General features: G+C 62.7%; 55 protein-coding genes (2 of these 55 only partly in view). 22 read left to right on the top strand and 33 right to left on the bottom strand.

The window, feature by feature from the left end; genetic code table 11:
- Together gabT and GIB19_RS16630 are read left to right on the top strand one after the other, a co-directional pair.
- Window positions 1-422, top strand: partial view of a 4-aminobutyrate--2-oxoglutarate transaminase gene (gene gabT / locus GIB19_RS16625; RefSeq protein ID WP_027595155.1) — the 3' portion only. The gene continues 856 nt to the left of window position 1, outside the view; the window shows 422 of its 1278 coding nt (coding positions 857-1278); the start codon falls outside the window, past its left edge; the stop codon is at window positions 420-422.
- Between the two features lie 136 nt (window positions 423-558).
- Window positions 559-1785, top strand: coding sequence for a response regulator (locus GIB19_RS16630; RefSeq protein ID WP_274887240.1), 1227 nt, complete (start codon window positions 559-561; stop codon window positions 1783-1785).
- Window positions 1786-1942: 157 nt separating this feature from the next.
- Here the strand turns inward: GIB19_RS16630 and GIB19_RS16635 are convergent, their stop codons facing one another.
- Both GIB19_RS16635 and desA read right to left on the bottom strand, forming a co-directional pair.
- On the bottom strand, window positions 1943-2932 hold the full coding sequence (locus tag GIB19_RS16635) for a GGDEF domain-containing protein (RefSeq protein ID WP_027595157.1): 990 nt from the start codon (window positions 2930-2932) through the stop codon (window positions 1943-1945).
- Window positions 2933-3073: 141 nt separating this feature from the next.
- Window positions 3074-4258: a delta-9 fatty acid desaturase DesA gene (desA, locus tag GIB19_RS16640; protein WP_027595158.1), complete on the bottom strand. Its 1185-nt coding sequence runs from the start codon at window positions 4256-4258 to the stop codon at window positions 3074-3076.
- A gap of 147 nt (window positions 4259-4405) precedes the next feature.
- On the opposite strand from desA, the gene dibA reads away from it, so the two are divergent.
- The gene (gene dibA / locus GIB19_RS16645) at window positions 4406-6301 is read left to right on the top strand and encodes a phosphodiesterase DibA (protein WP_265969185.1); all 1896 of its coding nucleotides are present in this window, start codon (window positions 4406-4408) and stop codon (window positions 6299-6301) included.
- 4 nt (window positions 6302-6305) lie between these two features.
- Here the strand turns inward: dibA and GIB19_RS16650 are convergent, their stop codons facing one another.
- From GIB19_RS16650 to tcyJ, 11 genes are all read right to left on the bottom strand, one after another.
- Window positions 6306-7559, bottom strand: a complete 1254-nt coding sequence (locus tag GIB19_RS16650; RefSeq protein ID WP_274887241.1) for a HipA domain-containing protein — start codon at window positions 7557-7559, stop codon at window positions 6306-6308.
- The gene (locus GIB19_RS16655; protein ID WP_033694250.1) at window positions 7556-7783 is read right to left on the bottom strand and encodes a helix-turn-helix domain-containing protein; all 228 of its coding nucleotides are present in this window, start codon (window positions 7781-7783) and stop codon (window positions 7556-7558) included. The genes GIB19_RS16650 and GIB19_RS16655 overlap by 4 nt, the downstream gene beginning before the upstream one ends.
- A 229-nt stretch (window positions 7784-8012) precedes the next feature.
- Window positions 8013-8657 carry a methionine ABC transporter permease gene (locus tag GIB19_RS16660; protein ID WP_008096606.1) on the bottom strand — a complete coding sequence of 215 codons (645 nt, stop codon included), beginning with the start codon at window positions 8655-8657 and terminating at the stop codon, window positions 8013-8015.
- Complete coding sequence (locus tag GIB19_RS16665; protein WP_274887242.1) at window positions 8647-9756, bottom strand: methionine ABC transporter ATP-binding protein; 1110 nt, start codon at window positions 9754-9756, stop codon at window positions 8647-8649. Before GIB19_RS16665 ends, GIB19_RS16660 begins: the two co-directional genes overlap by 11 nt.
- A 1-nt stretch (window position 9757) precedes the next feature.
- Window positions 9758-10558: a MetQ/NlpA family ABC transporter substrate-binding protein gene (locus GIB19_RS16670; protein ID WP_085273879.1), complete on the bottom strand. Its 801-nt coding sequence runs from the start codon at window positions 10556-10558 to the stop codon at window positions 9758-9760.
- Window positions 10551-11942: an LLM class flavin-dependent oxidoreductase gene (locus tag GIB19_RS16675; RefSeq protein ID WP_274887243.1), complete on the bottom strand. Its 1392-nt coding sequence runs from the start codon at window positions 11940-11942 to the stop codon at window positions 10551-10553. The genes GIB19_RS16670 and GIB19_RS16675 overlap by 8 nt, the downstream gene beginning before the upstream one ends.
- Window positions 11942-13123 (bottom strand): SfnB family sulfur acquisition oxidoreductase, encoded by a 1182-nt coding sequence (locus tag GIB19_RS16680; protein ID WP_027595165.1) that lies wholly within the window; start codon window positions 13121-13123, stop codon window positions 11942-11944. The genes GIB19_RS16675 and GIB19_RS16680 overlap by 1 nt, the downstream gene beginning before the upstream one ends.
- Window positions 13124-13257: 134 nt before the next feature.
- Window positions 13258-14499 (bottom strand): SfnB family sulfur acquisition oxidoreductase, encoded by a 1242-nt coding sequence (locus GIB19_RS16685; protein ID WP_099452616.1) that lies wholly within the window; start codon window positions 14497-14499, stop codon window positions 13258-13260.
- 265 nt (window positions 14500-14764) lie between these two features.
- A complete protein-coding gene (gene tcyN / locus GIB19_RS16690) occupies window positions 14765-15523 on the bottom strand; it encodes an L-cystine ABC transporter ATP-binding protein TcyN (RefSeq protein ID WP_085273875.1) in 759 nt (252 codons plus the stop codon).
- 2 nt (window positions 15524-15525) lie between these two features.
- The gene (gene tcyL / locus GIB19_RS16695) at window positions 15526-16194 is read right to left on the bottom strand and encodes a cystine ABC transporter permease (RefSeq protein WP_274887245.1); all 669 of its coding nucleotides are present in this window, start codon (window positions 16192-16194) and stop codon (window positions 15526-15528) included.
- The gene (tcyJ, locus tag GIB19_RS16700; protein ID WP_238212691.1) at window positions 16191-16985 is read right to left on the bottom strand and encodes a cystine ABC transporter substrate-binding protein; all 795 of its coding nucleotides are present in this window, start codon (window positions 16983-16985) and stop codon (window positions 16191-16193) included. Before tcyJ ends, tcyL begins: the two co-directional genes overlap by 4 nt.
- A gap of 270 nt (window positions 16986-17255) precedes the next feature.
- Here tcyJ and epsC point away from each other — a divergent pair, with 270 nt between their 5' ends.
- On the top strand, window positions 17256-18188 hold the full coding sequence (gene epsC, locus GIB19_RS16705; RefSeq protein ID WP_099428064.1) for a serine O-acetyltransferase EpsC: 933 nt from the start codon (window positions 17256-17258) through the stop codon (window positions 18186-18188).
- 255 nt (window positions 18189-18443) lie between these two features.
- Window positions 18444-20405, top strand: coding sequence for a choline transporter BetT (gene betT, locus GIB19_RS16710; protein ID WP_172960398.1), 1962 nt, complete (start codon window positions 18444-18446; stop codon window positions 20403-20405).
- A gap of 114 nt (window positions 20406-20519) precedes the next feature.
- Here the strand turns inward: betT and tauD are convergent, their stop codons facing one another.
- The 4 genes from tauD to tauA are packed head-to-tail and all read right to left on the bottom strand — an operon-like array spanning window position 20520 to window position 24008.
- Entirely contained in the window at window positions 20520-21353 is an 834-nt protein-coding gene (gene tauD, locus GIB19_RS16715; RefSeq protein WP_274887246.1) for a taurine dioxygenase, read from the bottom strand.
- 45 nt (window positions 21354-21398) lie between these two features.
- Window positions 21399-22238 carry a taurine ABC transporter permease TauC gene (gene tauC, locus GIB19_RS16720; RefSeq protein WP_099428066.1) on the bottom strand — a complete coding sequence of 280 codons (840 nt, stop codon included), beginning with the start codon at window positions 22236-22238 and terminating at the stop codon, window positions 21399-21401.
- Entirely contained in the window at window positions 22235-23023 is a 789-nt protein-coding gene (tauB, locus tag GIB19_RS16725; protein WP_099428067.1) for a taurine ABC transporter ATP-binding subunit, read from the bottom strand. Before tauB ends, tauC begins: the two co-directional genes overlap by 4 nt.
- Window positions 23024-23036: 13 nt before the next feature.
- Window positions 23037-24008, bottom strand: a complete 972-nt coding sequence (gene tauA / locus GIB19_RS16730) for a taurine ABC transporter substrate-binding protein (RefSeq protein ID WP_085273871.1) — start codon at window positions 24006-24008, stop codon at window positions 23037-23039.
- A gap of 499 nt (window positions 24009-24507) precedes the next feature.
- Between tauA and GIB19_RS16735 the strand changes: the two genes are divergently transcribed.
- The 8 genes from GIB19_RS16735 to GIB19_RS16770 all read left to right on the top strand — a co-directional run bounded on the left by GIB19_RS16735 (window position 24508) and on the right by GIB19_RS16770 (window position 31609).
- Window positions 24508-25836: an OprD family porin gene (locus GIB19_RS16735; protein ID WP_274887247.1), complete on the top strand. Its 1329-nt coding sequence runs from the start codon at window positions 24508-24510 to the stop codon at window positions 25834-25836.
- 165 nt (window positions 25837-26001) lie between these two features.
- Complete coding sequence (locus tag GIB19_RS16740; protein WP_027595177.1) at window positions 26002-26640, top strand: peroxiredoxin; 639 nt, start codon at window positions 26002-26004, stop codon at window positions 26638-26640.
- Between the two features lie 229 nt (window positions 26641-26869).
- Entirely contained in the window at window positions 26870-27463 is a 594-nt protein-coding gene (gene ssuE, locus GIB19_RS16745; protein WP_027595178.1) for an NADPH-dependent FMN reductase, read from the top strand.
- Between the two features lie 94 nt (window positions 27464-27557).
- Entirely contained in the window at window positions 27558-28523 is a 966-nt protein-coding gene (locus GIB19_RS16750; RefSeq protein WP_027595179.1) for a sulfonate ABC transporter substrate-binding protein, read from the top strand.
- Between the two features lie 60 nt (window positions 28524-28583).
- Window positions 28584-29732: an FMNH2-dependent alkanesulfonate monooxygenase gene (gene ssuD, locus GIB19_RS16755; protein ID WP_099428069.1), complete on the top strand. Its 1149-nt coding sequence runs from the start codon at window positions 28584-28586 to the stop codon at window positions 29730-29732.
- Between the two features lie 10 nt (window positions 29733-29742).
- Window positions 29743-30540: an aliphatic sulfonate ABC transporter permease SsuC gene (gene ssuC / locus GIB19_RS16760; RefSeq protein WP_027595181.1), complete on the top strand. Its 798-nt coding sequence runs from the start codon at window positions 29743-29745 to the stop codon at window positions 30538-30540.
- A complete protein-coding gene (gene ssuB / locus GIB19_RS16765) occupies window positions 30537-31349 on the top strand; it encodes an aliphatic sulfonates ABC transporter ATP-binding protein (protein WP_027595182.1) in 813 nt (270 codons plus the stop codon). The genes ssuC and ssuB overlap by 4 nt, the downstream gene beginning before the upstream one ends.
- A gap of 44 nt (window positions 31350-31393) precedes the next feature.
- On the top strand, window positions 31394-31609 hold the full coding sequence (locus GIB19_RS16770; protein WP_027595183.1) for a TOBE domain-containing protein: 216 nt from the start codon (window positions 31394-31396) through the stop codon (window positions 31607-31609).
- A 140-nt stretch (window positions 31610-31749) separates the two neighbouring features.
- Here the strand turns inward: GIB19_RS16770 and GIB19_RS16775 are convergent, their stop codons facing one another.
- The 4 genes from GIB19_RS16775 to GIB19_RS16790 all read right to left on the bottom strand — a co-directional run bounded on the left by GIB19_RS16775 (window position 31750) and on the right by GIB19_RS16790 (window position 36820).
- The gene (locus tag GIB19_RS16775) at window positions 31750-32382 is read right to left on the bottom strand and encodes a TetR/AcrR family transcriptional regulator (protein ID WP_027595184.1); all 633 of its coding nucleotides are present in this window, start codon (window positions 32380-32382) and stop codon (window positions 31750-31752) included.
- Window positions 32382-33959 carry a glutamate--cysteine ligase gene (gene gshA, locus GIB19_RS16780; RefSeq protein ID WP_420832924.1) on the bottom strand — a complete coding sequence of 526 codons (1578 nt, stop codon included), beginning with the start codon at window positions 33957-33959 and terminating at the stop codon, window positions 32382-32384. The genes GIB19_RS16775 and gshA overlap by 1 nt, the downstream gene beginning before the upstream one ends.
- Before the next feature lie 153 nt (window positions 33960-34112).
- A complete protein-coding gene (locus GIB19_RS16785) occupies window positions 34113-34496 on the bottom strand; it encodes a PaaI family thioesterase (RefSeq protein WP_050580765.1) in 384 nt (127 codons plus the stop codon).
- Window positions 34496-36820 carry a Tex family protein gene (locus GIB19_RS16790; RefSeq protein WP_274887248.1) on the bottom strand — a complete coding sequence of 775 codons (2325 nt, stop codon included), beginning with the start codon at window positions 36818-36820 and terminating at the stop codon, window positions 34496-34498. Before GIB19_RS16790 ends, GIB19_RS16785 begins: the two co-directional genes overlap by 1 nt.
- A 226-nt stretch (window positions 36821-37046) precedes the next feature.
- Between GIB19_RS16790 and ompR the strand changes: the two genes are divergently transcribed.
- Window positions 37047-37787 (top strand): osmolarity response regulator transcription factor OmpR, encoded by a 741-nt coding sequence (gene ompR, locus GIB19_RS16795; RefSeq protein WP_085273867.1) that lies wholly within the window; start codon window positions 37047-37049, stop codon window positions 37785-37787.
- Window positions 37788-37800: 13 nt separating this feature from the next.
- Window positions 37801-39114, top strand: a complete 1314-nt coding sequence (locus tag GIB19_RS16800) for an ATP-binding protein (RefSeq protein ID WP_274887249.1) — start codon at window positions 37801-37803, stop codon at window positions 39112-39114.
- Window positions 39115-39230: 116 nt separating this feature from the next.
- On the opposite strand, the gene rimK is transcribed toward GIB19_RS16800, so the two are convergent.
- Together rimK and rimB are read right to left on the bottom strand one after the other, a co-directional pair.
- Entirely contained in the window at window positions 39231-40136 is a 906-nt protein-coding gene (rimK, locus tag GIB19_RS16805; RefSeq protein ID WP_012316721.1) for a 30S ribosomal protein S6--L-glutamate ligase, read from the bottom strand.
- A complete protein-coding gene (rimB, locus tag GIB19_RS16810; RefSeq protein ID WP_027595189.1) occupies window positions 40133-40615 on the bottom strand; it encodes a retropepsin-like aspartic endopeptidase RimB in 483 nt (160 codons plus the stop codon). Before rimB ends, rimK begins: the two co-directional genes overlap by 4 nt.
- A 109-nt stretch (window positions 40616-40724) precedes the next feature.
- On the opposite strand from rimB, the gene GIB19_RS16815 reads away from it, so the two are divergent.
- Window positions 40725-41126, top strand: coding sequence for an RNA-binding S4 domain-containing protein (locus GIB19_RS16815; RefSeq protein WP_099428071.1), 402 nt, complete (start codon window positions 40725-40727; stop codon window positions 41124-41126).
- Window positions 41127-41200: 74 nt separating this feature from the next.
- On the opposite strand, the gene GIB19_RS16820 is transcribed toward GIB19_RS16815, so the two are convergent.
- A complete protein-coding gene (locus tag GIB19_RS16820) occupies window positions 41201-41995 on the bottom strand; it encodes a phosphatase PAP2 family protein (RefSeq protein ID WP_186681863.1) in 795 nt (264 codons plus the stop codon).
- A gap of 118 nt (window positions 41996-42113) precedes the next feature.
- Between GIB19_RS16820 and hslO the strand changes: the two genes are divergently transcribed.
- On the top strand, window positions 42114-43013 hold the full coding sequence (gene hslO, locus GIB19_RS16825) for an Hsp33 family molecular chaperone HslO (RefSeq protein WP_027595192.1): 900 nt from the start codon (window positions 42114-42116) through the stop codon (window positions 43011-43013).
- Window positions 43014-43192: 179 nt separating this feature from the next.
- On the top strand, window positions 43193-44734 hold the full coding sequence (locus GIB19_RS16830; protein WP_274887252.1) for a phosphoenolpyruvate carboxykinase: 1542 nt from the start codon (window positions 43193-43195) through the stop codon (window positions 44732-44734).
- Between the two features lie 57 nt (window positions 44735-44791).
- On the opposite strand, the gene GIB19_RS16835 is transcribed toward GIB19_RS16830, so the two are convergent.
- Both GIB19_RS16835 and GIB19_RS16840 read right to left on the bottom strand, forming a co-directional pair.
- Window positions 44792-45043 carry a type II toxin-antitoxin system RelE/ParE family toxin gene (locus GIB19_RS16835; protein ID WP_371918161.1) on the bottom strand — a complete coding sequence of 84 codons (252 nt, stop codon included), beginning with the start codon at window positions 45041-45043 and terminating at the stop codon, window positions 44792-44794.
- 20 nt (window positions 45044-45063) lie between these two features.
- Window positions 45064-45528 carry a hypothetical protein gene (locus GIB19_RS16840; protein WP_274887253.1) on the bottom strand — a complete coding sequence of 155 codons (465 nt, stop codon included), beginning with the start codon at window positions 45526-45528 and terminating at the stop codon, window positions 45064-45066.
- 102 nt (window positions 45529-45630) lie between these two features.
- On the opposite strand from GIB19_RS16840, the gene GIB19_RS16845 reads away from it, so the two are divergent.
- Window positions 45631-46071, top strand: a complete 441-nt coding sequence (locus GIB19_RS16845; protein ID WP_085273862.1) for an acyl-CoA thioesterase — start codon at window positions 45631-45633, stop codon at window positions 46069-46071.
- Between the two features lie 55 nt (window positions 46072-46126).
- On the opposite strand, the gene GIB19_RS16850 is transcribed toward GIB19_RS16845, so the two are convergent.
- From GIB19_RS16850 to fdhD, 3 genes are all read right to left on the bottom strand, one after another.
- Window positions 46127-46606, bottom strand: a complete 480-nt coding sequence (locus GIB19_RS16850) for a glycine zipper domain-containing protein (protein WP_027595195.1) — start codon at window positions 46604-46606, stop codon at window positions 46127-46129.
- 309 nt (window positions 46607-46915) lie between these two features.
- Window positions 46916-49261, bottom strand: a complete 2346-nt coding sequence (locus tag GIB19_RS16855) for an FdhF/YdeP family oxidoreductase (protein WP_274887254.1) — start codon at window positions 49259-49261, stop codon at window positions 46916-46918.
- A 5-nt stretch (window positions 49262-49266) separates the two neighbouring features.
- Complete coding sequence (gene fdhD, locus GIB19_RS16860) at window positions 49267-50097, bottom strand: formate dehydrogenase accessory sulfurtransferase FdhD (protein WP_099428076.1); 831 nt, start codon at window positions 50095-50097, stop codon at window positions 49267-49269.
- A 174-nt stretch (window positions 50098-50271) separates the two neighbouring features.
- On the opposite strand from fdhD, the gene lysM reads away from it, so the two are divergent.
- The gene (gene lysM, locus GIB19_RS16865; protein ID WP_099428077.1) at window positions 50272-50712 is read left to right on the top strand and encodes a peptidoglycan-binding protein LysM; all 441 of its coding nucleotides are present in this window, start codon (window positions 50272-50274) and stop codon (window positions 50710-50712) included.
- Between the two features lie 158 nt (window positions 50713-50870).
- On the opposite strand, the gene yrfG is transcribed toward lysM, so the two are convergent.
- Complete coding sequence (gene yrfG / locus GIB19_RS16870; RefSeq protein ID WP_027595199.1) at window positions 50871-51533, bottom strand: GMP/IMP nucleotidase; 663 nt, start codon at window positions 51531-51533, stop codon at window positions 50871-50873.
- 64 nt (window positions 51534-51597) lie between these two features.
- Between yrfG and nudE the strand changes: the two genes are divergently transcribed.
- On the top strand, window positions 51598-52164 hold the full coding sequence (nudE, locus tag GIB19_RS16875; protein ID WP_274887256.1) for an ADP compounds hydrolase NudE: 567 nt from the start codon (window positions 51598-51600) through the stop codon (window positions 52162-52164).
- Window positions 52161-52997 (top strand): 3'(2'),5'-bisphosphate nucleotidase CysQ, encoded by an 837-nt coding sequence (gene cysQ, locus GIB19_RS16880; protein ID WP_274887258.1) that lies wholly within the window; start codon window positions 52161-52163, stop codon window positions 52995-52997. Before nudE ends, cysQ begins: the two co-directional genes overlap by 4 nt.
- A gap of 150 nt (window positions 52998-53147) precedes the next feature.
- Here cysQ and GIB19_RS16885 read toward each other — a convergent pair whose 3' ends face one another.
- The 3 genes in view from GIB19_RS16885 to GIB19_RS16895 are tightly spaced (each overlapping or abutting the next) and all read right to left on the bottom strand, a layout consistent with a single transcriptional unit that may run on beyond the window.
- Window positions 53148-53603, bottom strand: coding sequence for a thioesterase domain-containing protein (locus tag GIB19_RS16885; RefSeq protein WP_274887259.1), 456 nt, complete (start codon window positions 53601-53603; stop codon window positions 53148-53150).
- On the bottom strand, window positions 53600-55009 hold the full coding sequence (locus GIB19_RS16890; protein ID WP_027595203.1) for a sigma-54-dependent transcriptional regulator: 1410 nt from the start codon (window positions 55007-55009) through the stop codon (window positions 53600-53602). Before GIB19_RS16890 ends, GIB19_RS16885 begins: the two co-directional genes overlap by 4 nt.
- Window positions 55006-55266 carry the end of a sensor histidine kinase gene (locus GIB19_RS16895; protein ID WP_027595204.1) on the bottom strand. Its footprint extends 1554 nt past the window's final position, so the window shows 261 of its 1815 coding nt (coding positions 1555-1815); the start codon falls outside the window, past its right edge; the stop codon is at window positions 55006-55008. The genes GIB19_RS16890 and GIB19_RS16895 overlap by 4 nt, the downstream gene beginning before the upstream one ends.

Genomic DNA, 55266 nt, shown 5'->3' on the forward strand with positions numbered 1-55266 from the left:
ACATGGACGCCATCGCACCAGGCGGCCTGGGCGGCACCTACGCCGGTTCGCCGATCGCTTGCGCCGCGGCCCTGGCCGTGATCGAAGTGTTCGAAGAAGAAAAACTGCTGGACCGCAGCAAGGCTGTTGGTGAGCACCTGGTGACTGGCCTGCGCAAGATCCAGGAAAAGAACCCGATCATCGGTGACATCCGTGGTCTGGGCTCGATGATTGCTGTCGAAGTCTTCGAGAAAGGCACTCACACCCCGAACGCTGCTGCTGTTGGCCAGGTTGTTGCCAAGGCACGCGACAAGGGTCTGATCCTGCTGTCTTGCGGCACCTACGGCAACGTCCTGCGTATTCTGGTCCCGCTGACCGCCGAAGACGCACTGTTGGACAAAGGCCTGGCGATCATCGAAGAGTGCTTCGCCGAACTCGCCTAATGTGACACGCTTCAGAAAAAACCCGCCTCGGCGGGTTTTTTTTGTGCCCAGAAAACGCGATGGACGCTATCGTTGACGCAGGACTTGCCTTGGAAGCTGCGACGGATTGCGTGTCAGGGATATTCAGGAGTTGGCCATGAGCGCTGTAGACCCCACCCCACCTTGCGTACTGATTGTCGAGGGCGACCCGTGGGTGCGTGACATGCTCAAGGAGATGCTGCTCAGCGTGCGTTGCGACGCCCGTCTGCAGGTCTGCGCCGACGGCTCGCAGGCACTGAGCGCGCTGTCGAGCAAGCCCGACCTGATCATCGCTGCGCGTGAGCTGGCCGGCGTCGATGGCCTTGACCTGCTGCGCAAGGTCCGCGCCAAAGGCCCGGGGTTGCCGTTCATTCTCATGAGCAGCCGCAGCGACAGTGCCAGCGTGCGCGAAGCGTTGCCCCTGCACCCCACCGCTTACCTGAGCAAGCCCCTGAACCTGGACAACCTGCGCAAGCGCCTGGAAGAACTCCTGCTGGCCGTTGGCGAAGAAATCGCCTGCCCGGTGCCGCCTTTGCAGCCGGGTGCCAGCCTGACCGGTTACCTCGAGCAGCGCCGCGCGACTGCCGATGGCGGGCCGCTGCTGGCCGATGTGCAGGTGGCGATCAAGCGCGCGCTGAACCCTCAGGGCCTGAACCTCAAGGTGCTTGAAGAGGAAGTGCGCAACGACCCGCAGGTTACCGCGGTGCTGATCGCCGCCGCTAACAGCGCCGCCCTGCACCGCGACGCGCCCGTGCAAACGTTGCTGCAGGCGCTGAACAAGCTTGGCAGCACCCAGAGCATGAACCTTATCCTGGGCATGACCCTCAAGCGCAGCGCACGGCTGAGCGATCCCTTGCTGGCGCAGCACGCGGCGCACTTCTGGAACCTCTCGCTGCACTGCGCTGAATACGGCCGCAGCCTGGCGCGTATGTTGGAGCTGGATGAAGGGCGTTGTTACTGTGCCGGGCTGTTGCATTGCCTGGGCGACCTGGCGGTGCTGCGCTGCCTGCAAGAGTGGCGCCTGGCCGGCGGTGAGTTGGACGAGGGCATGGTCCGCAAGTCGCTCGATGAATACGGCGCGGCATTCGGTTCGGCGCTGCGCACGCGCTGGCGCTTGCCGCTGGCACTGCGTGAATTGATTGCGGCCATTTACCAACTGGGCGGTGGCGTGTATTCGCGGGAGATCCTGGCGATGAACCTGGCCGGGCAATTGTCACGGCTGCCGGCTGAGCATGGGTTGGAGCAGGTTGCCAGTAACAAGACTGCACGGCTGCTCAAGCTCGGCTTGGCGGAGCTGGGCCGGCTGCGCAAAGTGGAGAAGCCGCAGGACGAAGCCTCTATCTGACATCACGTGCGATTCTTGTAGGAGCGGCCTTGCGTCGCGAAAGGGCTGCGAAGCAGCCCCGGCAATATCGGCGGCGAAGCTGAAAGCCTGGGGCCGCTACGCGCCCCTTTCGCGACGCAAGGCCGCTCCTACAAATCGTGCATGGCCTGTGCTGAGTTCAGCCCCGCACAATCTGATTCTTCCCCTGCCGCTTGGCCCGATACATCGCCGCATCGGCGCGGGCGAACAGGCTGTCCAGCGACTCATCCTCATCCGTCAACGCCGTCAGCCCCTGGCTCACGGTCACCCCGTAGACGTGCTCGTCGTGGCTGAAGCTCAGCCGTTGGATCTCTCGCTGCAAACGCTCGGCGATCTGCTCGGCCACTTGTGCATTACAGCCTGGGAACACGGCCGCAAACTCCTCGCCACCAATACGTCCAAACTGGTCCCCTCGGCGTAGCACGGCTTTGCCGCTGTCGGCGATGCGCTGCAGCACCTGGTCGCCTTCCTGGTGCCCGTAGCTGTCATTGATCTGTTTGAAATCGTCGATGTCCAGCAGCAGGAAGGCCAGTGGCGTGCCGTCCTCGCGGGCGCTGTCGAAGGCCTGCTGGGCACATTCGAAGAAGTGCCGGCGGTTGCTGCTCTGGGTCAGCACGTCGGTGGTGGCCAGGCGATGCAGTTCGCCTTCGAGTTGCTTCTTTTCGGTGATGTCTTCGGCGATACCGACAACGATGACCCGCTGTTCGCCCTCGCGGTGCTGGTTGATGTAGCACTTGTCACTCAGCCAGCGCACCTGGCCTTCGGCATTGAGGATGCGGTATTCGCGGTCTTCCACCGAGCCTTTGAGCAGCACTTGGGCCAGGCTGCGCTCGGCGTACTCCAGGTCGTCGGGGTAGATGCTGTCGCGCCACTCGTTGTAGTCGGCCAGCACCAGGCTGATCGGGCGGCCAAAGATACGTTCGTACGCCGGGCTGACGTAGAGCACCTGGCGAGCTTCCCAGTCAAAGGCCCAGAGTACGGCATTGACGCTGTCCAGCAACGAACTGAAGAGTTGTTCGCGTTCACTCAGGCGGGCGACTTCGCCTTGGGCGTGCAGCAGGGCCAGCAAGGTCTTGGCGGCTTCTGGAGGTGGGGTGCCGGGCAGGGAAGTTGGAATGTTCTTGGCCATGTGCACGAGCGAGTCTCGACAAGTGAGCGTGCGGCCAGCATCAGGCCCGCCACGCGGGCGATGTGCCGAATTGGAGTGGTGGGCAGGGGGGGAAGTTCCAGGCGGCACGCCCTGCCAGCAGGGCGTGCCGATCAACGGCGGTCAGGCGCCAGTTGGGCGCAGGGAGTAGGTTTTAAGTTGTGCGGCGAAGTCGTGCAGGGCATGGATGCCGCTGGCTTCGGCCTCGTGCACCCAGTCCTTCATGGCCGCGAGCATGTCGTGGCCATTGGCGCTGGTGCGTGCCCAGATTTGCTGCAGGGCCAGGCGTTTTTCGTAAATGACCTTGAGGGCCTGGCTATGCGCGAGCAGCGTCTCGATGCGCACGTGGTGGCGGTCTTCCAACAGGCTGGTCTCCCGCGACAGCAGGCGCTTGGCGCGGCGGAAACGGTGGCGCATCGACGCGTCGACCTTGGCCAGCTCTTGCTGCACCAGCGGGCCGATCACCAGCTTGCGGTACTGGGCCATGATCTGGAAGCGATTGTTGAGGATCGCCATGGCAGTGTCCATGTCCAGGTTGGCCTTGCCTTCGACCCTGTGGGCGATCGGCGCCACGCGCTGCACCTTGGCCAGGCGCAGGAAGCAGAACAGGCGTATCCAGGCCCAGCCCATGTCGAATTCCCAGCGTTTTACCGACAGTTTGGCCGAGTTGGGGTAGGTGTGGTGGTTGTTGTGCAGCTCTTCGCCACCGATGACGATGCCCCACGGCACCAGGTTGGTGGCGGCGTCCCGGCATTCGAAATTGCGGTAGCCGACGGCATGGCCCAGGCCATTGACCACGCCAGCGGCCCAGAACGGAATCCACATCATCTGCACCGCCCAGATGGTGATGCCAAGAGTGCCGAACAGCAACAAGTCGATCACCGCCAGCAGGGCAATGCCGCCTAGCTTGTACCGCGAGTAGAGGTTGCGCTCGATCCAGTCGTCCGGGCAGTTCTTGCCGTAGATGCGCAGGGTTTCGGGGTTGCGTGCCTCTTCGCGGTAGAGCTCGGCGCCTTTGCGCAGGACCGTGCTCAAACCCTTGTGCACCGGGCTGTGCGGGTCGTCCGGGGTTTCGCACTTGGCGTGGTGCTTGCGGTGGACGGCGGTCCACTCGCGGGTGTTCTGCGCCGTGGTCAGCCACAGCCAGAAACGGAAGAAATGCTTGAGCGCGCCGTTGAGCTCCAAGGCCCGGTGCGCGGAGTAGCGATGCAGGTAAACCGTGACGCTGACGATGGTCACATGGGTCATCAACAAAGTGATGCCGACCAGTTGCCAGGCCGACAAGTCGAGCAGGCCGTTGTACCACATAGGTGTTAAAACCCTCGAGAACACAGGGGAAGGGTCTGATTATCCCTTGGCAGGGAAATAAAACCAGTCACCCTTTCAGATAGGACGTCACGATATGTTTCACCCTTTATAATGCGCGCTCTTCGTTCATGGGCCATTCCACCCGACATGTCTGTTTCCGTTCGCGACGCCTTGCGCATGGCTGCGCTCTATGTGGTGCTGTCGATCCTCTGGCTGGTGCTGGCGGAGATGCTCCTGCATGGTATGACTGACGACCCGCTGGCACTGACGGTGGGGCGGCAGATCAATGTGGTGATCTGGGTCTTGTTCAGCGCGGTGCTGATTTTCGTGTCGCGGGCACGCCTGCTCAATTTCATTGGCATTGGCGCGCGCCTGCGCTGTGAGGACCGCGAGCGGCTGCGCATGGCGGCGGCGGTGTTCGACAGTACCCTCGAAGGGGTGCTGGTGACCGACCGCCAAGGCCTGATCGTGCACGTCAACCGCGCCTTCATGCGTATTACCGGTTACCAGCAGGACGAGGTCATTGGCCAGCGCCCGAACAAGTTCAAGTCGGGCCGCCATGGGGCGTCGTTCTATCAGCAGATCTTTGCCACCCTGGCCGAAAAGGGCGAATGGAGCGGCGAGATCTGGAACCGCCGCAAAAGCGGCGAGATCTATCCGCAATGGCAGACGATCTGCGCCATACGCGATGACGCTGGCGAGCTGAGCCATTACGTGGCGGTTTTCAGCGACATCAGTGCGATCAAGCATACCGAGCAGGAACTGGCCTACCTGGCCCATCACGACCCGTTGACCGGCCTGCCCAACCGCCTGCTGTTCACCGACCGCGTCGAGCAGGCGCTGGTGACGGCGCAAGCCAACAAACGCGGTTGCGGTTTGCTGCTGCTCGACCTGGACCATTTCCAGAGCATCAACGACGGCCTTGGCCACACCATCGGCGATCAGTTGCTCAAGCTGGTGGGCGAGCGCCTGGGCGAGGTGGTGGGCAATGGGGTGACCCTGGCGCGGCTGGGGGGGGACGAGTTCGGTGTTCTGGCCGAGAACTGCCAGCAGGTCGGCCAGGCGGGCAAGCTGGCGCAACGCATCATCGAGCGTATGCGCGAGCCGTTCGTGTTTGATGGCCATCGCCTGTTCATCAGTGTCAGCGTCGGCATCAGCCTGTTCCCCAGCGATGCGCTGGGCACCGAGCAGTTGCTGCGCAATGCCGACGCGGCACTGTTCAAGGCCAAGAGCAGCGGGCGGGCCTGCTATGCGCTGTACACCGAAGAGCTGACCGCGCACGCCCAGCACCGGGTGGAAACCGCGGGCGAGTTGCGCCGTGCCTTGGAGCAGGATGAACTGCGGGTGTACTTCCAGCCGGTGCATGACCTGGCCACGGCCGAGCGGGTGGGGGTCGAGACCCTGGTGCGCTGGGCGCATCCTCAGCGCGGCCTGGTGCCGCCGAGCGAGTTCATACCGATCGCCGAGCGCACCGGGTTGATTGCCGAGATCGACACCTGGGTGCTGCGTCAGGCTTGCCTGCAGATGGTGCAGTGGCAGCGCGAAGGCCGGCAGCTGGCGTTCGTCGCGGTGAATATCTCAAGCCGTCTGTTTGGCCAGCACGCGTTGTATAGGCAGGTGGCCGAAGTGCTGCACGAAACCGGCCTGGCCCCGGCGATGCTGGAGCTGGAAGTCACCGAGAGTGCGGTGATGGAAGACCCGGAAGTGGCGCTGGAGCAGCTGCATCGCCTGCGTGAACTGGGCGTGACCTTGGCGATCGACGACTTTGGCACGGGGTATTCGTCGTTGCTGCGGCTCAAGCGTTTGCCGGTGCAGAAGCTGAAGATCGATCAGGGGTTTGTCGCGGGCCTGCCTCATGACGATGACGACATCGCGATCGTGCGGGTGATCATTGCCCTCGCCCGCAGCATGGGCATGCAAGTGCATGCCGAGGGCATCGAGCAGCAAGAGCAGGCCAGCTTCCTGCTGCAGGAGCAGTGCCAGTTGGGCCAGGGTTACTGGTTCGGCCGGCCGGTGCCGGCGCAAGACCTAGATTGGGGGTGATGGCTCAGGGCCGTAGTTTTTCCGTCATGTCGCGGATCACGCCATGGACGATGCGCCTGACCAGCCTGCTTTCACCGGCATGCCAGGCATGGACGTTTTTTTCCAGAAGGTCTCTTGCTGCATCTTCCACGCCCGGTACCAGCTCATCAATGATCTTGTTACCCAGCGGCGCGCGTACGCCAATGGCTTCACCGAGGCTGATGACGCTGGCCCTGGTAATGTCAGCGTAGGTGCGGACGCCTTCTGGCTTCCACACCAGTTCTGCCTCAAGCCAAGGGGCAGCGGATTCGCCGTAAACGGCGGTGCACAAGAGGTCGTAGTGCGGTGCGAGGTAATACGCATCCGGACGCACGAAGAACGACAGGTTTTTCAAGTGGGCATCGTTGTTGCCAACGACAATGTTGAATACCAACCACCTGAATAGCTGAAGCCGCGTCTGGGCCACATTCCGGACCTGCCCGAGAATCTTTCGTAACGTTTCTGCAGTCGCTTGTTGGTACTTGAAGCTTTTGTCGAGCGTGAGCAATTGGCAAGCATCCAGCGCATGCACGCGTTCGAGCCGATCATTCACCCGTGTGCGGTCAAAGCGCTCGATCAGATAGGCTGCCTCGGGTACGCGGCGAACCTTCACATCGGGTACTTGCAGCCCTACCGCTCGTGCAACACTCATCACGAACCACTCGTTCACTGCGGTCGCGTCATAGAGGTTACGGTCAGGGTGGTCGGGCTTGAGGATATGGGTCGACGGCGTGTTGCCGATCGGTTCGAACAGGGCGTCTTTTTCCATGACAATCGGCAGCTTGTGCTGCGCGCCAGCGAGTGACATACGCTTCGGGGCACCTGTGGTCAGTGCGACTCGGGGCAGGTTGCGAATCCTCTCACTCAACTGAGCGTCCGAGATGGGCTTCAGCCCGCTCGCCTGCTCAAGTTGTGGCTCAGGTAGCAATGTGATTGCACCTGCCGACTCTGAACCGTAGTAGCTGAGCAAGCCAAAAGCGTCCGCGAATTCGAGCTTTGCATCGCTGGCCAGCAATGTGCGTGCTTGCTCTTCGGGCAGCAGATTGTCGAAGAACCATTGGACAGGGCGCTCGGATGATCCATCAACCAGCAAGCCTTTGGCACGAGGCAGTGCGGGCGACAGATCATAGCCGTCGGGTCGGGCTATCCAGGCTGGCGTATATTCCAGGCTCCAGACACCTGCGTTGTCGCTGAGCGTTGCAACGTGGTGGCTGTTGATCAGGATTTGGAGGGTTCTCATTTGTCAGGCACATCCACATAGACCCGTATGCCAAGCTCCTGCATCACTTGCAGGACGCTTGCGAGTGACACACTGCCCTTGCCTCGCTCGATGTCCCTGAGCAGGACATGGCTTTTGCCGACGATGAGGGCCAGGTCCGATTGGGTTATTGCCTGGTTTTTGCGTACCTCACGTACTGCATTTCCCAAATCGAGAGGTGTCTGGATCTGTTTGAGGGAGCCCATGGGTGTTCAGCCGGTTCGAAAGAATAGTTTCGATTATGGTCGGCGACAGGGAACATTCAAGGAAAACTAAGGTTTTATTTAGTTTTAGGGTATGAGAAGAGATCAGTGCAAAAAAAACGAAAGTATTGTTTCGCTAGAACGGTTTAGCGCCTTTATATGGTTTCTATCTCAACGATAATTTAGTTTTCTGCGCGACGTCGAATGGGGCCGTAAAAGGGCCCCAAATAACTCACCGCTTGTTCAACCCCTTCGCCAGCCGATCCCCACCCAGTTGAATCAACGCCACCAACGCCACCAGCATGGCGATCACGGTCAGCATGATCTGGCTGTCGAAGCGCTGGTACCCATACCGATAGGCAATGTCGCCCAGCCCACCGGCGCCAATCGCCCCGGCCATGGCTGACGAGTTGATGAGGGTCACCAGGGTAATGGTGAACCCCCCGACGATGCCGGGCAGCGCCTCGGGCAGCAGCACATGCCAGACGATGTGCCAGCGCCGGCAGCCCATGGCTTGCGCCGCTTCCACCAGGCCGTGGTCCACTTCGCGCAAGCTCACCTCGGCAATCCGGGCAAAGAAGGGGGTGGCGGCGATGGTCAACGGCACCACGGCCGCCCACACGCCATAGGTGGTGCCTACCACCAGGCGGGTGAAGGGGATCAGCGCGACCATCAGGATCAGAAACGGGATCGAGCGGAACAGGTTGACGAACGCGCCCAGCACCCGGTTCAGCAGCGGTGCCTCGAAGATGCCGCCCTTGTCGCTGGTGACCAGCAGCACCGCCATCGGTACACCCACCAACAGCGCGATCAGCGACGACACGCCGACCATCAGCAGGGTGTCGAGCAAGCCTTCAAGCAGGCGATCAAACCACATGGCCCAGTACCTCCACGTCTTCGGCCCAACGGCGGGCACGCTCCAGCAATTGGTGGGTGTCGTGTGGCGAATGCTGCACCGACAGGATCAACTGCCCAAGGGCATGCTCACCGATGGTTTCAACGCCACCTTGCAGCAGGCGCACACGGCCGCCGAGGTCGGTGAACAGGGCAGAAAGCTCCGGCTCGCCGAGCAAGGTCAGCTTGAGCACCACGGCGCTGTCGCGGCTCTGCGGGCTGGCCTTGAGGCTGGCCTGCAAAGTCGCGGGCAGCTTGGCCTGCAAGGGCGCGAGCAAGGTCCGCGTCACTTCATGGTGCGGTGTGCCGAATACCCGCCAGACTTCCCCTTGCTCGACCACTTCGCCGCGCTCCAGCACCACCACGCGGTGGCAGATATCGCGGATTACCGCCATTTCATGGGTGATCAGCACGATGGTCAGGCCCAGGCGCTGGTTGATGTCACGCAGCAGTTCAAGGATCGAGGCCGTGGTTTCAGGGTCGAGTGCCGAGGTGGCCTCGTCGCACAAGAGAATCTCGGGGTCGTGCACCAGCGCCCGGGCGATGCCGACGCGTTGCTTTTGCCCGCCCGACAACTGCGCGGGGTAGACGTGGTGCTTTTCCTGCAGGCCGACCAGCTCCAGCAGTGCGCGCACCTTGCGCTGGCGCTCGGCCTTGGGCACGCCGGCCACTTTCAGCGGCAGCTCGACGTTTTGCCACACGGTCTTGGCCGACATCAGGTTGAAGTGCTGGAAGATCATGCCGATGCGCCGGCGCAGCGCAACCAAGCGGTCCTCGTCGAAGGGCGCGATGTCCACCTGGTCGATCAGCACGCGGCCCTGGCTGGGTTGTTCCAGGCGGTTGATGGTGCGCAGCAGCGACGACTTGCCGGCGCCGCTGCGGCCGATGATGCCGAAGATCTCGCCATGGCGGATGTTCAGGTCGATGCCTTGCAAGGCAGGCTGAGCCTGGCCAGGGTAGGTCTTGCCGAGGCCGATGAAGCGCACGTGGGCTTCGTTGACCTCTGGGCGCAGGGCCTGTTCCTTGGCCGTTGGCGGCAATGGTTGGGGTGTCGGCGCCCTGAGCGCGCTGGCCTGGCTCATGTCAGCCCTCCCAACCGGCCTGGTAGAGGTTGCCGTGGGCTTTGTTCAAGGCCGCGCGCACCGCGGGCGAGTGCTGGTAGATATCGACGAACTTGGCCAGGCGCGGGTCGTCCTTGCTTTGCGGGCGAATGACGAACTGGATCACGTACTCTTTGTTTTCCAGGCCGTCGAACAGCAGCGCGGAGGTGGCGTCGAAGCTGTTGGCCAGGCGGATGTAGGCCGGGTAGCCCTGAACCAGGTCGGCGTCATCATAGGCGCGCACCAGTTGCACCGCCTCGACCTGAAGGATTTTAAGGTGCTTGGGGTTGGCGATGATGTCGTCTTCCGTGGCCTTGTAGCCGACCCCAGGTTTAAGCGTGATCAGCCCCGCCTTGGCCAGTAGCTGCAGGCCACGGCCGCTGTTGATCGGGTCGTTGGCGATGGCCACGCTGGCGCCTTCGGGCAGCTCGGCGAAGCTTTTGTACTTTTTCGAGTACAGGCCGACGTTGTTGATGATGCCTGGCGCGTAGGGCACCAGGTTGAAGCCCGCAGCGGCCTTGGCGTTTTCCAGGAACGGGATGTGCTGGAAGTAGTTCACGTCGATGTCGCCGCTGTTGAGGCTGACGTTGGGGGCTATCCAATCGCTGAACTCGATCAGCTTCACGTCCAGGCCTTGCTTGTGGGCTTCTTCCACGGCGGTTTCCAGGGGAATCGCAAAGGCGGAGGTGGTACCGATTTTCAACGGCTCGGCGGCGAAGGCGCTGGCGGACAGGCCAAGGGTGACCGCAATGGCCGCGACGGGCCGGAACAGTTTCTCAAGCATGGTGCAGGGCTCCAGTCGGGGCAGGGGTTGGGGTAAAGCGGTAGCGCGAGCCGGGATGGCTGGCGGGCAGGTGCGGGTGGTCGGTATCGAACAACTTCTCGCGCAGGGTGCCCTCGGCGTAGGCGGTCTTGTAGCGGCCACGCTGTTGTAGCTGCGGGATGACCAGGTCGATGAAATCCTCAAAGCTTTCTGGTGTAACGGTGCGGGTCAGGTTGAAGCCGTCCAGCCCGGTTTCGTCGAGCCAGGCGATCAGGGCATCGGCGACTTGTTCAGGGCTGCCGACCAGGGTCACGTAGCGCCCGCCCAGGGCGTGCTGATCAAGCAGGCGGCGGCGGGTCCAGGCGTTTTCCTGCAGCTGGCGCGTGGCCGATTGAATGGCGTTGCCCTTGCTGAAGCCGATCGGCTCGTCCAGCCCATAGGCCGCAAAGTCGATGCCGGTGGAGGCGGCAAAGTGCGCCACGCCGGCCTCGGGGCTGGCATGGCGCAGGTACTCGGCATGCTTGGCTTGGGCCTGTTGCTCAGTGGGGGCGACGATCACCGTGATGCCCATGAACACCTTGACCGCCTGCGGATCGCGGCCCGCCGCCTTGGCGGCCGCGCGCACCTTGTCGACCTGGGCGCGGGTGGCGGTTTTGTCCTGGCCGCTGATGAACACGCACTCGGCATGGTTGCCTGCAAAGGCGAGGCCGCGCGGGGAACTGCCCGCCTGGAATAACACCGGTGTGCGTTGCGCTGAGGGCTCGCACAGGTGGTAGCCCTCGACGTTGTAGAACTCGCCGTGGTGGCTGACCTTGCGCACCTTGTTGGGCTGGGCGTAGACGCGCTGCTCGCGGTCGGCGACCACGGCATCGTCAGCCCAGCTGCCTTCGAGCAGTTTGTACAGCACCTGCAGGTACTCGTCGGCCTGGTCGTAGCGCCGATCATGCTCGGGTTGCTGCGCCAGGCCCATGGCGCGGGCCGCGCTGTCGAGGTAGCCGGTGACTATGTTCCAGCCGACCCGGCCATTGGTGAGGTGGTCGAGCGTGGAGAGGCGCCGGGCGAACAGGTAAGGCGCCTCGTAAGTGAGGTTGGCGGTAAGGCCGAAGCCCAGGTTGCGGGTGACGGCAGCCATGGCCGAGACCAACAGCAGGGGGTCGTTGACGGGTAGCTGGATCGACTCCTTGAGCGTTACCTCCAGCGACTGGCCATAGATGTCGTAGGTGCCGACGATGTCGGCGATGAACAGGCCGTCGAACAAGCCCCGTTCCAGCAGGCGTGCCAGGTCGGTCCAGTATTCAAGCGTCTTGTACTGGGTCGAGGTGTCCCGCGGGTGGGTCCACAGGCCATGGTTGATGTGCCCGATGCAGTTCATGTTGAAGGCATTGAGCAGAATCTGCTTGGCCATCAGATCGTCCCCCGGCGCGGCGGGTTTTCGTTGTTCAGGTAGTAGTTGCCGATGGCGTGGTACTTCCAGCGCACTGGGTCGTGCAGGGTGTGCACGCGGGCGTTGCGCCAGTGGCGGTCGAGGTTGTGCTCGGCGAGGGTGGCCTGGCTACCGGCCAGTTCGAACAGCGTGGTGCCGGCGGCGAGGGAAATCTCGGTGCTGATGGCGCGTGCTTCGGCCACGGCAATGGAGGCGGCGGCGACGTTGTCGGCGCTGCTGTCTTGCTGGGCGCGGTCGAGGTATTCACCGGCGCGTTCGAGCAGGGCTTCGGTGGCGTGCAGGCGGATCGCCAGTTGGCCGAAGCTTTTCAGGGTCAAGGGGTCTTCGCTGGCCTTGTCCAGGCCCGAGTCGACCCAGGGGCGGCTGCGGGTGCGCACGAAGTGCAGGGCATCTTCGTAGGCGGCGCGGGCGATGCCGGTGTCGATGGCGGCGTGGAGAATCTGTGCCAGTGGGCCGACCGGGGTCGGGCGTTCGAAGGCGCTCTGGAAGGGGACTACGTCTTGCGCGCTGACCCACACGTTGTCGAATACCACCGAACCACTGCCGGTGGTGCGCTGGCCGAAGCCGCTCCAGTCGTCGATCACCTGCAGGCCTTGGCTGTCGGCGGGGACGAAGGCCAATTGTTGCACGCCATCGTCATCGATCACCGAGGTCGGGATGCGCTGGGCGTAAAGGGCACCGGTTGAATAGAACTTGCGGCCATTGATACGGAACCCATCACCGTCGCGGCTCAGGCGGGTGGTGCGGTCGTTGGCGGTCTTGGTGCCCAGTTCGGCCAAGGCATTGCCAAAGCGCCGGCCGGCCAGCACTTCGGCGTACAGGCGTTGCTGTTGTTCAGGGCTGCCGTTTACCCGTAGCACTTCCAGGGCATAGAAGTGGTTTTGCGGGATCTGCCCCAAGGAGCCATCGGCCTGGGCGATGCGGGCGATGACTTTGGCCAGGGTGACGTTGGACACACCGGCGCCGCCGAAGGCCTTGGGCACGCTGATGGCCCACAGGCCGGAGCGGGTGAACAGGTCCAGTTCGGCGTGGGGCAGGCGACGCTCGCGGTCGCGCAGGGCGCTGTCGCGGCGCAGTTGCTGGGCGATGTCTTCGGCGATGGCCAGGGCTTGGGTGTCGCTGGTGATGATGTTTGTGGTCATGGTGTTTCTCCGGGGGCCGCTGTGCGGCCCATTCGCGGGGCAAGCCCGCTCCCACAGACACACTGCACTGATCTCAGGTGTGGGAGCGGGCTTGCCCCGCGAATGGGCTGCGCAGCAGCCCCAAAGGCTGCAAATCAGATCCAGGAATGCCGCGCAGGCAGGCTGCCGTTCAGGTGGTAAGCGCCCACCGCGTGGTACTTCCAGCGCACCGGGTCATGCAGGGTGTGCACGCGGGCGTTGCGCCAGTGGCGGTCGAGGTTGAACTCGGCCAGGGTGGCGCGGCTGCCGGCCAGCTCGAACAGCTTTTCGCTGGCCTGCAACGAGACCTCGGTGGTCAGCACCTTGGCCTCGGCCACAGCGATCGAAGCGCGGGCAGCAGAAGCGGCGTCGATGGGGGCGGCATTGACCTCATCGAGCACCCGTGCCGCTTTGCGCAGCAGCGCCTCGGCAGCGTGCAGCTCGAGCTTGAGGCGGCCGATGTCGGCGATCACGTACGGGTCGTCGCTGGCGCGCTCGACCTTGGCGTCGATCCAGGGCCGCGATTTGTCGCGCACAAAGCTGATGGCATCATCGATGGCCGCTTCGGCGATGCCGGCGTCGATGGCTGCCTGGATCAACTGCGAAGCCGCGCCCTGGATATTCGGCGTGTCACGCTGGCGCCAGTTGTCGATCACCAGTTCCGCATCGACCGGTACCTGGTCGAGCAGCACGGTGCCGCTGGCGGTGGTGCGTTGGCCGAACCCAGACCAGTCATCGACGATGCGCAGCCCAGGGCTGCCGCGGCGGACGAAGGCCAGGCGCTGGCGGCCTTCGTCGTCCAGTGCCTTGACCGCCACCCAGTGGGCGTACAGGGCGCCCGTGGAGTAGAACTTTTCACCACTGATGCGATAACCGTCGCCTGCGCGGGTGATCTTCGCCTTCAGGGTCAGGGTGTCTTTGGTGCCGCGCTCGGGGCCGGCATTGCCGATGCGCCAGCCGTCCAGCACGCTGCGGAAGATCACCGCCTGCTGTGCCTCGGTGGCGGTCAGGCGCAGCAACTGCAGCATGCCGAACTGGTTCTGTGGGATCTGCCCCAGGGCCGGGTCGGCGGCACTGATCAGGCGGAAGACTTCCGCCACGGTTTCGAACGAGACATCGGGGCCGCCATAGGCCTTGGGTACGCTGATGCTGCCCAGGCCGCTGCGGGTGAACTGCTCGATCTCTGCCCACGGCAGCTTGCGTTGCTGGTCGCGGCGTGCGGCCTGCTCACGGGCCACGTCGGCCAGTTCGCGTGCGGCTTGCAGGGCCTCGGCGTCGTTGCGCAGCACCTTGGCTGGCAGCAGCAGGGGCGAGCTGTCGACGTCGCTGTGGAAAAGGGTATTTGGCTGGCTGGACATCAGTACCGCTCCTTGGCTGCACTCAATGCCCTGGCGATACGCACTGGGGTGATTGTGATCCTGACCATTCCTAACCTCACAAAAGTAGATGCGTCGCTTCAGCTGATGGCGACAGACATTTGCTGGTCCGGTGGTCCGGTGTATATACCCTAATGGCTTATTAAAAGATTATGAACTAACCTTTTGGAATATATATAGAAGTTGAGATTTGCACAGGATATGCCGGCCTCTTCGCAGGCTTGCCCGCGAAGAGGCCAGTACAGGTTTATTCCGATGCTGCGGTACCGAGGAACTTGCGCAAGAACTGCCGGGTGCGCTCTTCCTTGGGCGCCGCAAACAGCGCCTTGGCTTCACCCTGTTCGACGATCACCCCCTTGTCGAAGAAGATCACCCGGTTCGCCACATCACGGGCAAAACTCATCTCGTGGGTAACGATGATCATGGTGCGCTTTTCTTCGGCCAGGCCGCGGATGGTGGCGAGCACTTCGCCAACCAGCTCCGGGTCGAGCGCCGAGGTGGGTTCATCAAACAGAATCACTTCAGGCTCCATCGCCAGGGCACGGGCTATCGCTACCCGCTGCTGCTGGCCACCGGAAAGACGCCGCGGGTAGGCGTCTTCCTTGCCCGCCAGGCCCACCTTGGCCATCAGCTTGCGGCCCAAGGCGATCGCCTGGTCGCGGGGCGTTTTCTTGACGATCACCGGGCCCTCGATGACGTTTTCCAGGGCGGTGCGGTGGGGGAACAGGTTGAAGTTCTGGAACACGAAACCGGCCTGCTGACGCAATCGGCGAATCGCACTCTGCTGCCCACCCAGCGGGCGATTGGCATCGATGCTGATGGCGCCGATCTGGATCTGCCCGGCGTCGGGGGTTTCCAGCAGGTTGAGGCAGCGCAGGAAGGTGGTCTTGCCCGAGCCGCTGGGGCCGATGATGGCGACCACTTCGCCTGGCTGCACGGTCAGGTCGATGCCATTGAGCACGGTCTGGCCCTTGAACTGCTTGGACAGGCCTTTAACTACGATCATGCTCAATGCTCCTGGTCATGCTGGTTGACCCGCACTTCCATGCGGTTCTGGAAGTGCGCGAGGATACTGCAGAGGATCCAGTAGATAACCGCCACAGCCAGGTACATGGTGAAGACTTCGAAGGTGCGCGCGGTAATCAGCTGAGCCTGGCGGAACAGCTCGGGCACTTGGATGGTTGCCGCCAGGGCGGTGTCCTTGACCAGCGAGATGAAGCTGTTGCCCAGCGGCGGCAAGGCCGTACGCAGGGCTTGCGGCAGGATGGCCCGGCGCATGGCCTGGGTGCGGGTCATGCCGATGCTGGCAGCGGCTTCCCACTGGCCACGGTCGATCGAGGAAATCGCCGCACGCAGGATTTCGCAGATGTAAGCTGCCATGTTCAGCGACAGGCCGATCAGCGAGGCCGGGATGGGGTCGAGTTCGATACCGATCTGCGGCATGCCGAAGTAGATCACGAACAGCTGCACCAGCAGCGGCGTGCCCCGGAAGAACGACACGTAGATGCGTGCCAGCCAGTTCAGCGGCAACATCTTCGACAGCCGCATCAGCGCCAGGGCAAACCCCAGCACCAGGCCGAAGAACATGCCACCGACACTGAGCAGCACCGTATAACCCGCGCCCTTCAGCAGGAAGGGCGTGGAATCGACAACGAGTTGCAGGCTTTCAGCGATCATTTAGTGACATCGGCACCGAAGTATTTTTCCGACAGCTTGGCCAGCGTGCCGTCGGCCTTGAGCTTGTCGATGGCCTTGTTGAGGGCCGCCAGCAACTCAGGTTCGCCTTTGCGCAGGGCCACGCCGCTTTCCAGGCGCGAGAAGGCATCGCCGGCAAGCTCGGTGTCTTTGGCTTTTTGCGCGTATTCCAGTGCGGCCAGGCGGTCGATCAGGATCGCGTCGATGCGGCCGTTGCGCAGGTCGGCGAACTTGGTCGGGTCGTCTTCATAGGTGCGGACTTCGGCTTTCGGCACGTCCTGCTTCACCCACTGCTCGTAGTTGGTGCCCAGGCCGACGCCGACTTTCTTGCCTGCCAGGTCCTGTGCAGTCTTGATGTTCAGGTCTGCGGCTTTCTTCTTCAGCACCAACGCCTGGATGCCGGAGATGGTGTAGGGCTCGGAGAAGTCGTACTTTTTCTTGCGCTCTTCAGAGATGGTCACTTGGTTGACCACCACGTCCAGGCGTTTGGACTCCAGCGCTGCAAGGATGCCGTCCCATTTGGTCGGCTGGATCTTGGCCTTGACCCCCAGCTCCTTGGCCAGCAGTTCCGAAAGCTCCACTTCGAAGCCGGCCAGCTTGCCGCTTTCATCCTGGAAGCTGAACGGTGGGTAGGTGCCTTCCAGGCCGACGTTGATCACGCCCTTTTCCTGAATGGTCTTCAATTGCTCGCCGGCGAAGGCCTGGCTGAGCAGGCCGGCACCCAGCAGGATGGCCAGGCTGGCGTTGAGTAGCGGTTTGGCGAATTTCGACATGTCAGGCCCCGTGCTTGGTGTGGAAGTAGTGGGTGGCGACTATAAAGTTGGCCGCTTAGGCCAGGAAATAATAAAAAATTATCTTATTATTCCTTTTTGTTTTTTTGCCGAGTCAAGTCAGCTTTGAGGGTAGGCCAGGATACTGGCGCCGTCATCGCGGCTTATGCCCGACTTAGCGCAGGATGGAATAAAGCGTTGTTTTTTCCAAGGGATGGATTTGCCGTAGAGTGGATTGCATAACGACAGATTGGCCCCAGGCAGGAGAACACCGTGAGCGAACAACCAACATCCGCGCATTGGCAGTTGCACAGCATCGTCAGTGGTTTGCGCAGCGCCCGTGAGCAATGGCGCAGCCGTAACGGCCGCAGCATTGGCGAGCAGGGCGGGCGCGAACTGCCTTCCCGCGAGGCCATGCGGCAGATTCTCGAGCAGTTGTGCGGGGCGCTGTTCCCGATGCGCCTTGGGCCGGTCGACCTGCGCGAAGAGAGCGAAGATTTTTACGTAGGGCACACCCTGGATGCCGCCCTGACCGCGTTGCTGGCCCAGGCCCGCTTGGAGCTGCGCTATGCCGCCCGGCAGACCCAGGGTGGCCTGGTGTCCGTCGATGCCCAGGCACTGCGGCTGATCCAGGATTTTGCTGCGGCGCTGCCCAACCTGCGGGTATTGCTCGACACCGACGTGCTGGCCGCCTACCACGGTGACCCGGCGGCGCGCAGTGTCGATGAGGTGCTGCTGTGCTACCCAGGCATCCTCGCCATCATCCATCACCGCCTGGCGCATCACTTGTACCAGGCTGGTTTGCCGCTGCTGGCGCGTATCAGTTCGGAGCTAGCACATTCGGCGACCGGTATCGACATCCACCCCGGCGCGCAGATCGGCCCGAGCTTCTTCATCGACCACGGCACCGGCGTGGTGATTGGCGAGACTGCGATCATCGGCGAGCGGGTACGTATCTACCAGGCGGTGACACTGGGCGCCAAGCGCTTCCCAAGCGATGAGTCGGGGACCCTGCACAAAGGCCTGCCGCGCCACCCGATCGTCGAGGACGACGTGGTGATCTATGCGGGGGCGACGATCCTGGGGCGCATTACCATCGGTAAGGGCTCGACCATTGGCGGTAATGTGTGGCTCACCCGCAGCGTGCCGGCCGAGAGCAACATTACCCAGGCCAACCTGCAGCTGGATTGCCAGGACAAGAACTGACCTGAGGTCTTTACTGGCTGTACCGGCCCTTTCGCGGGCCGGTTCAGGCATGCACCGATCAGCACCCCGGTTCGCATCAAATCCCGATCCATGGTTAACTTGAACGCTTGTTCAATGAAAAAACGCTGGTCCGCTGCCGGTGTTCAACAGGAGGATTCCTTTGCTGAACCCGTTCATTTCGAACCTTACGTCACGTGACGAGGTGCATGCCCGATGAGTGCACCGACCCCCACCCTTGCCAACGGCAAGATGCGCATGAACCCTCCGGTGTTCTATTTCGCGGCAAGTTTCATCCTCATCTTCGGCCTCATCGTCATCACCAATCCGCAAGCCGCAGGCGACTGGTTGCTGGCGGCGCAGAACTGGGCGGCCAACACGGTCGGCTGGTACTACATGCTGGCGATGACGCTGTACCTGGTCTTCGTGGTGGTCACCGCCTTGTCCGGCTACGGCAAGATCAAGCTCGGTGCCGACCACGACGAACCCGAGTTCAGCTACTTGTCCTGGGCCGGCATGCTGTTTGCCGCCGGCATCAGCATCACGCTGTTCTTCTTCTGCGTGTCCGAACCGCTGACCCACATGCTGCAGCCGCCCCAAGGCGAAGCAGGCACGGCAGAGGCCGGGCGCCAGGCCATGCAGATCCTGTTCCTGCACTGGGGCCTGCATGGCTGGGGCGTGTTTGCCTTCGTCGGCATGGCGCTGGCCTACTTCGCCTACCGGCATAACCTGCCGCTGGCCTTGCGTTCGGCGTTGTACCCCCTGATCGGCAAGCGCATCAACGGGCCGATTGGTTACGCGGTGGATGGCTTCGGCATCATTGCCACGGTGTTCGGCCTGGGCGCCGACATGGGCTTTGGCGTGTTGCACCTGAACGCCGGCCTGGATTACCTGTTCGGGATCAGCCACAGCCAGTGGGTGCAGGTCGCGCTGATCACCCTGATGATGGGCGCGGCGGTGGCCGTAGCGGTCGCCGGGGTTGAGAAAGGCGTGCGGGTGATGAGCGACATCAACCTGTTCCTGGCCTGCGCGCTGTTGCTGTTCGTGCTGTTTGCCGGCCCTACCCAGCACCTGTTCAACACGCTTATCCAGAACCTGGGTGACTACCTCGGCGCCTTGCCCCGCAAGAGCTTCGACGTCTATGCCTATGGCGAAAACCGCGACTGGCTGGGCGGCTGGACGGTGTTCTACTGGGCCTGGTGGATTGCCTGGGCGCCGTTCGTGGGCTTGTTCATTGCGCGTATTTCGCGCGGGCGCACCATCCGCGAATTCGTCTTCGGCGTGTTGTTGATTCCCCTGGGCTTCACCCTGGCGTGGATGTCGATCTTCGGCAACAGCGCGTTGGACCAGGTCATCAACCATGGCATGACCGCGCTTGGTCAATCGGCGCTGGATAACCCGTCGATGAGCCTGTACCTGCTGCTGGAGACCTACCCCTGGAGCAAGGTGGTCATCGCGACCACGGTGTTTATCAGCTTCGTGTTCTTCGTCACCTCGGCCGACTCGGGCACTGTGGTGCTGTCGACTTTGTCGGCCAAGGGTGGTGACCCGGATGAAGACGGGCCTAACTGGCTGCGGATTTTCTGGGGCGCGATGACCGCGCTGATCACCAGTGCATTGCTGTTCGCCGGTAGCATCGATTCGCTGAAGTCGGCGGTGGTGCTGACCTCGCTGCCGTTCTCGCTGATCCTGCTGTGCATGATGTGGGGGCTGCACAAGGCGTTCTACCTGGAGTCCCAGCGGCAGATTGCGCAGATGCATTCGCTGGCGCCGTTCGCTCAGTCGCGTCGCGGGCGCGGCGGCTGGCGCCAGCGCCTGAGCCAGGCCGTGCACTTTCCGTCACGCGATGAGGTGTACCGCTTCATGGACGATGTGGTGCGCCCGGCGATTGCCGATGTGCGTGAGGTGTTCGAGCAGAAGGGCCTGGTGCTGATTACCCAGGACGACCCGAGCCACGACAACGTCAGCTTGAAAGTGGGCCATGGCGAGGAGCAACCCTTCATCTACCAGGTGCAGATGCGCGGCTATTTCACGCCGTCGTTTGCGCTGGGTGGGCTGGGTGCTCAGGAGTTGAAGAACCGCCGTTATTACCGGGCGGAGGTGCACCTGAGCGAGGGCAGCCAGAACTACGACCTGGTGGGCTACAGCAAGGAGCAGATCATCAACGACATCCTCGACCAGTACGAGCGGCATATGCAGTACTTGCACTTGGTCCGCTAGACCGCTGGGGCCGCTTTGCGGCCCTTTCGCAGCACAAGGCTGCTCCTACAGGATGTGCGATCCCCTGTAGGAGCAGCCTTGTGCTGCGAATGGAGGCTAACGGCCTCCCGCGGTTCAAAACGGCGCATCCCCCAAAATCGTCGCCCGATGCATCACCCGCCGATTCGGCCGGTAATCATCCACCGCAAAATGCTGGGTCACGCGGTTGTCCCAGAACGCCACATCATTTTCCTGCCACCGCCAGCGAATGCTGAACTCAGGCCTGGTCGCATGGGCGAACAGCAGCTTGAGCAATGCGTCGCTCTCATACTCGTTCAACTCATTGATGCGCGTGGTGAACCCTTCGTTGACGAACAGCGCCTTGCGCCCGCTGACCGGGTGCGTACGGATCACTGGGTGTGACAGCGGCGGGTTGTTGCGCCGGGTCGCTTCCCAGCGCGCCAGGTCTTCTGGCGTGGTGCCAAAACGCTCGAGCGGGAACGACTTGGTGAAGTCATGGGTGGCCGTCAGCCCGTCAAGCATCTCGCGCAGGGGGGCCGACAAGGCTTCGAGGGCGGCAATGCCACTGGCCCACAGGGTGTCGCCGCCATACGCCGGCAATTGCTTGGCGCTGAGCACCGCACCCAACGCCGGGGTCGGCAGGAAGGTCACGTCGGTGTGCCAGACGGCATTGTCGCGCACGTCGGTGACCGCCGTGTCGAGCACCAGCACCTGCGGGGTTTCCGGCACGTTGGGGTAGATCGGGTGGATGTGCAGGTCACCAAAGCGGGCCGCAAAGCGGGCTTGCTGGTCTGGGTTGATCGGTTGATCGCGGAAGAACAGCACCTGGTGCTTGAGCAGCGCTTGCTCGATGGCGTCGCGCTGCTCGGTGGTGATGTCGCGGCTGATGTCCACGCCGCTGATCTGGGCGCCGAGCGCCGGGCTGAGAGGGGTGAGGGTCAGGCTCATGTCGGTCTCGATCTGTTTTTACTAGGCGCCGAAATGCCGGCGTGGTCAGTGACTTTGCCCGTGCCAGGGCACCAGCTTGCGTTGCAGCGCGCGCAGGCTCATTTCCAACGCGAAGGCGATCAGGGCGATCAGCAGAATGCCCAGCACCACCACGTCAGTGACCAGGAACTGCGCCGCCGACTGCACCATGAAGCCCAGGCCGCTGGTGGCGGCGATCAATTCTGCGGCGACCAGGGTCGACCAGCCGACCCCAAGGCCGATGCGGATGCCGGTGAGGATGTCGGGCAAGGCGCTGGGCAGGATCACGTGGCGGATCAGTTGCGCCTTGGTCGCCCCCAGCGATTGCGCGGCGCGCAGTTTGGCCGGGTCGACGGTGCGTACGCCGGTGGCGGTGGCGATGGCAATCGGGGCGAAGATCGCCAGGTAAATCAGCAATACTTTCGACAGCTCGCCGATGCCGCACCAGATGACGATGAGCGGCAGATAGGCCAGAGGCGGAATAGGGCGGTAGAACTCGATCAGCGGGTCGAGAATGCCCCGCGCCACACGGTTGTAACCGATGGCGATGCCGACCGGGATGGCGGTCAGGGTGGCGGCGACCAGCGCCAGGCCGATACGGCCCAGGCTTGCCCCCAGGTGCTGCCACAGGCTGGCATCCATGTAGCCCTGGGTCAGTAGGGTCCAGGCCCTGGCCAGGATATCGCCGGGCGCCGGCAGGAACAGCGGCTCGATCCAGCCGGCGGCCGTCACCAGCCACCAGGCCAGCAGCAGGCTGGCCAGGGTCAGGGTGCTGATCCAGCGGGTAGCAAGCGGGCGGCGTGCCTTTTCAGCAGGCCGGGTGTGGGCGTCGCGTTTGCCGGTAACCGGCAGATCCAGGCTGCTCATGCGCGCTCCTGCAGGCTTTGGCGTTGGGAGAAGACCCGCGCCAGCACATGCTCGCGGGTTTCGATGAAGCGTGGGTCGGACTTGATCGCCCGGGCCGGCTCGCCCGCCGCGTAGCGTTGGCCGAAGTCCAACTGCAGGCGCTCGACCACACGCCCCGGGTTGGGCGCCAGCAGCACCAGCTCGCTGGCGAGGAACACGGCTTCTTCAATGTCGTGGGTAATCAGGAACACAGGCTTTGCGGTGCGCTGCCAAACCTGCAGCAGCAGCTCTTGCATCTGCTCGCGGGTGAACGCGTCGAGCGCGCCGAACGGCTCGTCCATCAGCAGTACCCGTGGGTCGGCCGCCAGCGCGCGGGCCAGGCCGACACGCTGCTTCTGGCCACCGGACAATTGCCATATGCGCCGCTCGGCAAACCCTTCCAGGTCGACCAAGGCCAGCATCTCGCGGGCCTTGGCCTCACGCTGGGCGCGCGGTACGCCGGCCAGCTCAAGGCCAAAGGCGACGTTGCCCAGCACGTTCTGCCAGGGCAGCAAGGCATCGTCTTGGAACACCACACCGCGTTCGGCGCTGGGGCCGTTGACCGGTGCACCGTCAAGGGTGATGCGGCCGCCGCTGGGGGCGACGAAGCCGGCGATCAGGTTGAGCAGCGACGTCTTGCCGCTGCCGGATGGCCCGAGGGCCACCAGCAGCTGGCGTGGCCCCAGGCTCAGGTTGATGTCGGCCAGCACCGGGGTGCTGGCGCCAAGGTACTGTGCGCTGATGCGCTCCAGTTCAAGCAAGGCCATGACGGGCTCCGGATCAGTTTGGAAGGAACTTGGCGCTGACGTACGGCGAGTAGTCCGGCAGCACCGCGTCGACCTTGCCTTGTTGCTTGAGGAAGGTGGCTGTGTCAGTCAGCGCTTGGGTGGTCGGTGCACCCAGGGCGTTGGCCTGGTCGGCGGCCAATGGGTAGACGTTGCCTTCCAGCAGCACCGGGATATCGCTGGCCTTGGCGCCGGACAGCTTGACCAGCTTGGCCACGTTGTCCTTGTTGGCCAGCCAGGCTTGCGGGTCTTTGCGGTAGTCGGCGTAGGCGTCGAGGGTGACCTTGGCGAACGCCTTGACCACGTCAGGGTGCTTGTCGGCGAAGTCCTTGCGCACGATCCAGGCGTCGAAGGTCGGTGCGCCTTTTTCGGCCAGTTCACCGGAGGTGATCAGCACCTTGCCGTTTTCCTTGGCCACGCCCAGGGCGGGGTCCCAGACGTAGGTCGCGTCGATGTCACCGCGTTTCCAGGCGGCAATGATCGCCGGTGGCGCGAGGTTGAGGATCTGTACCTTGGACGGGTCGATGTTCCAGGCCTTGAGCGCCGCCAGCAGGCTGTAGTGGCCGGTGGAAACGAAAGGCACGGCTACTTTCTTGCCGATCAGGTCTTGCGGCGTCTTGATGCTGTCGCGCGCCACCAGTGCTTCGCCCGCGCCGATCTGGGTGGCGATCAGGAAGGTCTCGACCGGCAGTTTGCGTGTTGCCGCAGCGGCCAGCGGGCTGGAACCGAGGTAGCCGATCTGCACGTCACCGCTGGCCACAGCCGTGATCACATCGGCGCCGTTGTCGAATTTGCGCCAGTCGATACTGGCCTTGCTGGCTTTTTCGTAGTCGCCATCGACCTGGGCCACTTTGGCCGGGTCAACGGTGGTCTGGTAGGCCACCGTCAGGTCGGCGGCCTGGGCCAACCAGCTGGTGCCGGCGAGGGTCAGGGCGGCGAACAGGCGCAGCGGAGCGTGCGGGATCATGGTTGAACCTCTCGTCAGGCAATCGATGTGATGGATGGCGAGAAGACTAAATGATCTAAGAAATCTAAAATAAATAACTTTTTAGAATTAGCTTAGGAGCCAAATGCTTTAAGCCGCGCGCCGTTGATGTCGCGCAATGGCGAAATCCGACAGGGCTGCTAGGCTTTTCCGTCCCTTAGAACAGTATGGAATTAGGTTATGAGCAAACGTTTGCAAATAACCTGAAGTTATGAATGACTGTGCCGTTTACAACAAATGGCAGTAAAGGTTCCTAACATATTCCGGAAAAATCTTACAAATTCATAAAACGGTCATTTTGGATTTATAGGATTGTCATTATCCTGTAGCGCAGGTGGCGTCTTAGACCAAAGTCGCGAAACGTTTAGAAACGATTGACTTCATGGTCACGCTTTGGGACTAAATCGCCAATCCACGGTGAGCGGGGCAGCAGACCCCGCCTCCAGAGATACACAAGAATTAGAACGTAGAGGAGCAAAACATGTACAAGTCCAGCCTGGCTCTGGCCGTGGCACTGGGGGTTCTCGCCCAACAAGCAGGCGCTGCCGGTTTCGTTGAAGACAGCAAACTGTCGCTCAGCTCGCGCACCATGTACTTCAACAACGACAACCGTGACGGCGGTGCTGACAACCGCGAGTCTGGCCAGGGCTTCAAGCTCGACTACCTGTCCGGTTTCACCGAAGGTACCGTTGGCTTCGGCGTCGATGTTCAGGCCCTGTGGGGTATTCACCTGGATGGCGGCCGCGGCAAGCACCCTGACAGCAGCAGCTTCTTCCCGAGCGATACCGACGGGTCTGCTGTAAGCCAGTGGGCGCGTGTAGGCGGTAACGCCAAGGCTCGCTTCTCGAAGACCGAAGCCCACTTCGGTAGCGCCCTGGCGCCGAACCTGCCGATCCTGGTGGCCAACGATGGCCGTCTGCTGCCGCAGACCTTCGAGGGTGGCACCATCCAGTCGAAGGAAATCGACAACCTGACCGTCAACGCCGGTCAGCTGACCCACGCCATGGGCCGTGCTTCGAGCAACCGTACCGGCCTGTCCGTGGCGGGCGCTACCCAGGACAGCAACAAGTTCCGCTACGGCGGCCTGGACTACAAGCTCACCCCAGACCTGACCCTGCAGTACTACTACTCGAACCTGGAAGACTTCTACAAGCAGCACTTCCTGGGCGCGACCCACGTGTTCAAGATTGCTGACGACCAGTCGTTCAAGACTGACCTGCGCTACTTCGATAGCAGCAGCGATGGCAAGAACGGTGAAGCTGGCTACCGCTTCAGCAACAACGGTGGCTATGCCAAGAACCTCGGCGAGGTCGACAACAAGACCTGGTCCGCCATGTTCACCTACACCCTGGGCGGCCATGCGCTGATGCTCGGCCACCAGCGCGTCAACGATGACGGTGGTTTTGTCTGGCTCAACCAAGGCAACGTCGTTGATGGCAATGGCCGCAACGAAGGCGCTGGTGGTTCCAGCTTCTACCTGTTCACCGACAGCATGATCAACCAGTTCGCCAAGGCCGGTGAAAACACCACCTTCGGTCAGTACTCGTATGACTTTGCGCGTCTGGGCGTGCCAGGCCTGAAAGCTTCGGTCTCCTACCTGAAAGGTGAAGACGGCAAGAACGCCAACGGCAACGGTACCTTCAGCGAATGGGAACGTGACGCCCGCGTCGACTACGTCATCCAGGAAGGCACCCTCAAGGGCCTGGGCGCGAGCCTGCGTCACGGTGTCTACCGTGGCACTGGCACCAGCTCGCTGGCTGACCAGGATCAGACCCGTCTGATCTTCAACTACACTTACAACTTCCTGTAAGCCGTAGCTGAACCAGAAGCCTCGCCTAGTGCGAGGCTTTTTTATGTCTGCAATTCGGTATGCTCTGTGGTTATAAATAAATCAGTATTTATTCTTTTTGTTTTTAACTGAATGCAGGCACATTGAACCCCACAAGGCCAGAACACAGCACAGGAGCCGCACCCCATGAGCCTCAAACTCGGCGACATCGCCCCCGATTTCGAACAGGATTCCAGTGAAGGCAAGATCCGCTTCCACGAGTGGCTCGGCAACAGTTGGGGTGTGCTGTTTTCCCACCCGGCCGACTTTACCCCGGTGTGCACCACCGAACTGGGCCTGACCGCCAAGCTCAAAGACGACTTCGCCCAGCGCGGCGTCAAGGCCATCGCGCTGTCGGTGGACCCGGTCGACTCGCACCACAAGTGGATCGATGACATCAACGAGACCCAGAACACCGTGGTCAACTTCCCGATCATCGCCGACGCCGACCGCAAGGTGTCCGACCTGTACGACCTGATTCACCCGAACGCGAACGACACCTTGACCGTGCGCTCGCTGTTCGTCATCGACCCAAACAAGAAGGTGCGCCTGACCATTACCTATCCGGCCAGTACCGGGCGCAACTTCAACGAGATTTTGCGGGTAATCGACTCGCTGCAGCTGACCGACAACTACAAGGTCGCCACGCCAGGTAACTGGCAGGACGGTGACGACGTAGTGATCGTGCCTTCGCTCAAAGACGAGGAGGAGATCAAGCAGCGTTTCCCCAAAGGGTATCGGGCGGTGAAGCCTTATCTGCGCCTGACGCCGCAACCTAATCGTTAAAGGATCCACGTTGCATTGCTCTTAGCCATAGCAGGGATTTCGGGCCGTTTCGACGGCCCTTTTTTATGCCTGAAGGAACGGTGTTGGCTTCTTCGCGGGTAAACCCGCTCCCACAGAGACCGTATTGGGGAATAGATAAAAAACGAATAAACAAATGAAAAAATATGATTTCTAGATATATGAACGGGCTGTTAATGTCACTCCCAACAGAACACAAGGAAGCGCTCCAATGCTGGTCGTCTCAATCGGTGGTAGCCCTGGTACCCGTTCACGCTCCGGCGTGTTGCTCGAGCGCTCGCGCCAGTGGCTGCAGCACCGTGGCGTCGAAGTGGTGACCTTCCAGGTACGTGACTTCCCCGCCGAGGACCTGCTCCATGCGCGCTTCGACAGCCCGCAGGTGCAGCACTTCCAGCAACTGGTGGCCCAGGCCGATGGCCTGATCGTCGCCACCCCGGTGTACAAGGCATCGTTCGCCGGCGCGCTGAAAACATTGCTCGACCTGCTGCCCGAGCGCGCCCTGGAGCACAAGGTCGTGCTGCCCATCGCTACCGGCGGCAGCATCGCCCACATGCTGGCGGTGGATTACGCGTTAAAACCGGTGCTGTCGGCACTCAAGGCGCAAGAGACCCTGCAAGGGATCTTCGCCGACGACAGCCAGGTCGCCTACGCAGAAGGCGCCAAGGCGGCACAGCTGGCACCTGCTCTGGATGAGCGCCTGCAGGACTCGCTGGAAACCTTCCACGTTGCCCTGGCCCGTCGGCCGCGCCCCGTGGCCCCCGGCGTACTCAACGAACGCCTGATCAGTGCCCGCTGGAGCATCTGACCCGGTTCAACGGCTTTATCGCGTCATCCACCTTACTCGCCCGTCAACGAGGCAAGCAGGTGCAACCCGAACCCCATTCGCACAGGAGAGCGCCATGCGCACAGTCTTCTTGCGTCGTGGTCTGGTCGCCCTGTTTGCGGCGGCTGTGTCCTTCGGCGCCATCACCCAAGCCCAGGCCGAGAGCCTGCGCATCGGTTATCAGAAATACGGCACCCTGGTGCTGCTCAAGGCCAAAGGCACGCTGGAGAAGCGCCTGGCCGAGCAGGGCGTGCAGGTGCAGTGGACCGAATTCCCCGGTGGCCCGCAGTTGCTCGAAGGCCTGAACGTCGGCTCCATCGACTTCGGCGTCACCGGCGAAACGCCGCCGGTATTCGCTCAGGCTGCCGGCGCCGACCTGCTCTACGTGGCCTACGAGCCACCGGCGCCGCACAGCGAAGCGATCCTGGTGCCGAAGGGCTCGTCGATCCAGTCGGTGAAAGACCTCAAAGGCAAGAAAGTCGTCCTCAACAAGGGCTCCAACGTCCACTACCTGCTGGTGCGTGCCCTGGAAGATGCAGGCCTCAAATACAGCGACATTCAACCGGTCTACCTGCCACCAGCCGATGCCCGCGCGGCATTCGAGCGTGGCAGCGTCGATGCTTGGGTGATCTGGGACCCGTACCAGGCCGCCGCCGAGAAACAGCTGCAGGCACGTACCCTGCGTGACGGCAAAGGCCTGGTCGACAACCATCAGTTCTATCTCGCCACCCGTGACTATGCCACCCAGCACCCTGCCGTGATCAGCACCTTGATCGATGAAGTGCGTGCCGTGGGCGAGTGGTCCCAGGCCAACCCGCAGGAGGTCACCGATCAGGTCGCGCCCCTGCTTGGGCTGCCTGCCGACATCACCCTGACCTCGGTCAAGCGCCAAGGCTACGGCGCTGCGCCGCTCACCCCTGAGGTGGTGGCCGCACAACAGAAGATCGCCGACACGTTCCAGGCGCTGAAGCTTATTCCCAAGCCGCTGAGCATCAAGGACGTGATCTGGACACCCCCGGCCAAGGTCGCCAGTGCGCCTTGATTGAATTGCCTGCGCCGGGGCGTTGCTCCGGCTTGAGCCACCCTTGAGGAGACAACTCCAATGAGCCTTAACATTTTCTGGTTTCTTCCCACACACGGTGACGGCAAGTACCTGGGCACCTCCGATGGCGCCCGTGCAGTCGATCACGGCTACCTGCAGCAAATTGCCCAGGCTGCCGACCGCCTTGGTTTTGGTGGGGTGCTGATCCCTACCGGGCGTTCCTGCGAGGATTCCTGGCTGGTGGCTGCGTCGTTGATCCCTGTCACCCAGCGCCTGAAGTTTCTGGTTGCTCTGCGCCCCGGCATCATTTCGCCGACCGTGGCGGCGCGCCAGGCCGCGACCCTGGACCGCCTGTCCAACGGCCGTGCGCTGTTCAACCTGGTCACCGGTGGCGACCCGGACGAACTGGCCGGTGACGGCCTGCACCTGAGCCACGAAGAGCGCTACGAAGCCTCGGTCGAGTTCACCCGTATCTGGCGCAAGGTGCTGGAAGGCGAAAACGTCGACTACGACGGCAAGCACATCCAGGTGAAGGGCGCCAAACTGCTCTATCCGCCAGTTCAGCAACCGCGTCCGCCGCTGTACTTCGGCGGCTCGTCCGAAGCCGCGCAAGACCTGGCGGCCGAGCAGGTCGAGCTGTACCTGACCTGGGGCGAGCCACCGGCCGCTGTTGCCGAAAAAATAGCCCAGGTGCGCGAAAAGGCGGCCGCCCAAGGCCGCGAAGTGCGCTTCGGTATCCGCCTGCACGTGATCGTGCGTGAAACCAATGAAGAAGCCTGGGCCGCCGCTGACCGCCTGATCTCGCACCTGGACGACGAAACCATCGCCCGTGCCCAGGCCTCGCTGGCGCGTTTCGACTCGGTCGGCCAGCAGCGCATGGCTGCCCTGCACGGCGGCAACCGCGACAACCTGGAAGTCAGCCCCAACCTGTGGGCGGGTGTCGGCCTGGTACGCGGCGGCGCCGGTACCGCGCTGGTCGGCGATGGCCCTACCGTGGCTGCGCGGGTCAAGGAATACGCCGAGCTGGGCATCGATACCTTCATCTTCTCGGGTTATCCACACCTTGAAGAGTCCTACCGCGTTGCCGAGCTGCTATTCCCGCACCTCGACGTACAGCGCCCGGAACAACCGAAAAGTACCGGTTACGTGAGCCCGTTCGGCGAGATGGTGGCCAACGATATCCTGCCCAAGTCCGTGTCGCAGAGCTGAGGGCCGGGCCATGAGTCGTGCAACTTCTTCTACCTTGGCCCAGCGCCTGGCCCCATGGGCACTGCCGGTACTGCTGCTGGCGGCCTGGCAGCTGGCGGTCAGCGCGGGCTGGCTGTCGACCCGCATCCTGCCAGCGCCGAGCGCGGTGGTCAGCGCGGGTGTCGAGCTGGTGCGCAGCGGCGAGATCTGGACCCACCTGGCCATCAGTGGCTGGCGTGCCGGGCTGGGCTTCGTCATCGGCGGCAGCATCGGCCTGGCGCTGGGCTTTATCACTGGCCTGTCGAACTGGGGCGAACGCCTGCTCGACAGCTCGGTGCAGATGATCCGCAACGTGCCTCACCTGGCGCTGATCCCACTGGTGATCCTGTGGTTCGGTATCGATGAGTCGGCAAAGATTTTTTTGGTCGCCCTGGGTACGTTGTTCCCGATCTACCTCAACACCTACCACGGTATCCGCAACGTTGACCCGGCCCTGGTGGAGATGGCGCGCAGCTATGGCCTGTCCGGTTTCGGCCTGTTCCGTCAGGTGATCCTGCCAGGTGCATTGCCCTCGATCCTGGTGGGCGTGCGCTTCGCCCTGGGCTTCATGTGGCTGACCCTGATCGTGGCAGAAACCATCTCGGCGAATGCCGGTATCGGTTACCTGGCGATGAACGCCCGTGAGTTCCTGCAGACCGACGTGGTGGTCTTGGCCATCGTCCTGTACGCCGTGCTTGGCAAGCTCGCTGACCTCGCCGCCCGCGGCCTGGAACGTGTCTGGCTGCGCTGGCACCCGGCCTATCAAGTGGCCAAGAAGGAGGGCGCATGACCGTGCTCAAGGAACAGCCGCCACGCCTGCTGCGTGGCATCCCCCTGGCATCCAACGGCCTGCGTAAAACCTTTGGCCAGCGTGAAGTGCTCAAAGGCATCGACCTGCACATCCCGGCCGGCCAGTTCGTCGCCATCGTTGGCCGCAGCGGCTGCGGCAAGAGCACTTTGCTGCGTTTGCTGGCCGGCCTCGACCAGCCCAGCGCCGGTGAATTGCTGGCCGGTGCCGCACCCTTGGCCGAAGCCCGCGAAGAAACCCGGCTGATGTTCCAGGACGCGCGCCTGTTGCCGTGGAAGAAGGTGATCGACAACGTCGGCCTGGGCTTGTCTGGCAACTGGCGGCCACGTGCGCTGGATGCGCTGGAAGCAGTCGGCCTGGCCGACCGCGCCAACGAGTGGCCGGCAGCACTCTCCGGTGGCCAGAAGCAACGGGTGGCCCTGGCGCGGGCACTGATTCATCAGCCGCGTCTGCTGTTGCTGGACGAGCCGCTGGGTGCCCTGGATGCATTGACCCGTATCGAAATGCAGCAATTGATCGAACGCCTCTGGCGTCAGCACGGGTTCACCGTGTTGCTGGTTACCCACGATGTCAGCGAGGCGGTTGCCGTGGCGGACCGGGTGATCTTGATCGAAGACGGCGAGGTCGGGCTCGACCTCACTGTCGATCTGGCACGGCCAAGGTCGCGTGGTTCGCACCGTTTGGCGGCGCTGGAAAGCGAAGTGCTCAACCGTGTTCTGTCGGCCCCGGGCACTGCGCCTGAGCCGGATCCTGTAGCCCCTTTGCCCACGCAACTGCGTTGGGCGCACTGAATGACTCACTTACCCGACTGAAGCCAAAGAGAAGGAATCAAGCCATGACTATCAAAGCCATCAACGTTCGCAACCAGTTCAAAGGCACCGTGAAAGAAATCCTCGAAGGCCCGGTACTGTCGGAAATCGACGTGCAGACCGCCTCCGGCGTTGTCACCTCGGTGATCACCACCCGCTCCGTGCGTGAGCTGGAGCTGCAGGTGGGCAGTGAAGTGATTGCCTTTGTGAAGTCGACAGAAGTGTCCATCGCCAAGCTGTGATTCTGGTGTTGAAGGGGGCTGCTCTGCAGCCCTTCGCGGGCAAGCCCGCTCCTACAGGAGATCGAATTCCCATCAGGAGATCGAATCCCATGTGGGAGCGGGCTGGTCCCGCGAAGGGCCGCAAAGCGGCCCCAACCATTTCAACCCAAACGCTTAGCCAGAAACGGCGGCAAGTAAAGCCCCAGATACGCCTCGAACACTCGCTTGCCTTCCTCGGCCATACGCGCCGTGATCTGTTCATGCAACTGCACCGACCGCGCATACACCCGGTCGCTCAGCTCCATGGCCAGGGCAAACACATCCACATCCGCAGGCATCACCGGCAAGTGAAAATGCTGGTCGAACAGCTTGTACATCAGGTCGCCCAGCTCCATGTCGTGCTGCCGGTCAGCTTGCACCACTTCGCTCAGGCCATGCTGCGCCAGGATCAACTGACGCGCCGCGGCATCCCCGTTGTAGATATCCAGCATGCGTTGCTCGATCAACCGTGACAGTTCATGCCAGGTCGTCAGCGTACTGCTGTCGATCGGTGCACTCAGCGCCTCGCGAAACGCCCGGTGCACGTCGGCGGTCAACGCCTCCAGCAGGGCTGGGACGCTGGCGAAGAAGTGGTACACCGACGAAGGGGGTATCTGCGCCCGCTCGGCCACGCTGTAGATCGACAACCCCGCCACCCCCAGCTCGGCAAGCAGCTCGCGCGCGGCCGCCAGGATCGTCTCGATCCTGGCCTGGCTGCTGGCGCGCGGCTTGCGCGGGGAGGCGGTGCGGCTCATCAGTTGCTGATCGCCAGGATGCTGGCCTGGTAGGCGCCGACGAACAGGTCGAAGTCGCCGACTTCGGTCTGCTCAAGCTCGGCCTGTTTGGCCAGCGACTCGCGGGCGAGCGTTTCGAAGGCCTGCTGGCGTTCGCTGCTTAGCGGTTGCTCGCGGAAGCGCTCGGCGTGAACGCGGCTCTGGCGCAGCGAGAACTGGACAAAACTTTCGTCATGTTCGGTCATGCGTGCCAGGACTTGGGCCGATGGGGTCAGCGAGGCGTCGTCGACCTTGGCCTGTTGCTCCTGCAGGGCGTTGGCATGTGCGTCGCCGCCGTGGGCGCGGTCGAGCAGCTCGGCCAGTTGGCCAATGCGAGTGATCAACTCGGTAGCCCAGGTTTTCAGCGCGATGGGCTGACCATCACGGTGTAGTTCCAAGCCTGGGCGACGGCCTTCTTTGACTACGGTCAGGAAGTTGCTGGTGCACTGGCCACACTCGCCGTTGTCCAGTTGCGGGCTTTCTTCGAGCGCACAGAACAGCAGGAAGGCATCGAGGAAACGCGCTTCGGTCAGGTCGATCCCGACCGGCAGGAACGGGTTGATGTCCAGGCAGCGCACTTCGACGTACTGCACGCCACGGGACGTCAGCGCCTGGATCGGCCGCTCGCCGGTGTAGGTGACACGCTTGGGGCGGATGTTCGAGTAGTACTCGTTCTCGATTTGCAGGATGTTGGTGTTCAACTGCACCCACTCGCCATCCACGTGCGTACCGACCTCGACGTAAGGCGGGTAGGGCGTGCCCACCGCCTTGCGCAGGCTGTCGGTGTAGCTGGCCAGGTTGTTGTAGCACGGCGTGAGGCCGGCCTGGGCGTTGCTCTGGTAACCCAGGTCGCTCATGCGCAGGCTGGTGGCGTAGGGCAGGAACAACGTTTCGGCATCGAGTTCTTCGAGCTGGTGCGGGCGGCCACGCAGGAAGCCTTTGTCCAGGGTCGGCGAAGCGCCGAACAGGTACATCAAAAGCCAGCTGTAGCGGCGGAAGTTGCGGATCAGCGCGATGTAGGCCGACGACTGATAATCGCGCGCCTCTTCTGCGCTGCCTTCGCTTGCGCGCAGCAATGGCCACAACGCTTCAGGCAGCGAGAAGTTGTAATGGATACCGGCGATGCATTGCATGGTGCGGCCATAGCGCAGGGCCAGGCCTTTGCGGTACACGTGCTTGAGCTTGCCGATGTTCGAGCTGCCGTATTCGGCAATCGGGATGTCTTCCTCGGCCGGCAACGCGCAGGGCATCGACGGGCTCCACAGGTATTCGCTACCCAGCTTGGTGTAGACGAAGCGGTGGATCTCGTCGAGGTTCTCGAGCACCTGGGCCGGGTCCGCCAGGGCCGGGGTGATGAACTCCAGCAGCGACTCGGAATAATCGGTGGTGATCTGCTCGTTGGTCAGCGCCGAACCCAAGGCCTCAGGGTGCGGGGTCTGGGCCAGGCGACCTTCATCGGTCACGCGCAGGCATTCTCGCTCAATACCGTGCAGGCACTGCTTGAGCAGGGGGAGATTTGCGCCGAGCAGGCTCAGGCGGCGGTTGAGGAGTTCGCTCAAGATGTATTCCTTCACGCGTCAGTCGCCCCAATATGGGGGTAGAGATAACGGTCTACAAGGGTAGGAAGAAAGGAACTGGCGTTGTCGCCTGGTTTACGCGGTTCCAGCAGTGCCAGCGCACAGCTGAAAATACCGCAGATACAGCTTGGTGAGCTAGAGAACCGCGAAGGTTCCTTGCGCTTTGGCCACCAGTTTGTCGCCTTGAACTACGTCGGCGTCGACCACCAGCGTGCGCCGCCCGGCGTGCAGCACACGGGCCGTGCACAGCACCTCGCCATCACTGACCGCGCGCATGTAGTTGATCTTGCATTCGATGGTCACGCTCTGCTGGTCGAAGCCATGGCTGGCCGAGCAGGCCAGGCCCATGGCGATGTCCACCAGGCTGAAGATCGCCCCACCGTGCAGTTTCTGGCCACGGTTGCGCAGTTGCGGCTCGAGCGCCAGGGCCACTTCGGCAACGCCTGTGTCCAGGCGTTGCAGGCGGCAGCCAAGCAGTTGGCTGAAGGCGCTTTCGACGTATTCGCGCGGGACGTCCATCACTTCTTCTTCAGCTGCTTGGCGTTGGCGAACAACGACGCCATGGCATTGTTGGCCGGGGCGGCAGTGGCGGTTTCACGCTGGCGCGGGGCCTGCTGCTGGCGATTGCCGCCGTTGCCACGGCCGCCGCCACGGTTGCCTTCGACCTTCTCGCCCGGGGTATCGCCCATGCGCATGGACAGCCCGACACGCTTACGCGGGATGTCCACTTCCATGACCTTGACCTTGACCACGTCGCCGGCCTTGACCGCTTCACGCGGGTCTTTGATGAACTTCTCGGACAATGCCGAGATGTGCACCAGGCCGTCCTGGTGCACGCCGATGTCGACGAAGGCACCGAAGTTGGTGACGTTGGTGACCACGCCTTCCAGGATCATGCCAGGCTCCAGGTCCTTGAGGTCTTCGACGCCGTCCTGGAAGGTGGCGGTCTTGAACTCAGGGCGTGGGTCGCGGCCGGGCTTGTCCAGCTCTTGCAGGATGTCGGTAACGGTCGGCAGGCCGAAGGACTCGTCGGTGAACTTCTTCGGGTCCAGGCGCTTGAGGAAGCTGCTGTCGCCGATCAGCGAGCGGATGTCGCGGTCGGTGCCAGCGGCGATGCGCTGCACCAGCGGGTAGGCCTCAGGGTGCACGGCGGAGGCGTCCAGCGGGTTGTCGCCGTTCATCACGCGCAGGAAGCCGGCGGCTTGTTCGAAGGTTTTCTCACCGAGGCGGCTGACCTTTTTCAGCGCTGCACGGGTCGCGAACGGGCCGTTGGCATCGCGGTGGGCGACGATGTTCTGTGCCAGCGTGGCGTTGAGGCCGGAGATGCGGGTCAGCAGCGCCACCGAGGCCGTGTTCACGTCCACGCCCACGGCGTTCACGCAGTCCTCGACCACGGCGTCCAGGCCACGCGCCAGCTTCAGCTGGGACACGTCGTGCTGGTACTGGCCGACACCGATGGATTTCGGGTCGATCTTCACCAGCTCTGCCAGTGGGTCCTGCAGGCGACGGGCAATCGACACGGCGCCGCGGATCGATACGTCCAGGTCCGGGAACTCGCGCGCGGCCAGTTCCGATGCCGAGTACACCGACGCACCGGCCTCGGAGACCATGATCTTGGTGATTTTCAGGGCTGGGTATTTTTTGACCAGTTCGGCCACCAGCTTGTCGCTTTCGCGGCTGGCGGTGCCATTGCCGATGGCGATCAGTTCCACCGAGTGCTTGGCGCACAGTGCGGCCATGATGGAAATGGTGCGGTCCCAGTCGTTTTTCGGCGCGTGCGGGTAGACCGTCGTGTAGTCCAGCAGTTTGCCGGTGGCGTCGACCACGGCGATCTTGCAACCGGTGCGCAGGCCTGGGTCGAAGCCCAAGGTGGCGCGCGGGCCAGCCGGGGCGGCCAGCAGCAGGTCGTGCAGGTTGTGGGCGAACACGTTGATCGCCTCGCTTTCGGCGTTGTCGCGCAGTTCGCCGAACAGGTCGGTTTCCAGGTGGGTGTACAGCTTGACCTTCCAGGTCCAGCGCACCACTTCACCTAGCCACTTGTCGGCCGGCCGGCTGCGGTTTTCAACGCCGACGTGGTTGCCGATCATCACTTCGCACGGGTGCAGGGTGCCAGGCAGTTCTTCACCGACTTTGAGCGAGGCGCTCAGGATGCCTTCGTTGCGCCCGCGGAAAATCGCCAGGGCACGGTGCGACGGGGCGTTGCGCATCAGTTCGTCATGGGCGAAGTAGTCGCGGAACTTGGCGCCTTCTTCTTCCTTGCCAGCCACCACGCGGGCGCTGAGCACCGACTCCTGCTTGAGGAAGTTGCGCAGCTTGTCGAGCAGGGCGGCGTCTTCGGCGAAGCGCTCCATGAGGATGTATTTCGCGCCTTCCAGCGCCGCCTTGACATCGGCCACGCCCTTTTCGGCGTCGACGAAGCGGGCCGCTTCGGTTTCCGGGGTCAGTTGCGGGTCGTTGAACAAGCCGTCGGCCAGCTCGCCGAGGCCGGCTTCCAGGGCGATCTGGCCCTTGGTGCGGCGCTTTTGCTTGTACGGCAGGTAAAGGTCTTCGAGGCGGGTCTTGGTGTCGGCCAGCTTGATCTCGCGGGCCAGTTCCGGGGTCAGCTTGCCCTGTTCCTCGATGCTGGACAGGATGCTGGCGCGGCGCTCATCGAGTTCGCGCAGGTAGCGCAGGCGCTCTTCCAGGTGGCGCAGTTGGGTGTCGTCCAGGCTGCCGGTCACTTCCTTGCGGTAACGGGCGATGAAGGGCACGGTCGAGCCTTCGTCCAACAGGCCCACGGCCGCTTCGACCTGTTGTGGGCGTACGCCCAGTTCCTCGGCGATACGGCTGTTGATGCTGTCCATGTAAACCACCTGACAATTGTGAATACGGGGCCGCGCGCGGGTTTGCAGCCCGACGGCACTGGATGAAAGCCGCGCATTATACCCATCGTGACCGGCTTGCGGTGATGGCGCCAAGCCAGCCTGAACGGCCCGGAACTGGCGCCGGGGGAAAAATCTGCTAACAATGCTCACGGCACGCGTTGCAATGGCTACGCCATAATGCGCGGCGATACCAGAGGAGTAATTCATGACCGGCACTGCAAACACCGCTGAAGGTGACAAGATTCTCATCGTCGACGACGATCCGGGGCTGAGCAGCCTGCTGGAGCGTTTCTTCACCAGCAAGGGCTACCGTGCCCGTGCGGTGCCCAACACCGAACAGATGGACCGCCTGCTCGCGCGGGAGGTGTTCAACCTGGTGGTGCTCGACCTGATGCTGCCGGGCGAAGACGGCCTGTCCGCCTGCAAGCGGTTGCGCCAGTCGAACAACCAGATCCCGATCATCATGCTCACCGCCAAAGGCGACGAGCTCAGCCGCATCAAAGGGCTGGAGCTGGGCGCTGACGACTACCTGGGCAAACCCTTCAACCCGGACGAACTGATGGCCCGGGTCAAGGCCGTGCTGCGCCGCCAGGCGCCGAGCGTCCCGGGTGCCCCGGGCAGCGAGGACGAATCGGTCACCTTCGGTGATTACGAGCTGTCGCTGGCCACCCGCGAGCTTAAACGCGGCGACGAAGTGCACATGCTCACCACCGGTGAGTTCGCCGTGCTCAAGGCGCTGGTCATGCATGCGCGTGAACCGCTGACCCGCGACAAACTGATGAACCTGGCCCGTGGCCGCGAGTGGGATGCCCTGGAGCGTTCCATCGACGTGCAGATCTCGCGCCTGCGCCGCATGATCGAGCCCGACCCGTCCAAGCCACGGTACATCCAGACGGTCTGGGGCGTAGGGTACGTCTTCGTGCCGGACGGAAACGCCGGCAAATGATGCCGCGTCGTCCATGAGAACGCCGTTGTGGTTTCCGCAAAGTTTCTTCGCCCGCACGCTGTGGCTGGTGCTGATCGTCGTCCTGTTTTCCAAGGCGCTGACCCTCGTTTACCTGTTGATGAACGAGGATGTGCTGGTCGACCGTCAGTACAGCCACGGTGTGGCATTGACCTTGCGCGCCTATTGGGCTGCCGATGAAGAGAACCGTGACAAGATCGCCGAAGCCGCAGGCCTGATCCGGGTGACCGGCTCGGGTGTGCCGGAAGGCGAGCAGCACTGGCCTTACAGCGAGATCTACCAGCGCCAGATGCAGGCCGAGCTGGGGGATGACACTGAAGTACGCCTGCGCATCCATGCGCCACCGGCGTTGTGGGTCAATGCGCCGAGCCTCGGCCCTGGCTGGCTCAAAGTGCCGCTGTATCCGCACCCGTTGCGTGGGCAGAAGATCTGGAACGTGCTTGGCTGGTTCCTGGCCATCGGCCTGTTGTCCACCGCCTCTGCCTGGATTTTCGTGCGCCAGCTGAACCAGCCGCTCAAGCGCCTGGTATTCGCCGCCCGGCAACTGGGCCAGGGGCGCAGCGTGCGCTTGCCAATCAGCGATACGCCCAGTGAGATGACCGAGGTGTACCGCGCGTTCAACCAGATGGCTGAGGATGTCGAGCAGGCCGGGCGTGAACGCGAGTTGATGCTGGCAGGGGTTTCCCACGATTTGCGTACACCGCTGACGCGGCTGCGCCTGTCGCTTTCGCTGCTGGACAGTGACAACGAGCTTAGCGATGACATGGTCCGCGATATCGAGGACATGGACGCGATTCTGGACCAGTTTCTGGCGTTCATTCGCGATGGCCGTGACGAGCCGGTGGAAGAGGTCGACCTGGCCGACCTGGTGCGCGAAGTGGTGGCCCCGTACAACCAGCCCGAAGAACGTGTACGGCTGTGCCTGGAGCCGATTCCGCCGTTCCCGCTGCGCCGGGTTTCGCTCAAGCGCATGTTGGGCAACCTGATCGGCAACGCCCTGCACCATGCCGGCAAGGGCGTGGAAGTGGCGGCCTATGTGTCCGGCGACGAGAGCGCGCCTTACGTGGTGCTCAGCGTGCTGGACCGGGGGACGGGGATCGACGAGTCGGAGCTGGAGACGATCTTCAACCCGTTCATTCGCGGTGACCGTGCCCGTGGAGGCAAGGGCACCGGGTTGGGCCTGGCGATCGTCAAACGCATCGCGGCCCAGCATGGCGGGAATGTCGAGTTGCGCAACCGGTCGGGTGGCGGGATCGAGGCGCGGGTCAGGTTGCCGTTGGGGCTTTTGCTGCCGCGTAATGCGGTGTGATTGTTAGGGCCGCTTTGCGGCCCATTCGCAGCACAAGGCTGCTCCTACAAGGCTTACGCGGTCCCTTGTAAGAGCAGCCTTGTGCTGCGAATGGGCTGCAAAGCAGCCCCAACATTTCAGCCCTTACCCTTGGTCCGAGTCTGATTCGGCCCGCCATTCTTCTCCAGGTGCTCGATGATCATCCCGGCCACGTTCTTGCCGGTGGTCACTTCAATCCCTTCCAACCCCGGCGACGAATTCACCTCCATCACCAACGGCCCATGGTTGGAACGCAGGATATCCACCCCCGCCACGCTCAGCCCCATCACCTTGGCGGCACGAATGGCGGTAATCCGCTCTTCCGGCGTGATCTTGATCAGGCTGGCGACACCCCCCCGATGCAGGTTGGAGCGAAACTCGCCGGGCTTGGCCTGACGCTTCATCGAGGCAATCACCTTGTCACCCACCACAAAGCAGCGAATGTCGGCCCCGCCGGCCTCCTTGATGTATTCCTGCACCATGATGTTCTGCTTCAGGCCCATGAACGCCTCAATCACCGACTCTGCAGCTTGAGTTGTTTCGCACAGCACCACGCCAATGCCCTGGGTACCTTCCAGCACCTTGATCACCAGGGGCGCGCCGTTGACCATCTGGATCAGGTCCGGGATGTCGTCAGGTGAGTGGGCGAAACCGGTGATCGGCAGGCCGATGCCACGGCGCGACAGCAACTGCAACGAGCGCAGCTTGTCACGCGAGCGGGCAATGGCCACCGACTCGTTGAGCGGGTAGACGCCCATCATTTCGAACTGGCGCAGCACCGCGCAGCCATAGAACGTCACCGAGGCACCGATGCGCGGGATCACCGCATCGAACCCTTCCAGTGGCTTGCCGCGATAGTGGATCTGCGGCTTGTGGCTGGCGATATTCATGTAGGCCCGCAGGGTATCGATCACCACCATTTCGTGGCCACGCTGGGTACCGGCTTCGACCAGGCGGCGGGTGGAATACAGACGCGGATTGCGCGACAGCACAGCGATCTTCATGCAGCACCTGTGACAGGGGAAAGGGTGGCCGGAAAGGCCGGTTTGTCTTGTACGTACTTCAGGCCAGGGTTGACCACCAAGTGGCCGTGAATAAGTGCCTTGGAACCCAGCAGCAGGCGGTAGCGCATCTCTTTGCGACAGGCCAGGGTGAACTCGACTTCCCACACGCTATCGCCCAGCGCCAGCGATGTGCGAATCACATAGCGGGTCTGGGCGTGGCCATTGGAGCTCTTGATGGTCTTCATGGTCACCAGTGGCGCTTCGCAACGTCGGTGGCGCAACTGCACCACCGAACCCAGGTGCGCAGTAAATCGGACCCACGGCTGGCCGTCACGTTCGAACTGTTCCACCTCGGTGGCGTGCAGGCTGGACGTACTGGCGCCGGTGTCGATCTTGGCGCGCAGCCCGGCGACGCCAAGGTCGGGGAGGGCTACCCACTCGCGCAGGCCGATCACAGTCAAATGGTCAAATGTCTTCACGAAGCGCACCCAGGGGATAAGGTGGTGAACTGTAAGCACGGCGTGGACTTTTTGCATCCGCAAGATACGGTAGTACAGTTCGATTAAAGACAGAATTCGAGGTAACGGGATGGCACACAAGGCGGAAGAAGACGACAAGGTTCGCCTGGACAAATGGCTATGGGCGGCGCGGTTCTACAAGACTCGGGCGCTGGCCAAGGCGGCCATCGAAAGTGGCAAGGTGCATTGCCGGGGCGAACGCTGCAAGCCGGGCAAGGAACCGAGGGTAGGGGATGAGTTTGTCCTGCGCACCGGGTTTGACGAGCGCACAGTGGTGGTCAAGGCGCTGTCGGTGGTCAGGCGCGGGGCGCCCGAAGCGCAGGCGCTGTATGCAGAAACCGAAGAGAGTGTGCGCCGCCGCGAACAGGCTGCTGAAATGCGCAAGGCCGGGGCGATGGGGGTGACCACCGATGGCCGGCCAAACAAGAAGCAGCGCCGACAGATTCACCAACTGCACGGTAGCTTTGAATAGCTAGGCCCCTAAGGCAGCGCGATCGAGGTAGGAGCTGGCTTGCCTGCGAATGGGCCGCAAAGCGGCCCCCGCTGTTAGCGAACCACCGCCAATCTACCGACCAACGGTAACCTGCCTGCCAAGGCAAACAACGGCGCGGTCCAGCGCATCAACGCCGCACTGCCTTTGGCCGCCAGAGGCGTATAGCAACTCCACCCCAACGCCAGCACCGCCATCAGCAACCCGCCGATGTAGTCGTCCTGGCCCCAATGGGCGCCCGCCACCAAGCGTGGCAGCATGAACACCAGCGCCAGCCCCCAGACCACCAGGTAGTGCACCAGGCGACGGCTGAACACGCTCATGAACAACGCCCAGACCAGCAGCACCGAGGCGTGATCGCCCGGGAAACTCTTGCTGGAGCGGTCCTTGAGTTCCCAGGCCGCTTCCAGGTTCGGGTAATAGTCACTGAGGTGCACGACGTCATCGAAGATCATCGACGGGCTCTTGTGTTGCCACCCCGCAGCATCCACCCACTTGGAAAACAGCGCGCGAATCACCACTAATAGGATCAGGGTCACCAGAAAGCCGAAAAACGCCTCACGCACCTGGCAGGCTTTGAACACCCAGTTGCCACGGATCAGCACCGCCAGAAGGATCAGCCCGACCACGATGTCGAACGGGCGCAGGCTGCCAAGGGTCCAGATGTAGCGCCAGGTGGTGTTGTCGGCCAGCGGCGCATTGAGGCTGTGGAACAGCCACTCGTCGAAAGTCAGGCACAGGATCTGGCCAAAAGGCCATAACCAGAAACACAGTAGAGCGATGGGCAGCAGTGTGCAGGCTGCCAAGGGCCCGAAGGACCACCTTGCTTGGAACAGTGGTCGATTGTCCATAAGATACCTCTATTGCCAACAGGAATCGGAGCGCCTTGTGAGCGCTCTGCCACGGGCTTCGCAGTATTTCGAAACGCCGTGTAACCATTTTGTCATCATTTTTAGATAGCCAGAACCTATGAGCGAATTGCCGGATACCGATTTCACCCAACGTTTCCTCTTCGACGACCGCGATATCCGCGGTGAGTGGGTGGGGCTCGACCGCAGCTATGCCGAAGTGCTGGCGCGTCACCCGTACCCCCAACCCGTGGCCGCACTGCTCGGCGAATTGATGGCCGCCACCGCATTGCTGGTGGGTGCCCTGAAGTTCGACGGCCTGCTGATCCTGCAGGCGCGTTCTCAGGGGCCGATCCCGCTGCTGATGGTGGAATGCTCGGGCGAGCGCGAAATTCGCGGCGTGGCCCGTTATGAAGCCGATCAGATTCCTGCCGACGCGACCTTGGCGCAGCTGATGCCCGACGGCCATCTGACGCTGACCATCGACCCAGTCAACGGCCAGCGCTACCAGGGGACCGTGGACCTGGACGGTGCCAACCTGTCGGAGTGCTTCACCAATTACTTCGTTCAGTCGCAACAGCTCAACACCCGTTTCTGGCTCGATGCCAAAGATGGCAAGGCCCGCGGCCTGCTGTTGCAGCAATTGCCACGTGATCGCCAGCCGGACGACGAAGAGCGCGAGGACAGCTGGCAGCACGTTGTAGCTCTGGCCAAGACACTCAAGCCTGAAGAGTGGCAAGAAGACAACGAAACCTTGCTGCACCGTCTGTACCACGAAGACGCCGTGCGCCTGTTCGACATCGAACCCCTGCGTTTCCACTGCAGTTGCTCGCGCGAGCGCTCCGGCAATGCGCTGGTCAGCCTCGGCGAGCACGACGCCAAGCAGTTGGTCGAGGAGTGTGGTGGCAAGGTGGAGATCGATTGCCAGTTCTGCAACGAGCGCTATTTCTTCGATGCAAGCGATGTGGCGCAACTGTTTGCGGGTGGCGGCACGGACACGGCCTCAGAAACTCGCCACTGAAACGATTAATTGCAGGGAAATCTCCTGTCTAATTGCGCAAAAGCGCGGTTACGACAGGAGGGGCCTACTTTTTTTGGGCTTTTCTGGCATAATCCGGCCACTTTTTTCGCTGTAGTAGTTTTTTACAGACAACTACAAAACGTTTGGAGCACTCGGCCTCGGGCCGGATGGGGTATCTCATGACGCAAGCCAACAACACCGTGTACACCGACCTGAGCGTCGATGAGCTGGTAAAAGAAGCGCTGCAACGCGGTGAAGGCGTACTAGCCGATACCGGCGCACTGGTCGTTGAGACTGGGCACCGTACTGGCCGTTCGCCGGCTGACCGTTTCATCGTCGAAGAACCTTCCACCCAGGATGCCATTTCCTGGGGCCCGATCAACCGCAAGTTCCCGGCCGACAAGTTCGATGCCCTGTGGGACCGCGTCGAGGCGTTCAACAACGCCCAGGATCACTTCGTTTCCTACGTTCACGTAGGGGCGGCCGCCGAGCACTACCTGCCGGTGAAGATGACCACCCAGACTGCCTGGCAGAACCTGTTCGGCCGTTGCCTGTTCATCAACCCTGAACAGTTCAACCCGGCTGGCCGTGACCAGTGGCAAGTGCTCAACGTTGCCAACTTCGTGTGCGAGCCTGAGCGTGACGGCACCAACTCCGACGGCTGCGTGATCATCAACTTCGCCGCGAAGAAGGTGCTGATCGCTGGCATGCGTTACGCCGGTGAAATGAAGAAAGCCATGTTCTCGGTGCAGAACTTCTTGCTGCCGGCCGCTGACGTGCTGCCAATGCACTGCGCTGCCAACATCGGCGAAGAAGGCGATGTGACCCTGTTCTTCGGCCTGTCCGGCACCGGCAAGACCACCCTGTCGGCCGACGAAAGCCGTTACCTGATCGGTGACGACGAGCACGGTTGGGGCGAAGGCGTTGTCTTCAACATGGAAGGTGGCTGCTACGCCAAGTGCATCGACCTGTCCGAGAAGAACGAGCCGGTCATCTGGAAAGCCATCAAGCATGGCGCAGTGCTGGAAAACGTCGTACTCGACGCCAACAATCACGCCGACTACACCGACGTCAGCCTGACCCAGAACAGCCGTGCGGCCTACCCGCTGGAGCACGTTGCCAAGCGTTCCGAAGCGAACCTGGGTGGCGAGCCTAACGCGGTCATCTTCCTGACCTGCGACCTGACTGGCGTTCTGCCTCCGGTTTCGATCCTGAACAACGAACAGGCTGCTTACCACTTCCTGTCCGGTTACACCGCGCTGGTCGGTTCCACCGAAATGGGTTCGGGCGGCGGCATCAAGTCGACCTTCTCCACCTGCTTCGGCGCGCCGTTCTTCCCGCGTCCGGCTGGCGAGTACGCTGAGCTGCTGATCAAGCGCATCAACGGCTTCAACTCCAAGGTTTACCTGGTCAACACCGGCTGGACCGGCGGTGGCTACGGCGTTGGCAAGCGTTTCAGCATTCCGACCACCCGTGCTGTGATCGCTGCGATCCAGAGCGGTGCACTGGTGGGCGCCGAAACCGAGCACTTGGACATCATCAACCTGGACGTGCCAAAGGCCGTTCCGGGCGTCGACACCGAGCTGCTCAACCCGCGCACCAACTGGGCTGACAAAGCCGCTTACGACGAAGCGGCCAAAGGCCTGGCCAAGCTGTTCATCGAAAACTTCAAGAAATTCGAAGTTTCCGACGCGATCAAGGCTGCTGGTCCACAGCTGTAAGCTGCTAGCAGTTGCAACGACAGAGCCGCCCTCAGGGGCGGCTTTTTCGTATGTGAATCAAGGCCATTTTTGCCGTGCATGCAGAATACGGATGATCTCAACGCACTCGCCCGAGACGCGGTAAATCATCACATAGTTAGGCCGTACCACGATTTCTCGAGTTTCTGGGTACCTGCCCTTTCTGTACAGAGAAGGATTGTGTGCAGCGCGCCTGGCTTTCTCCCTGAAGGATTCGTCCAGCATGATGGCCGCTTCAGGGTTATCTTGCGCAATATGGTCCATGATGCGAAAACGGTCTTTACGTGCCATCTGACGCCATACCAGGCGCATCAGCGAATTTTGGCCCTGAGCGCAGCGCGGTGTGCGGCGAACAGTCGTTCCGCTTCTTCATCCTCCATAAACGGTGAAGTATCGTTCAGGCTTGCCTCGACCTGTTCAGTAAACCAAGCCTCATAGGCTGCGGCCTCATGGGCCTTTTTGAGGGCCTGGGCACGATCCGGCCGTTGATAGGTACTCGTTTGGCCAGGATCAAACGTGGATGCATCGACTTCGAAATGCTCAATACCCAGATCGAGCAGGTAAGTAACCAGGGTTTCGAATTTCTTGAACAGCCTCACGTTGCCGCTGCGTTGGGCGGTCAGAATGTGTTCCTGCTGATTGATATCGACCTGAATGGCCCAACCCCCCGGCTGGCTCACGATGTGAGTGGCGTTGATGCGTCCTGCTTCAGCCAATCGGCTCAGGTTGGCATGGTCTACTTGATGAGTGGGCACGGGTGTTTTTCTCGGTTTCATCGGGATAAACCATGCTATGCAATCTATAGTTGATTGCGACTATATGCCTTCCGATATTGTTGTGGGAAGCTTCCTTCTGGTGTCATCAACTGTGGATAACTAATGACCGAATCTCCTCAGCGTTCCGCATTCACCCACTTCCACCCCATCCTCACCCGCCCGCAAGACAACGATCACAACGGCCATATCGCCGGTGCCACCGTGCATGGCTTCTTCGAAACCGCCATCCAGGCGTTTCTGGTGGAGCAGGCTGAATTCGACCTGCGCGAGGGTGCGCTGGCGGCGTTTGTGGTCAGTTCGGCTGCAGACTTCTTCGCCCTGCCGGGCTTTCCGGATGTGCTTGAGGTGGGGCTGGGCGTGACGCGCCTGGCGGGCAGTACCGTGGAGTACCGGTTGGCCCTGTATCGCCCGGGTGAAGCAGACGCCTGTGCGGCGGGGACGGTGGTGCAGGTGTTCATCGAGCGGGCAAGCGGCCGGCCTGTGCCGTTGCCAGAGGCGCTGCAGGCAGTGCTCGCTGGCCTTCAGCTCGGGCAACAGGCATAAAAAAGCCCCGCCGGTACGGGCGGGGCTTTTGTTGCCAGGGCTGGGCCCTCAGGCATTAGTCGCGCCAGTGGCGCTTGTGCTTGCGGTGGCCGTAATGGTGGCCACGGTCGTAGTGACGGCGGTCGTCATAGCTGCGACGGTAGCGACGATCGTCATGGCGCTCGTCTTCGTCGGCCTTGTTACCCATGTAGTTACCCAGCGCGCCCCCGGCACCACCGCCGGCTGCTGCACCAATGTAGCTACCGGTGGTACCGCCCACGGAGCGACCGACCACGTTACCGCCTGCAGCGCCCAGCGCGCCACCGATGGCGGCTTCGCCACGCTGGCGTTTGTCGGCACCCAGTGCACCGCCGGCGGCGCCGCCCAGGCCGGCACCAATCGCGCCGCCTGTGCTACCACCGATGGAGTTGCCCACGACGGAGCCGAGTACCCCACCCAATGCGCCGCCAATGCCGGCCTCGGTATTGCCACCGGCCATGGCAACGCCGCTGAGCAAGCTGAAAGACAACAACAGAATCGAGGAGTACTTCTTCATCAAGAGAGCCTCATAGGGATGACGAGGCGAATTTGAGGCTCTGGAGCGCGGCTGGCAATTGAAATCCGACGAGTAGCACGAGTTGTACACAATTCTCTAAGTTGCTGTATTTGCTGTGAAACTTTATCGTTTTTTGGCTGTCAGAGGTATTTATGACAAAGCCCTGAACCGTTGCGGAACAGGGCTTTTTTCGTTTTTGGCGGTGCTGCTTTCGGCCCTTTCGCGGGCAAGCCCGCTCCTACACCATTACCTCAAGCCTGGTGGAGTACCTGTGGGAGCCGGATTGCCCGCGAAGTACCCAACACATCTCTAAAGAATGCGCCCATTGTCCCGCGCCCGCTCAAGCTTGATGGCAATGAACTTCGACGTCGGCGTATGGCTGCCATCGCCAATGCTCTCAAGCGGCACCAGCGGGTTCACTTCGGGATAGTAAGCCGCCGCTTGCCCCGCCGGGATATCGAAGGCCAGCAATGTGAAACCGTGCACTCGGCGCACATGCTCATCCCCCCACAACGAAACGATGTCGACCTTCTGCCCCGGCTGGAACCCCAGGCGGACGATGTCGGCCTCGTTGGCGAACAGCACTTCACGCTGGCCACGCACGCCGCGGTAGCGGTCATCCAGGCCATAGATGGTGGTGTTGTACTGATCGTGCGAGCGCATCGACTGCATGATCAGGTCGGGCAACTGGCCGCTGGCCCGCACCCTTTCATCAAGCAAGGTATCCGGCAACAGGTTGGCCTTGAAGTTGGCGCGGCCGGTAGCGGTCTTCCATTCGCGGCTGGCGGCGCTGTTGCCCAGGTAAAAGCCACCCGGTTCACGCAGGCGTTCGTTGAAGCCGCTGAAGCCGGGGATGGTGTCGCCGATCAGGTCGCGGATGCGGTCGTAATCGGCCACCAGCCAGTGCCAGTCGACCGGTTGTTTGCCCAGGGTGGCGGCGGCGATACCGGCAACCACCGCAGGCTCCGAGCGCATCTGCGTCGACAGCGGTTTCAACTGGCCGTTGGAGGCATGGACCATGCTGAACGAGTCTTCCACAGTCACCGCTTGTGGCCCATCGGCCTGCAGGTCGATGTCGGTACGGCCCAGGCACGGCAGGATCAGCGCCTGCTTGCCGTGGACCAGGTGGCTGCGGTTGAGTTTGGTGCTGATGTGCACGGTCAGTTCGCAGTTGCGCAGCGCCTGCGCGGTGCGCTCGGTGTCTGGCGTGGCTTGGGCAAAGTTGCCGCCCAGCCCGATGAACACCTTGGCGCGGCCGTCGAGCATGGCGTGGATGGCTTCGACGGTGTTGTGGCCGTTGTGCCGCGGCACGGGGAAGTTGAAGCGCTTTTCGATGGCGTCGAGCAAGGCCACCGGCGGGCGCTCGTTGATGCCCATGGTGCGATCGCCCTGGACGTTGCTGTGGCCACGCACCGGGCACAGGCCGGCGCCTGGCGCACCGATGTTGCCGCGCAGCATCTGCAGGTTGACAATTTCCTGGATGGTCGGCACCGAATGGCGGTGCTGGGTGATGCCCATCGCCCAGCACATGATCACCCGCTTGCCACGGCAGTACATGCGCGCGGCCAGCTCGATGTCGGTCAGGGTCAGGCCGGATTGCGCCTGAATGTGTTCCCACGAAGTGGCGTCGACCACGGCCAGGTAGTCATCGACGCCGTGGCCATGCTCGGCAATGAAGGCGTGGTCGAAGACCGCAGGCTCGCCCTTGGCCTGGGCTTCACGTTCCCACTGCAGGACGAACTTGGCCATGCCACGCAGCAGCGCCATGTCGCCACCCAGAGCCGGGCGGAAGAACGCGGTGTTGGTCGGCCGGTCGCTGTTGGTCAACATCTCCAGCGGGTTCTGCGGGTGCTGGAAGCGCTCCAGGCCGCGCTCTTTCAGCGGGTTGACGCACACCACCTGGGCACCGCGTTTCACCGCATCGCGCAGCGGGTCGAGCATGCGCGGGTGGTTGGTGCCCGGGTTCTGGCCCCAGACGAAGATTGCATCGGCATGCTCGAAGTCGTCGTAGGTGACCGTGCCCTTGCCGACGCCGACGCTCTGCCCCAAGGCCACGCCGCTGGCTTCGTGGCACATGTTCGAGCAATCCGGGAAATTGTTGGTGCCGTAGGCGCGCACGAACAATTGGTAGAGGTACGCGGCTTCGTTGCTGGCACGGCCCGAGGTGTAGAACTCGGCCTGGTCAGGGGTTGCCAGGTTGTTCAGTTCACGGGCGATCAGGGCGAAGGCCGCCTCCCAACTGATGGGCTGGTAATGGTCGCGTTGCGCGTCGTAGACCATGGGTTCGGTCAGGCGGCCCTGGTACTCCAGCCAGTAATCGCTTTGCTCGCGCAGCGCGCTGACGCTGTAGCGGGCGAAGAAGGCGGCATCGACGCGGCGCTTGGTGGCTTCCCAGTTGACTGCCTTGGCGCCGTTCTCGCAGAACTTGACCATGCCGCTTTCCGGCGAATCGCCCCAGGCGCAGCCTGGGCAGTCGAAGCCGCCATTCTGGTTGGTCTTGAGCAGGGCGCGAATGTTCTTCAGCGCATTGTCGCTGCCTACCCAAGCCTTGGCCACGCTGCGCAACGCCCCCCAGCCACCGGCGGGGCCGTGGTAGGGCTTGTAGCGAGGGGAGGAGGCTGGGGCGTTGTCCGGGAGGTGCTGGTACGAGGTCACGGCTGTTACGACTCCGCCGCTGGGCTGTAGACCCGCGGTGCGCTGTGCTTGGGCAAGTGGATGAGGTTGAGGTTGTGCTTGCGTGCCCATTGCAGGGCAAGGCCGGTGGGCGCCGACAGGCTGACCAGGGTCTGGATGCCGGCACGCAGGACCTTCTGGATCAGCTCCAGGCTGCAGCGGCTGGTGACGATGGCCAGGCCGCCTTCACTGTCGATGCCTTGGCGCAGCAGGGCGCCGATCAGTTTGTCGAGGGCGTTGTGCCGGCCAATGTCCTCGCGGCCGAGCAACAGCTCGCCGTTACGGTCCATGAACAGTGCCGCATGCACCGCGCCGCAATGCTGGCCTAGCGGCTGGAAGGCGTCGATGCGCTGGCGCAGGCCAGCCAGCCACTGCGCGGGCGGCAGTGGCGCGCCGGGGAGTTCGGCAAGCTCTGGCAGTGCCTGCTCCAGGGCTTCGACCCCGCACAGGCCGCAGCCGCTGGTGCCGGCCAGTTGGCGGCGCTGGTTTTTCAGGTTCCAGAAGGCGCGGCTGGAGATTTCCAGGTCGGCGTACATCGCCGAACCGCTGCCAGACAGCTTTAGGTCATAGATTTCCTGGGTGCCTTCGACAATCCCGCTGCCGACGCTGAAACCGACTGCAAAGTCTTCCAGGTCGGTCGGGCTCACCAGCATTACGGCCTGATTGAGGCCGTTGAAGGCGATGGCCAGGGCCACTTCTTCGGCCAATGGCGTGCTGGCGCGCTCGGCGTCGCTGAGCTGGACGTACTCGTAGGTGTTGCTGGCGGCGGGCAAGGCCAAAGGCGATGAGGCCGCGCAGACCGGAGGTTTGCTGTTCATCGGGGCTGACTACCGGCGGCTTTTTGATAGCACAAGCCTAGGCCTGTGGGCCGGTCACGTCTAATCGCTAGGGTCTATGCCGTGATAGACCGCGTCGATTGGTCGCACTGGGGCAGGGTGGGCAATCCTGGCCTAGACTCCTGGCTCCGAGGTTTTATCAACAAGGAGAACGCAATGAGCCTGTTCAGTTTCGTGAAGGAAGCCGGCGAGAAGTTGATCGACCTACTGACCCCCGGCAATGCCAATGCCGAGGAGCAGTTGAAGAAACACGTGGAAAGCGTCGGCCTGGGCAATCCGAACATCACCGCCACTGTAGAGGGCGACAAGATCATCCTCAAGGGTGAGGTGGCCAGCCAGGAGGAGAAGGAGAAGATCATTCTGGCGGCGGGCAACATCAGTGGTGTGGCCAGCGTTGACGATCAGATCACCGTAACAGGGCCAGTCGTTCAGGCTGCGCGGTTCGTTACCGTGAAAAAGGGTGACACCCTGTCAGCCATTGCCGTAGTCGTGTATGGCAACGCCAACCAGTACAACAAGATCTTCGAGGCCAACAAGCCGATGCTTACGCACCCGGACAAGATCTACCCGGGGCAGGTGTTGCGCATTCCCGACTGATCTTTACAGCCCGTACCACAGGGTAGCGCATCAGCCTGTAGGAGCAGCCTTGTGCTGCGAAGAGGCCGGTATGGCCAGAGTATGTCTTTTGCCATACCGGCCTCTTCGCAGCACAAGGCTGCTCCTACAGATCGGCGCTGTACCTGCGAAAAGGAGCATCACAGGCCTGCCAGCAAATCCCGGTAATCCTCGACCGCTGCAAACTCCTGGGTGTCGCGAGGTGCAGCCTGGCTATCGGGCTGGCGCACGGCCAGCAAATGCCCCACGCCAAACCGCTGGGCACTGCGCAAAATCGCCAATGTGTCATCGATGAACAGGCTGCGCGCAGGCTCAAAGCCGATATCCGCCTGCAAGGCATCCCAAAACTGTGGGCTCTCTTTCGGGTAGCCATAATCATGCGAACTGATCAGCCGCTCGAAGTACGGCGCAAGTTCCACCCGCTCCAGCTTCAGTGACAGCGAGTCACGGTGGGCATTGGTGATCATCACCACGCGTTTGCCTGCCTGACGGATGGCGGCCAGGAAGGTGTCGGCGTCGGGGCGCAGGGCGATCAGGTCGGCGATTTCGCGTTTCAGTTCGCGGATCGGCAGCTTCAGTTCACGGCTCCAGAAGTCCAGGCAGTACCAGTTGAGCGTGCCAGCATTGCGCTCGAACAAAGGCTGCAGCTCCATTTCCGCCATGGCCCGGCTCACGCCATGAAGCTCGGCATAGCGCTGGGGCAGGTGCTCCAGCCAGAAGCGGTTGTCGTAGTGCAGGTCGAGCAGCGTGCCGTCCATGTCCAGCAGGACAGTATCGATGGCAGACCAGGGAAGAACAGGCATGGGAAACTCTCGTTCAGTCGGCTAGCCACGGTATAGTAACCCGTTCACGCCAAGGAGCTGCCCCATGCGCCAGAAACCCACCGTCCTTAACCGCGAAATCGTCGCCAGCAGCCGCCTGTTCCGCGTCGAGGCCGTGCAATTGCGCTTCAGCAACGGTGCCGAGCGCACGTATGAACGCTTGGTCGGCCGGGGCAATGGTTTCGGGGCGGTGATGATCGTCGCCATGCTCGATGCCGAGCATGCCGTGCTGGTCGAGGAGTACTGCGGCGGCACGGACGAATATGAGCTGTCGCTGCCCAAGGGCTTGATCGAGCCGGGCGAAGACGTGCTGGCAGCGGCGGACCGCGAGCTCAAGGAAGAAGCCGGCTTTGGTGCGCGGCAGCTGGAACACCTGACCGAGTTGTCGCTGTCGCCGGGCTACATGAGCCAGAAGATCCAGGTGGTGCTGGCCACCGACCTGTATGAAGAACGCCTTGAGGGCGACGAACCAGAGCCCATGGGCGTAGACAAGGTCAACCTGCGCGAGCTGTCGGCCCTGGCCATGCACCCGCAATTCACCGAGGGCCGTGCCTTGGCGGCGCTGTACCTGGCGCGCGACCTGCTGATCCAGCGGGGGCTTCTGGAGCTATGAACGACCTGCAACTGATGCACGAAGTGGTCAAGCTGGCCCATCTGGCGGGCGAGGCGATTCTGCCGTTCTGGCGGGCCGACGTGGCGGTGACCAACAAGGCCGACGATTCCCCGGTGACCGCCGCCGACCTGGCCGCCCACCGCATCATCGCTGATGGCCTGCTGTCGCTGGCGCCACACATCCCCGTGCTGTCCGAGGAGGACTGCAACATTTCGCTGGCCGAGCGCCAGGGCTGGGGCCGCTGGTGGTTGGTCGACCCGCTGGACGGCACCAAGGAATTCATTGCGGGCAGTGAAGAGTTCACGGTCAACATCGCCCTGATCGAAAACGGCGTGGTGGTGTTTGGCGTTGTCTCGATGCCGACCAACGGGCGCTGCTACTCGGGTGGGCGCCAGTTGGGTGCGTGGCGTGCCGAGGCGGGGGAAGCTGCCCAGCCAATCCAGGTGCGTAACGCACCGCCTGCCGAAGGCCGTTTCACCGTGGTGGCCAGCCGTCGCCATTCCAGCCCCGAGCAAGAGGCGCTGTTGGCAGGGTTAGGGGCGGCGGTGGGTGAGCTGGACCTGGCCAATATCGGCAGCTCGCTGAAGTTCTGCCTGCTGGCCGAAGGCAGCGCCGATTGCTACCCGCGCCTGGCGCCGACGTCGCAGTGGGATACCGCCGCTGCACAGGGCGTATTGGAGGGGGCCGGTGGCGAGGTGATTGGGCTGGATGGCCAGCCGTTCACCTACCCGGCGCGTGAATCCCTGCTTAATCCGTTCTTCCTGGCCTTGCCCCGCGCAGCCGCCTGGCGCCAAGCCTTGATCGATCTGGCGTGTAAAGAACAAAACGCTTAACCCCGCGCCTCATGATCCTGTGGGAGCGGGTTTACCCGCGAAGAAGCCAACCCGGTATCTGGCACCGGCTTCGCCGGTGTTCGCGGGTAAACCCGCTCCCACAGAGCCCCTGCTAGATCAGCAGGCGTTGTTTCGGTCCATGCGTGTGCGTCAGCGGTGCAGCACGTATTGGCCGCTGAATTTCACGGCAGGCTCGTCATTGCCGGCATTGCTGACGGTGGTTTCCAACGTCAAACGCGCCCGGCCGCGGCGCTGGTACATCGCCACGAAGCGCTCCCAAGCCTTCTCGTCCGGCGCCGCACAGCGGGCCACTGCCGCGCCGGTGACCGGCAGCGGATAGCTGATCTGCCCCTCCTGAATGACGATATGCCCGTCATCGATGCCCAGCTCGCGCAAGCGCAGGTGCAGCCACCCCCAACCCACCAGTACCGCGGCGCAGTACAGGCTGCCGCCGAACATGGTGCTCTTGTGGTTGACGTTGGCTGCCAGCGGCAGTTGCAGGCGCAGGGTGTGCTGCTGCCAATCGATGACCTCCAGGCCCATTTCGCGGGTCAGAGGGATGTCGCTGTGCAGTACGGATTGCAGGTACTGGCTGTCGCTGCTCATGGACGGTTGTCCTCCTGGTCGTCGTGCCCGCCACTGCCGCCGTCAAAATTGAGGCTGTGTTTACGCAACTTGTCATGCAGGGTCTTGCGGGGGATGCCCAGCGCTTCGGCCAGGCTGCGCATCGAGCTGTGCGGCTGGGCAAGCTCGGCGGCGATCAGCGAGCGCTCGAACTGTTCGACCTGTTCGCTGAGGTTGCCGGTCAATACCGCCGCCGTGGGCGTTGCCGCAGCGGGCGCCTGGCCGTCGAGGGCAAGCTCCAGGCCAAGGGCGAAGCGCTCGGCGACGTTCTGTAGCTCACGCACGTTGCCTGGCCAGTCGTGGCGCAGCAGCAAGGCGCGCTGGGCCGGCTGCAGGGTGTGCGGCGGCAAGCCGTGGCGCTGGCTGGCGGCGTCGGCAAAGTGCTGGAACAACACCAAAATGTCATCGCCACGCTCGCGCAGCGGGGGGATGCGCAGCGGCGCCACGTTCAGGCGGTAATACAGGTCGGCCCGGAAGCGCCCTTGGTCGGCTGACTGACGCAGGTCTTCCTTGGTGGCGGCGATGATGCGGATATCCAGCGGGATCAACTGGTTGCCGCCCAGGCGTTCGACCACCCGCTCCTGCAGCATGCGCAGCAACTTCACCTGCACATCCAGGCTCATGCTCTCGATTTCATCGAGGAACAGCGTGCCGCCATTGGCGAATTCGAACTTGCCGATACGCCGCTTCTGCGCACCGGTGAAGGCGCCGGGTTCGTGGCCAAACAGCTCGCTCTCGACCACCGATTCGGCCAATGCCCCGGCGTTGATGGCCACGAAGGGCCCGTCGCGGCGGCTAGAAAGGTCGTGCAGAGCGCGGGCCACCACCTCTTTGCCGGCGCCAGTCTCACCCAGAATCAGCACATCGGCACGGGTGCCAGCCAAGGCGCCGATCTGCTCACGCAGGCGTAGCATCGTCGGCGACTGGCCCACCAGGCGGGTGGCCAGTTGCTGACGGTCGCTCAAGGCCAGGCGCAGGCTGCGGTTGTCCAGCACCAGGCGGCGCAGGGCCAGGGCGCGGCGCACGCTGTCGAGCAGGGCGTCGCTGGCGAACGGCTTTTCGAGAAAGTCATAGGCGCCGGCACGCATGGCCTGTACCGCCAGCGGCACATCGCCGTGGCCAGTAATCAGCAGCACAGGCAGTTCGCTGTCGCGGCCGTGCAGTTGCTCCAGCAGTTGCAGGCCATCGATGCCCGGCATGCGGATGTCGCTGACCACCACACCGGGCCAGTCGGCTTCGATGCGCTCGGCCAGGCCTTGGGCATCGGCAAGCGCCACCACCTTGAGCCCGGCAAGGTCCAGGGTCTGGCTCAGGGCTTGGCGCAGGTGCGGGTCGTCGTCGACCAGAATCACCTGGGCTTGGCTGTCGATCAGTGTCTCGGGGCTCATGCCGAGGGGTCCTCCGAATTGGGCAGGGTTGCGCCGGGTGCCGCCACGCGCAGTTGCAGGGTAAGCAGGGCACCGCCTTCAGGGTGGTTGGCCAGCAGCAGTTCGCCGCCCAGGGCGCGCATCAGGCTTTCGCAGATGGCCAGCCCCAGGCCAAGGCCCTGGGTGCGGGTCTTGGTGGTGAAGAACGGCTCTTTGGCATGCTCCAGTGCCTGGCGGCTGAAGCCCGGGCCGTTGTCGCGGATGTACAGGTAGACGTA

It is taken from the genome of Pseudomonas sp. ITEM 17296 (assembly GCF_028895205.1).
Classification (GTDB): Bacteria; Pseudomonadota; Gammaproteobacteria; order Pseudomonadales; family Pseudomonadaceae; genus Aquipseudomonas; species Aquipseudomonas kermanshahensis.

Bases quoted from the DNA above. Each gene is read 5' to 3' on its own strand.
- GIB19_RS16630 (WP_274887240.1), top strand. From the start codon at position 559: ATGAGCGCTGTAGACCCCACCCCACCTTGCGTACTGATTGTCGAGGGC.
- GIB19_RS16635 (WP_027595157.1), bottom strand. From the start codon at position 2,932: ATGGCCAAGAACATTCCAACTTCCCTGCCCGGCACCCCACCTCCAGAA.
- desA (WP_027595158.1), bottom strand. From the start codon at position 4,258: ATGTGGTACAACGGCCTGCTCGACTTGTCGGCCTGGCAACTGGTCGGC.
- dibA (WP_265969185.1), top strand. From the start codon at position 4,406: ATGTCTGTTTCCGTTCGCGACGCCTTGCGCATGGCTGCGCTCTATGTG.
- GIB19_RS16650 (WP_274887241.1), bottom strand. From the start codon at position 7,559: ATGAGAACCCTCCAAATCCTGATCAACAGCCACCACGTTGCAACGCTC.
- GIB19_RS16655 (WP_033694250.1), bottom strand. From the start codon at position 7,783: ATGGGCTCCCTCAAACAGATCCAGACACCTCTCGATTTGGGAAATGCA.
- GIB19_RS16660 (WP_008096606.1), bottom strand. From the start codon at position 8,657: ATGTGGTTTGATCGCCTGCTTGAAGGCTTGCTCGACACCCTGCTGATG.
- GIB19_RS16665 (WP_274887242.1), bottom strand. From the start codon at position 9,756: ATGAGCCAGGCCAGCGCGCTCAGGGCGCCGACACCCCAACCATTGCCG.
- GIB19_RS16670 (WP_085273879.1), bottom strand. From the start codon at position 10,558: ATGCTTGAGAAACTGTTCCGGCCCGTCGCGGCCATTGCGGTCACCCTT.
- GIB19_RS16675 (WP_274887243.1), bottom strand. From the start codon at position 11,942: ATGGCCAAGCAGATTCTGCTCAATGCCTTCAACATGAACTGCATCGGG.
- GIB19_RS16680 (WP_027595165.1), bottom strand. From the start codon at position 13,123: ATGACCACAAACATCATCACCAGCGACACCCAAGCCCTGGCCATCGCC.
- GIB19_RS16685 (WP_099452616.1), bottom strand. From the start codon at position 14,499: ATGTCCAGCCAGCCAAATACCCTTTTCCACAGCGACGTCGACAGCTCG.
- tcyN (WP_085273875.1), bottom strand. From the start codon at position 15,523: ATGATCGTAGTTAAAGGCCTGTCCAAGCAGTTCAAGGGCCAGACCGTG.
- tcyL (WP_274887245.1), bottom strand. From the start codon at position 16,194: ATGATCGCTGAAAGCCTGCAACTCGTTGTCGATTCCACGCCCTTCCTG.
- tcyJ (WP_238212691.1), bottom strand. From the start codon at position 16,985: ATGTCGAAATTCGCCAAACCGCTACTCAACGCCAGCCTGGCCATCCTG.
- betT (WP_172960398.1), top strand. From the start codon at position 18,444: ATGAACCCTCCGGTGTTCTATTTCGCGGCAAGTTTCATCCTCATCTTC.
- tauD (WP_274887246.1), bottom strand. From the start codon at position 21,353: ATGAGCCTGACCCTCACCCCTCTCAGCCCGGCGCTCGGCGCCCAGATC.
- tauC (WP_099428066.1), bottom strand. From the start codon at position 22,238: ATGAGCAGCCTGGATCTGCCGGTTACCGGCAAACGCGACGCCCACACC.
- tauB (WP_099428067.1), bottom strand. From the start codon at position 23,023: ATGGCCTTGCTTGAACTGGAGCGCATCAGCGCACAGTACCTTGGCGCC.
- tauA (WP_085273871.1), bottom strand. From the start codon at position 24,008: ATGATCCCGCACGCTCCGCTGCGCCTGTTCGCCGCCCTGACCCTCGCC.
- GIB19_RS16735 (WP_274887247.1), top strand. From the start codon at position 24,508: ATGTACAAGTCCAGCCTGGCTCTGGCCGTGGCACTGGGGGTTCTCGCC.
- GIB19_RS16740 (WP_027595177.1), top strand. From the start codon at position 26,002: ATGAGCCTCAAACTCGGCGACATCGCCCCCGATTTCGAACAGGATTCC.
- ssuE (WP_027595178.1), top strand. From the start codon at position 26,870: ATGCTGGTCGTCTCAATCGGTGGTAGCCCTGGTACCCGTTCACGCTCC.
- GIB19_RS16750 (WP_027595179.1), top strand. From the start codon at position 27,558: ATGCGCACAGTCTTCTTGCGTCGTGGTCTGGTCGCCCTGTTTGCGGCG.
- ssuD (WP_099428069.1), top strand. From the start codon at position 28,584: ATGAGCCTTAACATTTTCTGGTTTCTTCCCACACACGGTGACGGCAAG.
- ssuC (WP_027595181.1), top strand. From the start codon at position 29,743: ATGAGTCGTGCAACTTCTTCTACCTTGGCCCAGCGCCTGGCCCCATGG.
- ssuB (WP_027595182.1), top strand. From the start codon at position 30,537: ATGACCGTGCTCAAGGAACAGCCGCCACGCCTGCTGCGTGGCATCCCC.
- GIB19_RS16770 (WP_027595183.1), top strand. From the start codon at position 31,394: ATGACTATCAAAGCCATCAACGTTCGCAACCAGTTCAAAGGCACCGTG.
- GIB19_RS16775 (WP_027595184.1), bottom strand. From the start codon at position 32,382: ATGAGCCGCACCGCCTCCCCGCGCAAGCCGCGCGCCAGCAGCCAGGCC.
- GIB19_RS16785 (WP_050580765.1), bottom strand. From the start codon at position 34,496: ATGGACGTCCCGCGCGAATACGTCGAAAGCGCCTTCAGCCAACTGCTT.
- GIB19_RS16790 (WP_274887248.1), bottom strand. From the start codon at position 36,820: ATGGACAGCATCAACAGCCGTATCGCCGAGGAACTGGGCGTACGCCCA.
- ompR (WP_085273867.1), top strand. From the start codon at position 37,047: ATGACCGGCACTGCAAACACCGCTGAAGGTGACAAGATTCTCATCGTC.
- GIB19_RS16800 (WP_274887249.1), top strand. From the start codon at position 37,801: ATGAGAACGCCGTTGTGGTTTCCGCAAAGTTTCTTCGCCCGCACGCTG.
- rimK (WP_012316721.1), bottom strand. From the start codon at position 40,136: ATGAAGATCGCTGTGCTGTCGCGCAATCCGCGTCTGTATTCCACCCGC.
- GIB19_RS16815 (WP_099428071.1), top strand. From the start codon at position 40,725: ATGGCACACAAGGCGGAAGAAGACGACAAGGTTCGCCTGGACAAATGG.
- GIB19_RS16820 (WP_186681863.1), bottom strand. From the start codon at position 41,995: ATGGACAATCGACCACTGTTCCAAGCAAGGTGGTCCTTCGGGCCCTTG.
- hslO (WP_027595192.1), top strand. From the start codon at position 42,114: ATGAGCGAATTGCCGGATACCGATTTCACCCAACGTTTCCTCTTCGAC.
- GIB19_RS16830 (WP_274887252.1), top strand. From the start codon at position 43,193: ATGACGCAAGCCAACAACACCGTGTACACCGACCTGAGCGTCGATGAG.
- GIB19_RS16835 (WP_371918161.1), bottom strand. From the start codon at position 45,043: ATGGCACGTAAAGACCGTTTTCGCATCATGGACCATATTGCGCAAGAT.
- GIB19_RS16840 (WP_274887253.1), bottom strand. From the start codon at position 45,528: ATGAAACCGAGAAAAACACCCGTGCCCACTCATCAAGTAGACCATGCC.
- GIB19_RS16845 (WP_085273862.1), top strand. From the start codon at position 45,631: ATGACCGAATCTCCTCAGCGTTCCGCATTCACCCACTTCCACCCCATC.
- GIB19_RS16850 (WP_027595195.1), bottom strand. From the start codon at position 46,606: ATGAAGAAGTACTCCTCGATTCTGTTGTTGTCTTTCAGCTTGCTCAGC.
- fdhD (WP_099428076.1), bottom strand. From the start codon at position 50,097: ATGAACAGCAAACCTCCGGTCTGCGCGGCCTCATCGCCTTTGGCCTTG.
- lysM (WP_099428077.1), top strand. From the start codon at position 50,272: ATGAGCCTGTTCAGTTTCGTGAAGGAAGCCGGCGAGAAGTTGATCGAC.
- yrfG (WP_027595199.1), bottom strand. From the start codon at position 51,533: ATGCCTGTTCTTCCCTGGTCTGCCATCGATACTGTCCTGCTGGACATG.
- nudE (WP_274887256.1), top strand. From the start codon at position 51,598: ATGCGCCAGAAACCCACCGTCCTTAACCGCGAAATCGTCGCCAGCAGC.
- cysQ (WP_274887258.1), top strand. From the start codon at position 52,161: ATGAACGACCTGCAACTGATGCACGAAGTGGTCAAGCTGGCCCATCTG.
- GIB19_RS16885 (WP_274887259.1), bottom strand. From the start codon at position 53,603: ATGAGCAGCGACAGCCAGTACCTGCAATCCGTACTGCACAGCGACATC.
- GIB19_RS16890 (WP_027595203.1), bottom strand. From the start codon at position 55,009: ATGAGCCCCGAGACACTGATCGACAGCCAAGCCCAGGTGATTCTGGTC.